Below are 57461 nucleotides of genomic sequence, written 5' to 3'. Positions count from 1 at the left end.
GATGGCGGTCAACTCCTTCGAGAAGGCGGCATCGCGTTCGGTGTAGTCGCGCATCCGGTGGTAGAACTCGGCATCGAGGAAGGGATTTGCCACTCGGCCGGTGGATGCCCCGGCTGGCTGTTTGGCTGGAGGCTGTTGTTTGTTGGTCATGGCAGTGGCTTTGGAGTGGTAGGCGCGCAGTGTAGCACCCGCGCCCTGCGCGTTGTGCGCAAGGAGAGTACTTACGACGCGGTTTTCCGCATCTGGCCGGCAGCGATCGAGCTCATTCTTTCCGTTCCCTGAATTCACCTTCAATGACCGTATCGTCGGTGCGCTCGGGGCGCTTTTGGCCGGCGAATGTGAACACAGACGACATGCGATCGACAATCGTTCGCCGCAGCCATGGGTAAGCGAGAACAAACGCCGTTGCGACACCGGTAAACAGTGCCGGCACGTAGTCGCCCCGCGCCACGAAGGTGAACAGGCACAGTGCAAGCAAGCTCACGATGAGCGGTCGACGGACAGGCTTGGGCAAGAGGCCGACAATGCGCAGCCTGCCCTCTTTTATCCACGGAAATCTCGCGAAAAGAACGCCGAGCAGCAGCCCTGCCGCGATCCGGCCCGCGCCGAGATAATAGGCCACCACCCCGATGACGAGAAAACCCGTATAGGTCATTGTCCCGGCAAAGGCGGCCAACATAAGTATCGCAACGGCGGCCGTCAATCTTGGCCTGCCGATTGCCGCAGTGATGAGAAAACGTAGGATGTCTGTACTCCTGAAAATGGGCAGTGAGGCTATGGCAAATTCTAACAGCCGCACCTGTTTCAGGGCGCCTGGCGCCTAGCGCGCCCCGCCCTGCGCCTGCGCCATTTCCACCGCCGGCAAGGTGACGGTCAAGAACGACGACACCTGCCCGATCAAATCCGCCGCCTGTTGCCGCACCTGCTTCATCTGCAATACGGACAACTCGGCCTGGCGCACCGCCTGCTGGATCAGCGTGCGCCGCTGCACGAGCGCATCGCGCAAGGCCGCATCCGGCGCATCCTCGACCAGTGTCGACACCACGGCCAGCACGAGCAGGTGCAAGCCCAGTCCCTTTGCCGACTCTTCCAGATTACGCATGGCGACTTCGCTGTCGGTCATCAGCTGCATGAGCTGCGTGCGGGAGGATGTGAGCACCGGCCGGTACTCGGCAGGCGTCGTCGGGCGACGGAACAGCCGGCCGAACATGCTCGGCGCGCCCTTGGTGGTCTCGAGCGCGGCTTCAAGCAGCGCCGGCACGCTCATCTGCGTGAATGTCAATACGAGTTCGGTGATGGGCTGGAGCAGCGCCGCCTGTTCCATCAGCGGCCCTTCGGCCCACTCGGTCACCAGCACCAGCTTCACTGGCAGGATGCGGCGAAACAGGATGGCCAGGCGCTGCTCCGAATGCGCGAACACGTTCGGATAATCGGCGTGGACGGTGGCGAGCGCATCGCGCACCGCCGGATGGTCTTCGCTGTCGAACAGCGGCCGGGCCACGGTTTTCCTGGTCACGGCAGAAGCAGCCGGAACCGCAGGAACATCGTCGAAGGACAGCGCCCTGGGCGGACCATTCCGATCGGGCGCAGCCGGGTCATCGTGCTCATCGCCAAAATCGAACGCCCGCGGCCCGACCGGATGGCCGACCGGATCGGAGGGCGGCTCCGGCGCGTCGCCAAAGTCGAATGCCTTGGGCTTCTGGTTTGTCATCGATCTACCTGCCGGCGCGAAGCCATCAGCGCTTCGAAAGAGAACGCGTAACGCTGCTCAGACGGTGCCGCCCAGCTTGCGGATGAAGGTCGCCAGGCTCAGCTTGAAGCCCGCGCCGACGGCCTGGAAACGCCACTCGCCATCCTTGCGGTACAGCGAACCGAATTGCAGCGCGGTCTTGTCCGAGTAGTCTTCGTTCAGATTGTATTGCGCGATCGTCTCGCCGGTATCGGCGTTGTACACCTTCACATAGGCGCCGGAAACACTGCCGAAGTTCTGCTTGCGCACTTCGGCATCGTGGATGGTGACCACGATCGGCATTTCCATCACCGCCGCATCGACCTTGGCCAGGTCGACGGTGATGACTTCGTCGTCGCCATCCTTGTCGCCCGTGCGGTTGTCGCCCGAGTGCACCACGGCGCCATCGGGCGAGGTCGTGTGGTTGTAATAGACGAAGTGGGCGTTGCTGATCATAATCGGATGGTCGTCCGCGTCCTTCTTGCACAGGAACACCGACGAGTCGAGATCGAAGGCATGGCCCTCGGCCGCATTGACCTTCCATCCGAGGCCGATCCGTACGCGCTTCAAGCCCGGTGCGGATTTTTCGAGGTTGATGCGGTGGCCAGTCTGGAGCGTCGTCGACATGAGCTTTCCTTGTATAGTGAGTTGAAATTACGCCGCGCCTGGCGAGAACCTGGTAATCAGCTCTTGCTCCAGCGCTTGCAGTTTCGGCAGTTCGTCGCGGCGGCGCTGCTGGCCTTCGTTCGAGATCTGCTCGAGCTTGTCGAACGCGGTCACCAGCTGCGTCTGGACGTGCTGCGCGGTTTCAAGACTGACGATGGAGCGCTGCTTGGCGCGCGCGACCGTCTCGGTATTTTCCAGCAGCATATCGGCTTGGGCGCGGAAGGCTGCGTCGGTGGCGTCGTAGGCCGCGTTGGCGACCGCCGCGCTCTGCTTGGCTTCCAGCTGCAGCAGGTAGAGCGAGAACACATTGCGCCAGGCCGGGATCGACACGTTGACGATGTCCGTAAAGGTATCCGTCAGGGCGCGCGCGTTGTCTTGCGACAGGCGGATTTGCGGCACCATCTGCGTGGCCATCAGCATGGCGCGGCGCAGGTCGTCGATGCGTTTTTCGAGACGCTCGAGACGGCGCCTGAGCTCCGTCGCCTGCTGCGCCTCAAAGGCATTGGCCGCCGCGGTTTGCTGCGCGACCGCCTGGCGCAGCCGGTCGGCCCAGGCTTCGCCCTTCTTCACGTCGGCGTCCAGGCCCTGATAGTAGACCTCGAGGCCCTTGTACATCTCGTCGAAATCGTGGATGCGCGCCCGGTGCACATTGGCGTGGCGCGTCATCTCCGTCACCAGGGTGTCCATGCGCGATTCGACCACCTGGTATTGCGACAGCATCTTTTCCTTGACCGAGCCGAACATGTTCGACACGCGCGACAGCAGGCCGCCCGACTTGAGCTTGGCCGGGTCCAGTCCCTTCGAGGTGGCGATCAGTTCGTTCAGCTGCGTACCGAACACGTCGGCGTCAGAGGCGCGCACGGTGCCCAGCAGCTTGGCCGACACCTTCGCCACACCCGGCCCGGCGGCGCTGCCCAGGGTCTCGATGGCCTTGTCGTCGATGCCGGTGAGATCGACCGGGATCATCGGTGCCGAGCTCGCCTCCGGCCGCAGTGCCGGCAGCGCGTCCGGCGTGAGGGCCGGATCCGGCAAGGGCGGCAGACCGGCGGCCGGCGTCACGGGGGTCGTCGAGGCGGCCTTCGCTTCGTCTTCGGAGGAGAACAGCGGTTTCATGGAATCCCTCGGGTTGGTATGACAACATCAATAGCTTACCACTGGACAATCGGGCTGCAAGGGTTTCTGCGGCGAGCAATCTGCCTCTTGTATTGCACCTGGACCATCATGCTATTCTTGCATTGCCCTGACCACCTAGAGAAGACATGACCCGCTCGCTCCCCCATACCCTGCACACTACGCTGCGCACCGCGCTGCGCACTGCGCTGTGCACCGCGCTGTTCGCCGCCCTCCCCGCCGTCGCCCAAGTCAAGACGCCGGCCACGCCGGAAAAAATGAACCAGTTGTATAGCGACTACTGGGAAGACTACCTGCGCGAAAACCCGATCGCCGCCACCTTCAATGGCGACCATCGCTACAACGACCGCTTCGGCCCGACCTCGTCGGCCGAGAGCCGCAAGCAGACCCGCGCGCTGGCCGAGAAATACCTCGCCAGCAGCGACAAGTTCGATCCGGCGCCGCTGCCCTCGGAAGACCGCATCAGCTATGATCTGCTGCGCTACCGCCTGCAGCAAGACCTCGACAGCCTGCGCTTCCCGTCCGACCTGGTGCCGGTCGATCAGTTCTCGGGCCTGCATCTGCTGATGGCGCAACTGGGTTCGGGCGCGTCGACGCAGCCGTTCCAGACCGTGCAGGATTACGAGAACTGGCTCAAGCGCGCCGCCGGCTACGCGCCGGCCGTCGACGACAGCATTGCCAATATGCGCGCCGGCATCAAGCAGGGCATCGTGATGCCGAAGGCGCTGATCCAGCGCGTGCTGCCGCAGCTCGAGAACGTCGGCAGCGACAATCTCGACACCAGCACCTATATGGGTCCGACCAAAAAATTCCCGGAGTCGTTTAGCGCCGCCGACAAGGCACGCTTGACCGCGGCCTACGGCAAGATGGTGCGCGAACAGCTGGCGCCGGCCAACCGCAAGCTGCTGGCCTTCATGAAGGACACCTACCTGCCTGCGGGCCGCGACACGGCCGGCATTGGGTCCCTGCCAGGCGGCAAGGAATGGTATGCCTTCCTCGCGCGCCGCTCCACCACCACCGATCAGACGCCGGAAGAAATCCACGAGATCGGCCTGCGCGAAGTCGCGCGCATCCGCGCCCAGTTCGAGGAAGCCAAGGTCAAAGTCGGCTTCCAGGGCACGCTGAAGGAATTCTTCAATCACCTCAACACCGCGCCCGAGCTGCGTTTCAAGTCGCGTGAAGAAATCCAGGCAGCCTACGAGGCGATGCGTCCGCGCGTCGAGGCCAAGGTCGACCAGCTGTTCGCGCGCGTGCCCAAGGCGCCGTTCGAGATCCGTCCGGTGGAAGCCTTCCGCGAAGTGAGCGCCGCCCCGGCCTCTTACCAGCGCGGCTCGGTCGACGGCAAGCGTCCCGGCGTCTTCTACTTCAACGCCTACAAGCCGGAGACCCGCACCAACTTCACGACCACCGCCTTCTTCCTGCACGAAGCGATTCCCGGGCACCACTTCGAGCGCAGCCTGGCGCAGGAAACCACCGGCCTGCCGGCCTTCCGCCGCTTCGGCGGCAGCACCGCCTTCTCGGAAGGCTGGGGCCTGTACAGCGAAATGCTGGGCCAGGAAATCGGCATGTACAACGACCCATGGCAGTGGGTGGGCCGCCTGACCGCCGAAATCTGGCGCGGCGTGCGCCTGGTGGTCGACACCGGCATCCACTCGAAAGGCTGGACCCGCGAGCAGGCGATCGCCTACTTCATGGACAACGTGCCGCAGAACGAAGTGACTGCGGTGCAGGAAGTCGAGCGCTATATCGCGATTCCCGGCCAGGCCCTGAGCTACAAGATCGGTGAACTGAAGCTGCGCGAACTGCGTACGCGCGCCGAGAAGACCCTGGGCAAGGACTTCGACCTGCGCGCCTTCCATAACGAGGTGCTGTCGCACGGCGCGGTGCCGCTCGACGTACTCGAAGCGGCGACCGACCGCTGGATCGCGGCCCAGAAGAAGGGCTGATCGGGTTTATTCCGGAGTTACCTCCACCTCCTGGCTGACCACGGTGCGACGGCCATCCCGGCCGACCACCGTGGCCGTTACCGTGTAGTTCCCCGGCGCCGAGAAACTGTGGCTGGCGCGCGCGCTGGCCACGCCGGCGCGCTCGTCGATCCGACGCGCCGTCCCGCCACTGCCATCACCCCACGACCAATCGACGCCGCGCGTGCCGACCTGGTCGCCATCCACGAAAGACACCGATGCCTGCAGCGGCGCACCGACCTCGATCGTGCGTTCAGCGACGATCGGCCCAACCGTGTGTCCGGCTTTGCGTCCATCATTCGGCTTGAGTAATACCAGTCCGGCATTCGAGCTGGCCACGATCTCGCCCCGGTCATTGATCGCCATCGCGTGTTCAAGCACCAGCGTCGGCGGCACGCGGCGCAGGCGCCGGTTCAGGTCCAGCATGCCGCCGTTAGCGCTCCAGACGAAAGCGCGCATGGCGCCGGCCTTATCCTCGGCAAAGCCGACGATCTGCCCCTTCGCATTGACGCCGCGCGCGACCGAGGTCCTGCCTCCCAGGGTGCCGAGTTCGCGCATGCCGCCGCGCCGCGTCCACGACATCGCGCGCTGGCGTCCGTCGGCAAAACCGATGCCGCCCGCGATGTGCAGGCCCGGCGTCATCGCATTGACCCAGGCCGTGGTGCCGCGGCCGATCCCGAGGTCGACCATGCCGGTGGCGCGCGTCCACAGGAAGGGCCGATCGCCTCCATCGTCCCAGGAAGGTAGACGATTGCCCGCCACCTCGCCACCGGCGCCGACGGCCACGGGCGACGATTCGACGCTGCCCAGCGTGTCGATGTCGACCAGGCCGCTCGCGCGGGTCCAGGCGAACACGCGCGTGAATTCGTCGTCGATCGTGGTCACGCCGGCGATCAGGCCGGCGTCGTTGAGCACGCGGCCGGCAGGTTGCTGGAAGGCCGGCGTGACGCCCAGGTCTTCCACGCCGCCGGCATGGCTCCAGCGGAACGGACGCGCCGAGTCGCCGAACGAGCCGGTGACGACGCCGCGGTTGTTGATGGCCCAGCCGTACGAGCGGCCCCGGCCCGGTTCGGCGCGGATGTCGAGCATGCCGCCGCCCGCACTCCAGACGAAGGCGTTCTCGACGCCCTGTTCGTTGACCGAGGTGCCGGCGACCTGGCCGGCCTCGTTCAGGCCGTTCGCGTAGGCGATGCCGCCGCCTAGCGAGCCGATATTGCGCACCGAGGCGCCATCATAAAAGAAGCCGGCCGTGCGGTTGCCATTCACCATCGAGAATGCGACCTGGCCCGCGGCGTTGATGTGCGGGTAGGTCGCGATCGTGCCGGGGCCCAGATTGATCACGCGGTAGCTTGCAGGCGGGCCGCCATGCCTGCGCTCGGCCTGGGAAGCATCCGGCGCCGGCTGCGCGAGCGCCGCATTGGCGGCGCCTGTGAGCAGGAGCAGCGCAACAAGACGACGCATCTTCTCCGAGGTGGGGCGTATCGGTACGTCATGGCTTCGAGCGAATCGCATGTTTTCTCCATAAAAGATGAACGCCGGGCCCGCTGCCCGGCAATATCGGGCGACGGGCTCGATCATCTGTCAGGGGCGCCGCGCACGATCACGACCGGCGCAGAGCCGTGCGCTCATCTGTCCTGGGCCAAGGCATGCTGTGGCGTGCATCGCACAGCTTTCGTGCACACGATATGAGGCGTTGTCTTACACGCGTTAAACAGCCTGATATTTACTGTTAAATTATTAATCCCGGCACCCCTGCTCATCCCTGTATTACTTACTGGTCCTGTCATGAAAACTTTTCACTGCGATAAGTGCGCACAGCAAATATTTTTTGAGAATACGCTCTGCTTCAATTGTGAAAGTACGCTCGGCTACCAACCGCTGACCCGCAGCATCAACAGCTTCGAACAGACCGACGACGGCCTGTGGCGCAGCCTGAACCGCAGCGACGCGGGCAAAATGTACAAACAATGCGCCAATTACGTCCAGCACAATGTGTGCAACTGGATGCTGCCGGCCGACGATCCACACGATCTGTGCGAGTCGTGCCAGCTGACCGTGGTCATCCCCGCGCTGTCGACCGAAAAAAACCTCATCCTGTGGTCGCGCCTCGAAGCGGCCAAGCGCCGCCTGCTGTTTTCGCTGGCGATGCTGAACCTGACCCCGGCATCGAAGGAAGCCGAACCCGAAACCGGCCTGGCCTTCCAGTTCCTGGAAGACGGCGTGAGCGATCAATGCGTGATGACCGGCCACGACAATGGCCTGATCACGCTGAACATCGCCGAAGCGGACCCGGCCGAACGCGAACGCACGCGCGAACAGATGCACGAACGCTATCGCACGCTGCTGGGACACTTCCGTCATGAAAGCGGCCACTACTACTTCGACCGCCTCGTGGTCGGCAGCAAGTGGATCGATGAGTTCCGCGCCCTGTTTGGCGACGAACGCCAGGACTATGGCGAGGCGCTCAAGCGCCACTACGACGCCGGTCCGGCCGCCGACTGGGAGTCGCGCTTCGTGAGCAGCTATGCCAGCTCGCACCCCTGGGAAGACTGGGCCGAGACCTGGGCCCATTACCTGCACATGATCGACACGCTCGAGACGGCGCATGCCTGCGGGCTGGCGCTCAAGCCGCGCAAGGCCGACGAACCGGTGCTCGACGGCATTACCCTGCCCATGAAGGCCGATTCGTTCGACGACACCCTGCACGACTGGTTCGCGCTGACCTATGTGCTCAATAGCCTGAACCGCAGTATCGGCATGCCGGATTCCTACCCCTTCAAGCTCAGTACGCCGGTACTGGAAAAGCTGGAATTCGTGCACAAGGTCGTGCGCTCACGGGCGGTCAAGGCTGCGGCCTGACACGGCGGGACGCTGCCCCATCGTGAGGCGGGAGCGCGAATTTTCATCACGACGGTGCGGCGCGCCATAAATTGGTGCGCCGCCGTTTCAGCGCGTCTGGGTCTGGGTTTGGGTTTGGCTCTGCGTCTGGGTCTGCGTTTGAGTCTGTGTTTGGGACTGTGTCTGCGCCGGAACGGCGTCAGGCGCCGGCGGCGCCACCGGGATCAGGAAATCGCGGCTGATCCCATTGCCCAGTTCGTCGACCGACGCCAGGAAACGCGTCAGGAACTCGTGCAGGCCTTCTTTCAGGATGTCGCCGATCGAGGCCGCCCTGAGCTGGCCGTACAGCCCTTCGGCCAGGCGCTCGGTGTCGTGCGACAGCTCATTGCGCACATCGTGCAGGTTGGCGACGACGGCGCACATGCAGGCGACCAACGAGCGCGGCATCTTTTCGTTCCCGATCAGGAGCGCCGCCACCCTTTCCGGCGTGATGGCGTCGCGATACACCTTGCGGTAGATCTCGAACGCCGATACCGAGCGCAACAGCGCCGCCAGGTAGTAGAACTCGCCCTGGGCCCCGGCCTGGATCGTGTCCGACGCCAGGAACCTGAACTTGACGTCGAGGATGCGCGCAGTATTGTCGGCCCGTTCCAAGAAGGTGCCCAGGCGAATGAAGTTGAACGCTTCGTCCTGCAGCATCGTGCCCAGCGTAACGCCGCGCGACATGTGCGAGCGGTACTTGACCCATTCCAGGAACTGGCTGGGATCGCGCTCGAACAGGCGGTCCTTCAGGTGCTGCTGCAGCATGAGCCAGGTGGTGTTTTCGGTCTCCCATACCTCGGTGGTCAGGGTGCCGCGCACGGCCCGCGCATTCTCGCGCGCCGCCCGCAGGCAGCTGGTGATCGACGACATATTGTCCGGATCGCGCACCATGAAGTCGATGACGTCCTTCTGCGTCAGCGCGCCGTACTTGGCCGAGAACTGCGATTCCAGTTCGGACACACCCAGCATGGTGCGCCAGCCCTGCTGCTCGGCGCGCTCCGATTGCGGCATCAGCGAATACTGGACGCGCACGTCGAGCATGCGCGCAGTGTTCTCCGCCCGTTCGGTATAGCGGGCCATCCAGTACAAATGATCTGCGGTGCGGCTCAACATGCTAATTCTCCAGTATCCAGGTGTCTTTCGTGCCGCCGCCCTGCGACGAGTTCACCACCAGCGACCCTTCCTGCAATGCGACGCGGGTGAGCCCGCCCGGCACCATCGACACGGTCTTGCCCGACAAGACGAAGGGGCGCAGGTCGATATGGCGCGGCGCGATGCCCGACTCGACATAGGTGGGGCAGGCCGACAACGCCAGCGTCGGCTGGGCGATATAGCCCTCCGGATTGGCCACCAGGCGCGCGCGGAACGCCTCGATCTCGGCCGCGGTCGAGGCCGGCCCGACCAGCATGCCGTAGCCGCCGGCGCCGTGCACTTCCTTGACCACCAGTTCCGGCAGCCTGGACAGGGTATAGGCGAGGTCTTCCTTCTTCCGGCACTGGTAGGTCGGCACGTTGTTGAGGATCGGCTTTTCGCCCAGGTAGAACTCGATCATGTCCGGCACATACGGGTAGATCGACTTGTCGTCGGCCACGCCGGTGCCGATGGCATTGGCCAGCGTCACCCGGCCGGCGCGCACCGCGTCGAGCAGGCCCGGCACGCCCAGCGTGGATTCGGGACGAAACGCGAGCGGATCGAGGTAGTCGTCGTCGATCCGCCGATAGATCACGTCGACCTGCTTCGGCCCGCGCGTGGTGCGCATGTAGACGGTGGCGCCGCTGACGTACAGGTCTTGCCCCTGCACCAGCGCCACGCCCATCTGCTGGGCCAGGAAGGCGTGCTCGAAATAGGCCGAGTTATGCATGCCGGGCGTGAGCACGACCACGGTCGGGTCCTGGCTGCCGTGCGGCGCCACGGTGCGCAGGTTGTCGAGCAGCAGGTCGGGATAATGCTCGACCGGCGCCACCCGGTTGCGCGCGAACAGCGCCGGGAACAGCCGCATCATCATCTTGCGGTTTTCCAGCATGTACGACACGCCCGACGGCACGCGCAGATTGTCTTCCAGGACGTAGAACTCGCCCTCGCCTGCGCGCACGATATCGACGCCGGCAATGTGGGCATAGATGTCGGACGGCAGCTTGACGCCCTGCATGGCGGGCCGGTACTGCGCATTGTTCAGGATCCGCTCCGGCGGAATGATGCCCGCCTTGAGGATCGTCTGGTCGTGATAGACGTCGTGCAGGAAGCGATTCAGGGCCGTTACGCGCTGGACCAGGCCGGCCTGCAGCCGGGTCCACTCCGCGGCGTTGATCACGCGCGGAATGATGTCGAACGGGATCAGCCGCTCCTTGCCGGCGTTATCGCCGTAGACGGCGAAGGTGATGCCCACCCGCTGGAAATTGAGTTCGGCTTCGGCCCGTTTCTGGTCGATCAGATGGGACGGCTGCTGTCCGAGCCAATTGGCGAACGCGCCATAGTGAGGCCGTACAGTTGCCGCATCGGAATACATTTCATTGTAAAAGTGTGGCATCGGTTCCTCCTGCCAAGAAGTGCTATCAAGAAACGTGCCAGCGGTGCGAGCGCATTTGATGGATGGATTATATTGCGGGTACAAATCATGCTTAAACACCCCTGAACTGCGCCAATTTTTTGCGCCTGAAAAACGCGCGGACATCGACCCGCGCCGCACCCGAAAGGCACTCTCCCATGGCCATCCGTATCGCGCTACACCACAAGACCAGCTATCGCTACGACCGGCTGGTAAAGCTGTCGCCGCATGAAGTGCGCCTGCGCCCGGCGCCCCATGCGCGCACCCCGATCCTGTCGTATTCGCTGACGGTGCAGCCGCAAGACCATTTCATCAACTGGCAACAAGACCCCTACGGCAATTACATCGGACGTTTCGTCTTCCCCGAAGCGACGGACATCCTCGAGTTCACGGTCGACCTGGTTGCGGACATGACCGTCATCAACCCCTTCGATTTCTTCATCGAGAGCTATGCCGAGACCTTTCCCTTTGCCTATCCAGCCGCGCTCAAGACCGAGCTGAGTCCCTACGTCCAGGCCGAAGCGCCCGGTCCGCGGCTTCTGGAATGGGTCGCCGCGATGCGCGCCGACCTGCTGGCCAAGCCCATGAGCACCAATGACTTCCTGGTGGCCATCAACCAGCGCCTGCAGCGCGACGTCGCTTACCTGCTGAGGATGGAGCCGGGGGTGCAGACGCCGGAAGACACGCTCGAAAAAGGCTCCGGCTCCTGCCGCGACACCGGCTGGCTGCTGGTGCAGATCCTGCGCGAGCTGGGCCTGGCGGCACGCTTCGTCTCCGGCTACCTGATCCAGCTGAGCGCCGACCAGGCCGCACTCGACGGCCCCAGCGGCCCGCTCGAAGACTTCACCGACCTGCATGCGTGGACCGAGGTGTACATCCCCGGCGCCGGCTGGATCGGGCTCGACCCGACTTCGGGCATGCTGGCCGGCGAAGGCCATATTCCGCTCGCCTGCACGGCGATGCCGTCGTCGGCCGCGCCGGTCACGGGCTTTTCGGACAAGGCCGAAGTCACCTTCGTCCATGAGATGAAGGTCACCCGCATCCATGAAGATCCGCGCGTGACCAAGCCCTATACCGAACAGGATTGGCAAGCCATCGACCGCCTGGGCCGGCAGGTCGATGCCGATCTGCAGGCCCAGGACGTGCGCCTGACCCAGGGGGGCGAACCCACTTTCGTCTCGATCGACGATATGGACGGGCCGGAATGGAATACCCTCGCCCACGGCGACAAGAAGCGCGAGCTGGCCGGCAACCTGATGCACCGGCTGAAGGAGCACTTCGCACCGGGCGGCATGCTCCATTACGGCCAGGGCAAATGGTATCCGGGCGAGCCGCTGCCGCGCTGGGCGCTCAATATCTTCTGGCGCGTCGACGGCCAGCCGATGTGGTCCGACCCCGAGCTGTTCTCGGACGAACACCTCGACGACGGCTATCGCAGCGAAGACGCCGGTCGCTTTACGGTGGAACTGGTCAAGACGCTCGGCCTGCCCGCAGGCAGCGCGATCGCGGCCTATGAAGACGTGCTGTTGCAGGCCCAGCGCGAGCAGGCGCTGCCGCGCAATCTGGACCCGCTGCAGGCCGACCTGAAGGCGCCGGAGGAACGGCGCCGGCTGGCGCGCCTGCTCGAGCGCGGCCTGGGCCAGGTGGCCGGCTACGTGCTGCCATTGCAGGCGAGGGAATACGATCCGGCCGTCATGCTGGGCACCAGCTGGCGCACCTCCCCCTGGCCGCTGCGGCGCGAAAACCTGTACCTGATCGAAGGCGACTCGCCGATCGGCCTGCGCCTGCCGCTGGCCACGCTGCCATGGGTGCTGCCCGAGGAACGCGATCCCGATTTCGACGTCGACCCGTTCGCGCCGCGCGCCGCGCTGCCGGCGGCGAAAAAAGACAAGCGCCCGGTGCTCGGCCTTGCCGCCGGCAAATCGGCGGACAAGGCCGGCAAGGCGGCCGCCCCGGCCGCCCCAACTGAGTCCGCGCCGCGCGACGTGATCCATACCGCGCTGTGCGTCGAAGTGCGCGGCGGGCGCCTGCACGTCTTCATGCCGCCGCAAAAACGCATCGAGGATTACCTGGCGCTGGTGGCGGCGGTCGAGGCCACGGCCGCCAGGCTCAAGATGAAGCTGCGGATCGAAGGCTATGCGCCGCCGCGCGACCCGCGCATCAAGCTGCTCAGCGTCACACCCGATCCGGGCGTCATCGAGGTCAACATCCATCCGGCGGCCACCTGGGACGAGCTGGTGCACAATATGACGACCCTGTACCAGGAAGCGCGCCTCACGCGCCTGGGCACCGAGAAATTCATGCACGACGGCCGCCATACCGGCACCGGCGGCGGCAACCACGCCACCCTGGGCGGCGCCACCGCCGAAGACAGCCCGATGCTGCGCCGCCCCGACCTGCTCAAGAGCCTGATCACCTACTGGCAAATCCATCCGGCCCTGTCCTACCTGTTCTCGGGCACCTTCATCGGGCCGACCAGCCAGGCGCCGCGGGTGGACGAGGCGCGCGACGACAACCTGTACGAGCTGGCGATCGCCTTCCAGCAGATGGACCAGGTACTGCCCACCATGCACCCGGGCGACAAGCCGTGGATGGTCGACCGCCTGCTGCGCAACCTGCTGGTCGACCTGACCGGCAATACGCACCGCGCCGAATTTTCGATCGACAAGCTGTATTCGCCGGATGGCCCCACCGGGCGCCTGGGACTGGTGGAATTCCGCGCCTTCGAGATGCCGCCCCACGAACGCATGAGCCTGTTGCAGATGCTGTTGCTGCGCGCGCTGGTGGCGCGCTTCTGGAAACAGCCCTGCCAGGCCAGGCTGGTGCACTGGGGCACCGCCCTGCACGACCGCTGGATGCTGCCGCATTTCGTGGCCCAGGATATCCGCGATGTCGCGCGCGACCTGCGCGCGGCCGGCTATGCCTTCGAAGACAGCTGGTTCGATCCCTTCATCGAGTTCCGCTTCCCGCGCTTCGGCAGTGTCGTCTACGAGGGCGTCGAGATGGAGTTGCGCCAGGCGATCGAGCCATGGAACGTGCTGGGCGAGGAAGTCTCGGCCGGGGGCACCGCGCGCTATGTCGATTCGTCGGTCGAGCGCATGCAGCTGCTGGTCACCGGCCTGACCGATGGCCGCCACGTGGTGGCCTGCAATGGCCGCCTGCTGCCCCTGCATCCGACGGGCGTCCCGGGGCAATACGTGGCCGGCGTGCGCTTCCGGGCCTGGAGCCCCTGGTCGGCGCTGCACCCCAGCATCAAGGTGCAGGCCCCGCTCGTGTTCGACCTGGTCGACACCTGGAACGGACGCTCGATCGGCGGCTGCACCTATCATGTCGTGCATCCAGGCGGGCGCAATGAAACCGGTTCGCCGGTCAATGCCAACGCCGCCGAGGCGCGCCGGTTTGCGCGGTTCTGGCCGCATGGCCACACGCCGGGCCCATTCACCGTACGCAAGGAGGAACTCAATCCAGGCTTCCCGATGACGCTGGATTTGCGCTGGCAGCCGGTTTGACCTATTGTTTCGTACCAAACGTATTGCTGCCTTCATGTCCAACCAGTTACTAGCCCACTATCTCGCCGCGCCCGACGGTTTCGATGAAATGCTCGACGCGGCCAAGACGCCGCGTGCCCACTGGCGCGCGCTGCTCGCCAACCTGGAGCAGGAAGCGCCGGGCATGATGCGCCAGCGGCGCGAGATGGTGCAGCGCCAGGTGCGCGAGAACGGCGTGACCTATAACGTCGCCGCCGACGCCCACGGCAAGGAGCGGCCATGGGACCTGAACGTGCTGCCGCTGATCCTGCCGCATGAGGAATGGAGCGGCATCGAGGCGGCCGTGATCCAGCGCGCCACCTTGCTCAACAAGATTCTGGGCGATGTGTATGGCAAGCAGGAGATGCTGCACGAAGGCCTGCTGCCGCCGGCGCTGGTCGACGGCCATGCCGGCTTCTTGCGCCCTTGCCACGGCATGCGGCACCACGACGACGTCGCCCTGCATTTCTATGCGGTCGACCTCGCGCGCGCGCCCGATGGCCGCTGGTGGGTCATGGCCGACCGCACCCAGGCGCCATTCGGCGCCGGCTATGCGCTGGAAAACCGCGCCATCATCGCCCCCACCTTCCCCGACCTGCTGCGCGAACTGAAGGTGCAGCCTCTCGGCAGGTTCTTCCGCACCATGCACGACAGCCTGGTGCACTGGGGGCGCATGTGCGCGGCCACCGGCGACCATCCCGCGCCGCTGCGCGAGGGCGAGGCGCCGCTGATCGTGCTGCTTACGCCCGGCCCGCGCAGCCAGAGCTACTACGAACAGGCCTACCTGGCGCGCTATCTCGGCCTGCCGCTGGTCGAAGGCGGCGACCTGACGGTGCGCGACGGGGTGGTGTACCTCAAGACCCTGGCCGGCCTGCACCGGGTGCATGTGATCATGCGCCGGGTCGACGACGAATCGTGCGATCCGCTCGAACTGCAGCACTCGCTGCTGGGCGTGGCGGGGCTGACCCAGGCCGCCATGCGCGGCAATGTGCTGGTCGCCAACAGCCTCGGCTCGAGCCTGCTCGAATCGGGCGCCCTGCTCGGCTTCCTGCCGGCGCTGTCGAAGCGCCTGCTGGGCGAACCCCTGAAAATGCCGTCGGTGGCCACCTGGTGGTGCGGCGAGCCGAGCGCGCTGGACACCGTCATCGCCAGGCTCGATCGCCTGGTCATCAAGCCCAGCTTTTCACAGCGTCCGCAGGCTGCGCTGTTCGGCCAGGACCTCGATGGCGAGGCGCGCGCGGCCTTCGTCGCCAGGATGCGCGCCAACCCCAACGATTACATTGCCCAGGAACTGGTGCGGCTGTCGCAGTCGCCCGTATGGCGGGACGGGCCGGCGCCCGGCCTGGAGGCGCGCGCCGTCGGCTTGCGGGTGTTTGCCTGCGCCACCCCGAACGGCTACGTGGTGATGCCCGGCGGCCTGACCCGGGTCGCTACCGGGCCGGATGCGCGGGTGCTGACGATGCAGATGGGCGGAGCCAGCAAGGACACCTGGGTCCAGGCGCGAGCCAGGGTCGAAGTGCACCGCCTGCAGCAGCGCAGCATCTCCGGCCGCGACCTGGTGCGGGAAGACACCAACCTGTCGAGCCGCGTGGCGGAAAACCTGCTGTGGTTCGGACGCCATGCGGAACGCACCGACAATATCTGCCGCCTGCTGCGGGTCGCGCTCGATTTTTTGTTCAACGTCCGTTTCGACCAGCGCGGCGCGGAATGGCCGACCGTCGAGGCGCTGTGTATCTGGTTCGGCCTGCTCGACGAAGGGAAAAAGCCGGCCACGCCAGGCACAACCCAAACCGGCCCCATCTTTACCGATGCCGAGATCGAGTCGGCCCTGCTGACGGCGGTTGTCTCGCCTACGGTTCCCGGCCTGGCACGGCAGCAGCAGCAGTTGCACCGGCTTGCCGGGCAGCTGCACGAACGCTTCTCGGTCGACAACTGGCGTGCACTGAACCGGATGGTGCAACCCGCCGCCTCCGTCGGCGAGCGGCCATCGCAGTCGGGGGTCATGACGATCCTCGACGATGCCGCCGCCGCGCTGATGACGCTGGCCGGCTTCGCCCTCGATGGCATGACGCGCGATCTGGGCTGGCGTTTCATGTCGATCGGACGCCGCCTGGAGCGGCTGCAATTCCAGAGCGTGGTGCTGCAACGCGCGCTCGCGATGGACGGGAGCGGCAACCTCGACTGGCTGCTCGAGCTATCCGACAGCATCATCACCTACCGTGCGCGCTACCGGGCCCAGCCCGAATGGCTGCCGGTGCTCGACCTGCTGCTGCTCGACGAGACCAATCCACGCTCGATCGTCTTCCAGCTCAACGGCATCCTGGGCACGCTGGGAAAGATCGAACAGACCCATGGCCCCTGCGGGACGCATATGCTGGCGCCCCTGAAAACGGAACTGCTGGCGCTCGCTCCGGACATCGACCTGAAGCACGGCAATCACCTGCTCGGCGGCTTGCTCGACCGGATCGGGCGCGCCAGTGCGGCCCTGTCCGAGCAGATCAGCGTGCAATTTTTCAGCTATACCGACAACGGTCGCCAAAGGAACCGCACGTCATGATCGATTTCGCGGCGAACGGCGCATGCGCGCGCTATCGCGTGGTGCATGAAACCCGCTACCGGTACAGCAGCACCGTGACCCTGTCGCAGCAGTTCCTGCACCTGACGCCCCGCTCCTTCCCCTGCCAGCAGACCGAATCGCACCTGATCTGGCTCGACCCGGCCGTCAACGACGGCAAGGATGGCGTCGATTACTTCGGTAACATCACCCGCCACGTGGCGCTGACCGTGCCGCACGACAGCCTGCTGGTGCACGCCGAATCGACGGTCGGGCTGCGCGCACGCTATACCCTGGCGCAGATCGCCGGGACGCTGCCGTGGGAATGCGTGCGCGACATGATGGGCAAGGAAAAAAGCGCGGCGACGCTCGAAGCCTGCCGCTATCTGTACGCGTCGCCGCATGTCAGGAGCTTCCCGGAGCTGGAAGCCTATGCCCGCGCCAGCTATACGCCGGGCCGGCCGCAACTCGATGCCGCGCTGGACCTGACGCACAGGATCTTCGACGACTTCGAGTTCGACGACAAGGCAACCGAGATCTCGACCCCGCTGGAACAGGTATTGCGCGGCCGGCGCGGAGTCTGCCAGGATTTCGCCCAGCTGATGATCGGTTGCCTGCGCAGCATCGGCCTGCCCGCGCGCTATGTCAGCGGCTACATCCTGACCCATCCACCCGAAGGCAAGCCGCGGCTGGTCGGCGCCGACGCCTCGCATGCCTGGGTCTCGGTGTTCTGCCCGGCGCTGGGCTGGGTCGACTTCGATCCCACCAATCGCTGCCTGGTGCAGCATGAACACATCACGCTGGGCTGGGGACGCGATTTCAGCGATGTGACGCCGATGCGCGGCATCGTGCTCGGGGGCGGCAAGCAGGAGCTCGAGGTGCAGGTGACGGTGACGCCCTTGCCTCTGCCGGGTGAGGCGTAAGGGCGGGCATCGCCTCAACTTTCCTGTGCGCCGTCCCGACGCCCCGGGCCGGGCGCAATCCCCATGCCTGTGCCGCCTCCACCGCCGCCCATGCCACCGCCTCCCTTGTTACCGGGACCGCCAGCCTCGCCTTTCCCCCGCCCCGCGCCACCTTGCGTGCGCGTCGGCCCCTGCAGCGGAATCATCACCTCGCCCGGCATCGGTTCGAGATCGAGCGCCGCGCGGATGAACGTGCGCAGGCTGACGACCAGCTCCGCCGTATGAATGGGCCGCCCCGCCGCCAGGTCGGCCGCCGCCTGCGCCGCCAGACGGCAATGCTCTTCGGTGCCGAGCAGCAGGATGTCCGCCAGCGCGGCTTCGACGGCATCGCGGATGCGGCGCGAGCGGTCCGAGTTCGCCGTCCCCTCGCCTTGCCCCTCCTCGCCCGACCGGATCCGCTCGCGCAGGTCGCGCAGATGCGTCGGATCGACCGTCAGCTGCCCGGTGAACGAGCCGCCCAGGGTGCGATAGGCCGCGATCAGGGTTTTCAGGCGCTCGTTGATCTGGCGGTTCATACGCTCGCGGCGCTGCTGGATGGTCTGCATCATGAGGATGCGGATGCCCACGCCCAGCAAGGTCAAAACGGCAAGCCCGATGATCGTCGTCATCGCGCCTTGCCATGAACTGAAATCCATATAGCGCATCCTGGCTCCGGTGGTTGTCTTCGATACAAGACAGTGTATCGATTCAAGAAAATACGCCTCGGCCGGTTGATTTTTTGCGCCCGATGTCACATAACCGTCGCCTTGCTCGTCTATCAGGTAGCCGGCCTGTTCGCCGGCATCGACTCGTTCAACCTGAGGAAACAAGACAAATGAATCGCGAAAACTGGTTCCAGGCCTCGCCCGAAGGCGCCAAAGCCCTGGGCGGCGTCCATCACTACGTCACAAAGAACACCAATCTTCCCTCCCAGCTGATCCACCTCGTCTTCCTGCGCGTTTCGCAGATCAACGGCTGCGCGCATTGCATCGACCTGCATTCGCGCGACCTGATCAAGGAAGGCATGTCGGTCGACAAACTGGTGCTGGTCCCGGTCTGGCACGAAGCGGCCTACCTGTTCTCGGACCAGGAACGGGCGGCGCTGGCCTGGGCCGAAGAAGTCACCCGTGTCAGTGAAACCCATGCGTCCGACGAGGCCTATGCCGCGGCCTCGAAAGCGTTCGATTCCAGGGACCTGGTCGACCTGACGATCGCCATCGCCGCCATGAACGCGTTCAATCGCATGGGCGTGAGCTTCCGCCTGAAGCCGGCCGCCAGAGCCTAGCCGCAGGCAGGCTTGAATGAGGCTGTGTCGTGAAAGCATCATTCAAGCGTGCGTCAGCACGTCGCGCACCGCAAACGGCGGACATCCGCCGTTTTGTCACACGCCTGTCATTACACGGGCGGATGATGGTCAAAAGTGAGCTCCGGCATGTGTTCACGCCGGACCGGCCAACGCTACCCGGGTGCGCAGACATCATGTACAAAAGCGACAAGAAGCTCTTGATCCTCGACGCCGACGGCACCACCATCGATGCCTTCTCCGCCATCGAAGCGGCATTTTCCCACCATGGCCTGGTGATCGGCGACGAAACCCGGTTCCAGAAGCGGCACAAGCTGCTCAAGTACATGGGCGGGCTGAAGGAATTCCCGTCGATCATCCGCAAGAACCTGCGCAAGAACAGCCGCGCCCAGCTGATCGACACCCTCACCGGCATCTACCGGCAAGAGGCCCGGCTCTATGACGGCATCGCCGACCTGATCCGCGAGCTGATCGCCGCGCCCGACATCACGGTCGGCATCGTCACGCGCAACGTCACGATCGAGCCGCTGGAAACCCTGCGCCAGCTATTCCTGCGCCACGACATCGACATCGCCGAACTCGACTTCCTGGTCCACATTCCCCTCAAGGAGACCAAGACCGCCCAGTTCCGCGCCACCCGCGAACAGTTCGGCGTCAACCCGGCGCGCGCCTTCATCTGCGGCGACGAACACAAGGACTTCATGGCGGCGGTCAGCACCGGCATGCACCCGTTCATGGTCTCCTACGGCTTCGAATGCCACGACCGCCTGACGACCAAGTTCGAGATCCCGCACGAGCTGATTTCACGCAGCTCGGCCGAGCTGTGCTGCCGGATCCGGCACGCCCTCGACCTGGGCGTGCTGGCTCAGGCGCCGTACCAGAACAGCAGCAGGCTGATGGCGCCGAATATCCAGTAGTCGACCGGCGCGCCGAATGCCCAGTGCTTATGCCAGGGCACGAGTTCCTGCTTGAAGCGGCGCCAGCCGAAGGCCGGGTTGATGACGAACCACAGGTAGTCCTCGACGATCCAGAACAACATGATCGACGCCGCCACGCTGGCCTCGAGCTTCCATGACCACTGCCCCATGAAGAACAGCGGGAAGTGGAAGATCAGCCCGATGAAGGCGAACATCCACAGGTGGTAGCCGGTCAGCGCGCGCCCGCCCATGAAGATGTCGAGCAGCGGATGCTGCTCGATACGCCAGGTCGGCAGGTTCGCCGCCCAACCGGCTTCGCCCTCGATTTCCACTTCCACCCGCGCAAACAGGTAGGCCGCCACCAGTACCGCACCCACCATCGATACGACCCTGCCACCATCCGACAACTCAACCATAAGCCTCTTCACATAGATGTTCACACTGCGGTTCACACTGCGGTTGACACTGCAGTTCCGACTGGCCCAGCACGGTTTCCAGCACCTGCATGGCGGCGTGCGGCCGGCCCAGCGCCCGCGCACGGGCGGCCATGGCCTGCAGCTGTTCGGGATGCGCCAGCAGGTGGCGCACCCGGTATTCGAGGGTGGACAGGTCGGACGCCTTGAGCGCCGCCCCCTGCTCGAGCAGGTAGTTGGCGTTGTGCTCTTCCTGTCCCGGAATCGGCGCATTCACGATCATCGGCAACCCCATCGCCAGGCATTCGGCGCTGGTGGCGCCACCCGGCTTGGTCACCACCAGGTCGGCAGAGGCCATCAGGCGCTCGACGCGGTCGGTAAAACCTTGCGGCGCCAGCCGGCCCGGATAGCGCACCGCCAGCCGCTGCAGGGCCGCCAGCTCGGCCGCGTTCTTGCCGGCCAGGGCGATCAGCTGGAAGTCGCCAGGGATGCTCAGGAGCTTTTCCGCCACCCGGCTCAAGCCACCCAGCCCGGCGCCGCCGCCCATCAGCAGCAAGGTCGTCACGGCTGGGTCGAGGCCGAGCTCGCGGGCGCATTCTTCACGGTCGTGCGCCTGCGAGAACGCCGGCATGGTGGGGATCCCGGCCACATGGACCGCATGCGCCGGGATGCCCTGCTCGCGCATGCGAAACGCCACCTCGTCGTTGGCGGCGAAATAGCCGGCGATGTGCGGGTGGATCCACATGCGGTGCAGGTCGAAGTCGGTCACCTGCACCCAGACCGGACAGGCCAGCTTGCCGGCCGCGATTCTCTCCGACAGGATCTCGGCCGGCTGAAAGTGGGTACAAATGACGGCATCCGGCGCCAGCGCGGCGATCTCGTCGGCCAGCAGGCGGCAATCGCGCCGCTCGACCCAGCGCCGCAGGCGGTTGAACCAACCGTCCGGCTTGGCCTCGTCGGTCAGCCGGTACACGTGGCGCCACAGGCCGGGTGCGCGGCCGATCAGGAGAAGATAGAAGTCGGTATAGACCTTGCGCAGGCGCGGCGCGGCGAAGGCCATCGCGTCCAGGTGGATCACCTTGACGTCGCCATAGTCGGCAGCGGCGCGCGAGCGGATGGCCTCGGCGACCCGGGTATGGCCGGCGCCGGCAGGAATGCTGAGCAAGAGAATCTTTTTCCCAGCAATGCCTTGTTGAAAGTCGCCCTGCCTCATGCACACGTCCCTCGGGTCACGGTATGCAGGCGAATGTAATCGCGAAATATGACCCGCCCGTGACGGCGGGGTGGACAATTACGCGAGGGCCAGCGACTCGCCCTGCTTGAGGATGGAGCGGAACAGGCGCAGCTGGCCGGCCGTGGTGTCGTCCCAGCTGAAGCCTTCGGCGTAGCGGCGCACGGCGGCGCGGTCCGGGTAGTTCGCGCGCAGCCGCGTGACGCCTTCGGCCACGCCCTCGGAGCTACGCTCGTTCATCAGCACACCCGCCTCCGGCGCAGCCACGACTTCGGGCGTGCCGTACACGCGGCTGGCCACCACCGGGGTGCCGCAGGCCATCGATTCGAGCAGCACATTGGCCCAGCCTTCGCGGCTGGACGACAGCACCATCGCGTCGGCCTTGCCATACTGGACGCGCAATTCCTGCTGCGAGACGGCGCCCAAAAAGGTGACGCGGTCTTCCAGCTTCAGCTCGCGCGTGAGATTTTCGAGCATGCCCCGGTTCGGGCCTTCGCCGGCGATCACCAGGCGCACGCCCGGCAACTTGGGCAAGGCGCCGATGGTCAGCTCCTGGGCCTTGACCGGCACCAGGTGGCCGACCGTGATCAGGGTGAACGGTCTATCTTCGCGCTGCTCCGGCGGGCGGAACAGCTGCAGGTCGACGCCGTTGCGCAGCGCGACGACGCGCGCCGGATCGATGCCGAGGCCAATCACCTCATCGCGCAGCGCATTGGCCACCGTGATGATGCCGTCGGCGCGGCTGGCGGCCCAGTGGATCATCTTGCGCGGCAACGCGAATTTGGGGAACAGCGTGATGTCCGAACCGCGCGCGGTGATCACGAAAGGCTTGTTGAAGTAGCGCGCCAGCATGGCCGCCGCCACGCCGTCCGGATAGAAATAATGGGCGTCGATCAGGTCGAAATCGAAGCCCTCGTCGATCATGCGCGCGATCGTGCCCTTGGCCGACTGGAACAGCAGCGCCGGCGCCACGTTCATGCCGATCTTGGGCACCACCAGGTACGGCGGATGCTCGACCTGGATGCCGTGACGCACCTCCCGGCGCGGCACCCTGGCCTGGCGCGCATATTGGCCGAAGCGCGGATTCTGCGACGGGAACCACGGCGCCGGCGCCACCACGCGCGCCTCGACCTGGCCGCTGGCGACCAGGTGACGCAGCCGGGTTTCCACAAAAATGCCGTGGCCCGGCTTTTCGCTGTTGGGGAACAGCGTGCTGAACGTCAGGATCTTCATCAGGCCGCGGCTCCGGTCAGGCGGCCGTAGATGCTCTTGTAGCGGCCCACGCTGGCTTTCCAGTTACGCTCGCTCTCCACGAACTCGCGGCCGGCCGCGCGCAGCGCCGGCCATTCGGCCTGGGCGTCGATCAGGGCGCCGACCTTGACTGCCAACGCCTGCGGATCGTCGGCCTTGAACAGCACCCCGGTCTTGCCGTCGACGATCAGTTCCTTGTGGCCGCCCACGTCGGACGCCGCCAGCACCCGGCCCTGGGCCATCGCCTCGAGCGGCTTGAGCGGCGTGACGAGGTCGGTCAGGCGCATCGACAGGCGCGGATAGACCAGCACGTCGAGCAGGTCGTAATACATCTGCACCTGCTCGTGCGGCACCCGGCCCGTAAACACCACCTTGTCGACGATGTCCAGGTCCTTGGCCAGCTGGCGCAGGCGCGCGTCTTCGGGCCCGCCGCCGACCAGCAGCACGCGCAGGTCGGGACGCTCGGCGGACAATGCCGGCACCGCGCGCAGCAGGATGTCCAGGCCCTCGTAGGCATAGAACGAGCCGATGAAGCCGATCAGGCGCGCGCCTTGCAGGCCGAGCTTGGTCTTGAGGTCCTGGTCGGCCACGCCGCCGACGGCGAACTTGTCGATGTCGACGGCGTTGGGGATTACCGTGATCTTGTCGGCCGGGATGCCGCGCGCCACGATGTCGCGGCGCAGGCCTTCGCAGATGGTGGTGACGGCATCGGCCTGCTTGAGCGCATGGGTTTCCAGCGCGCGCGTCAAGCGGTAGCGCAGGCCGCCCTCGCTCGAGGTGCCGTGGTCGACCGCGGCGTCTTCCCAGAACGCGCGCACCTCGTACACCACCGGGATGCCGAATTTTTTACCGGCGCGCAAGGCCGCGATCGCGTTGAGCGACGGCGAGTGGGCGTGCAGCACGTCCGGCTTGATCTGCGGGATGATCTCGGACAGGCGGCGCTCGAGACCGTCGATGACCTGCTTCTGGTTCAGCACCGGCAGCTTGGCCAGCGGGCTGTCCGCGACCGCCGTGCGGTAGAAATGCAGGCCGTCCACCGTTTCTTCGCGCATGTCTCCCGAGTTCTGCTTGGAGCCCGTCACATGGAAGGTCTCCCAGCCCAGCGCGCGCTGTTCGCGCAGGATCGATCGGGTGCGGAAGGTGTAGCCGCTGTGCAGCGGAATCGAATGATCCAGGACGTGGAGAACACGCATGAGGAATTCCTTTACGAGCGTTAGCGGCCGGTGGCGCTGAGGTAGCCGCAGGTGTCGATGATCACCTTGTCGGCGAACAGCGACTCCTTGAGCGACAGGAACGGCTTGTGATTGACCAGCATGACGACGATCTGCGAACGCGCCAGCGCATCCTGCGGCGTGCGCAGCTCGCCCTTGTCCAGGCTGGCCGGCAGCGCCGAGATATTCGGCTCGACCACGATCACGCGGCTGTTGTGCGTTTTCGCGATCTCGGCGGCGATGTCCAGCGCCGGGCTTTCGCGCAGGTCGTCGATGTCCGGTTTGAAGGCCAGGCCGAAGCAGGCGATCGTCACGTCCGATTCCTTGCGCTCGGGGTTGGCGACCAGGTAGTTCTGGACTTCTTCCCTCACCTTTTCCAGCACCCAGTGCGGCTTGTAGTCGTTGACTTCGCGCGCTGCCCTGATCAGCTTCGACTGCTCCGGCGCGCTGTGCACGATGAACCACGGGTCGACCGCGATGCAGTGGCCGCCCACGCCCGGTCCCGGACGCAGCACGTTGACGCGCGGATGGCGGTTGGCCAGCGCGATCAGTTCCCACACATCGATGTCGAGCTTGCCGCAGATGACGGACAGTTCGTTGGCGAAGGCGATGTTCACGTCGCGGAAGGAATTCTCGGTGAGCTTGCACATCTCGGCCGTGCGCGAGTTGGTCTCGATGCACTCGCCCTGCACGAAGGTCTGGTACAGCGCGATGGCGCGCTCGGAGCAGGCCTTGGTGATGCCGCCGATGATGCGGTCGTTCGACACCAGCTCGTGGATCACCTTGCCCGGCAACACGCGCTCGGGGCAGTAGGCCAGGTTGATGTCGGCTTCGTCGTCCGGGCCCAGCGGGATTTTCAGGTCAGGGCGCTCTTCGGCCAGCCATTTGGCCAGGCTTTCGGTGGTGCCCACCGGCGAGGTCGATTCGAGGATGACCAGGTCGCCTTTTTTGAGCACCGGCGCGATCGAGCGCGCCGCTGCTTCGACGTAGCTGACGTCGGGTTCGTGGTTGCCGCGGAACGGGGTCGGCACGGCGATCAGGAAGGCATCGGCCGGCTGCACCGTGGTCGAGGCCTTGAGGTAGCCCTGGTTGACGGCCGCGGCGACGATCATGTCGAGGTCGGGTTCGACGATGTGGGTCTGGCCGCTGTTGATGGTGTCGACCGCATCCTGGTTGATATCGACGCCGATGACGTTTTTCTTGCGGGATGCAAACATTGCAGCGGTTGGGAGACCAATGTAACCCAGACCGATCATCGAGATAGTATCAAAGGTGCTGCTCATGTTTTTCTCTTAAAAAGTTAAGGATGCGGGTCGCGGCGGTGCCGTCGCCGTAGGGATTGGTGGCCGAACTCATGCGCTCGTATTCGGCCGGGTCGGTGAGCAGCGTGCGGATGCCGCCGACGATGGAATCGATGCCGGTGCCGACCAGGCGCACGGTGCCGGCTGCCACCGCTTCGGGCCGCTCGGTGGTATCGCGCATGACGAGCACTGGTTTACCGAGCGATGGCGCTTCTTCCTGGATGCCGCCGGAATCGGTCAGCAGGATCGCCGCGCGGTTCATCAGGTAGACGAAAGGCAGGTAGCTCACCGGGTCGATCAGGTGCACGTTCGGATTGCCCTTCAGGATACGTTGCACCGGCTCCTGCACGTTCGGATTCAGGTGCACCGGATACAGTACTTCGACATCGGGCATGCGGCTGACTTCATCCAGGGCGCGGCAGATGTTCTCGAAGCCGTCGCCGAAATTCTCGCGCCGGTGGCCGGTTACCAGGATCAGTTTCTTCTTGCTGTCGAGGAAGTCGAACTGGGCTTCCATCTCGCGCTTGAGCCCGGCATCGGTGTCCAGCCGCTTGACGACGTCCAGCAAGGAATCCACCACCGTATTGCCGGTGACGCAGATATTCGCGGCCGGCACGCCTTCATTCAGCAGATTCTGCCGGGCGTGCTCGGTCGGGGCGAAATGCAGGCTGGCGATCACGCCGGTCAGGCAGCGATTGACCTCCTCCGGCCATGGCGAGTAGATGTTTCCGGTACGCAGGCCCGCTTCCACATGGCCGACCGGTATTCTCTCGTAATACGCGGCGAGGCTGGTCGCAAAAGTCGTGGTAGTATCGCCGTGAACAAAAACAACATCCGGACGCCACTCGCGCAGCACGCCGCGCATACCCGTGAGCACCTTCGAGGTGATATCGGAAAGATCCTGGCCCGGGGTCATCAGGTTCAGGTCGAAATCGGGCGTGAGCGAAAACAGGCTCAATACCTGGTCCAGCATTTGCCGGTGCTGGGCGGTCACGCAGACCTTGACATCGACGTCGGGCGATTCGGACAGTACGCGCACCACGGAAGCCATTTTGATTGCTTCCGGTCGCGTCCCGAAAACGGTGAGAACTTTAATAGTCATCTAGTTGATTGCTGTCGTGAGACGATCGGAGGCGGCAAACGCCAGTGCGCATTCTGGTAGGATGTCAACGGCGTTATGTTTCCTGATGGATAATTTTTTGACCAGGAAATTATACATCAAGCAATCTGATACGAATTTCAATCGTGCGTTCCTATCGGAAAGCCCAACACCCCCTCCCAGCCCCGCCGAATGCGGCCTCAAGGCGTAAAGACACCTGCGATACTACCGCATCCGTTAAAAATAAAATAAGCGATTTTTGTGGTCAATAGCACAACCATACCCTGGTTGCGCCATTAATAACTTGACCACGCCCTGCTACACGACGCTATTCCACGATTTCGACAGGCGCATGGCGCAGTTGATCAGGCCAACCATCGAATACGTCTGCGGGAAGTTGCCCCACATTTCACCGGAGACCGGGTGCGTGTCTTCCGACAGCAGCCCCAGGTGGTTGCGCGCCGCCAGCATGGCCTCGAACACCTCGCGCGCTTCTTTCGTGCGCCCGATCCGCGCCAGCGCGTCGATGCGCCAGAAGGTGCAGATATTGAAGGCGGTCTCGGGCACGCCGAAATCGTCCGGCGCCTCGTAGCGGCGCATATAGGGACCGTCGCACAGCGATTTTTCCAGCGCGTCGACGGTGGCGACGAAGCGCGGATCTTTCGGGTCGATGAAATTGATCTCGGCCATCAGGAGCACGCTGGCGTCCAGGTCGCGTCCGCCGAGGCTTTCGGCGAAGGCCTGACGCTCTTCGCTCCAGGCTTCCGCCAACAGGCGGTTGCGGATCAGTTCGGCGCGCTCGGCCCAGTAGGCGGCGCGGTCCGGCAGCTCCAGCACGTCGGCGATCTTGGCCAGGCGGTCGCAGGCGGCCCAGTTCATCAGCACCGACGAGGTGTGCACGCGGGCCCGGGTGCGCAGCTCCCACATGCCGGCGTCCGGCTCGGCCCACACGCGGAAGGCTTGCTCGCCCACCGCCTCCAGCAGGCGGAATTCGGGAAGGCCGGCGCGGCGGAACAGGCGGTGGTCGAAGAAGGCCTGGGCTGCGCCGAGCACGATATTGCCGTACACATCGTGCTGGAAGTGTTCCTGCGCCTGGTTGCCGATGCGCACCGGGCGGTGGTTGCGGTAGCCGGGCAGGTGCTCGACGATCGATTCGGGCAACTGCTCCTCGAGGCCGATGCCGTACAAGGGCTGGATGTGCCCGCCCTTGGCGCGCGCCACCACATTGCCCAGCCAGCGCAGGTAGTCTTCCATGGTGCCGACCTCGGACAGGCTGTTCAGGGCCCGGATCACGAAGAAGGCGTCGCGCAGCCAGCAGAAGCGGTAATCCCAGTTGCGCTCGCTGCCCGGGGCTTCCGGAATGCTGGTGGTCATGGCGGCGATGATGGCGCCGGTGTCCTCGAACAGCGACAGTTTCAAGGTGATCGCGGCGCGGATCACGACGTCCTGCCATTCGAGCGGCAGCGCCAGGCGGCGGGTCCAGGTGCGCCAGTAACCGATCGTCTCCTTCTCGAAGCGGTGGGCGGTGTCCTTGATGCCGTCGGCCAGGGTCTCGTCCGGTCCCAGCATGAAATTCATCTGCCGGTCGAGCAGGAAGAACGATTCGGACAGCACGTAGCTGAGCGAAGCGTCGGTATTCAGGCGCAGCGTCTGGTCCGGTCCAACGTAGCGGATATGGTGGCTGCCCTGGGTGACCTCGGGCTTTTTCGCGCCATATTCGAAGCGCGGCCGCAGCTTGATGCGCACCCGCACGCCGGCGCCGAGCGGTTTCACGCGCCGAATCAGCATCAGGGGCCGGAACATGCGGTCGCGGCTCAGGAAGCGCGGCGCGAAGTCGGTGATCTCGATGCCATTGCCGGCCGCGTCATACAGGCGCGTGCGCAGCACCGCCGTGTTCGGCTCATAGGCTTGCTCGCTGCGCACGACGTCCTCGAGCTCGATGCTCCACAGGCTGCCGTTCTCGCTCGGGTCGAGCAAGGCGTTGAACACCGGATCGCCGTCGAAGCGCGGCAGGCAAGACCACGCCACCCGGCCCATGCGGTCGATCATGGCGCTGAAGGCGCAATTGCCGACCACGCCGCAATCGAGGGAGCCGGGCGCGTCGTTCACTGCGGTCGATGAGGACTGCTGGGAAACTTCGTTCATGCTGAATCCTTTCGTATGGTTGACGTGGCGGCGGCGTGCGCCAGCGCATCGCGCACCGCCTGGCTCGATGCGATGCGGCAGCTGGCCACCGTCGGCCCTGGCCCGACCTTGAGGCCGATGCCGCCGACGCGCTCCACGTGATCGAAGCCGGCTTCGTCGGTGGTGTCGTCGCCGATGAACAGCGCGCGATGCCCGACGAACGGCGCCTCGGCCAGGAAGTCGCGGATCGCCGTGCCCTTGCTGACGCCGGCGGCCTTGATCTCGACGATCATCTTGCCTTCCATCAGCAGCAGGCCCAGGCTGCTGCGCACCGCGTCCGCCATGGTCTCGACGCACAGCGCCTGCAGTTCCGGCGCCTGCCGATAGTGCAGCGCCAGCGCGCCATGCTTTTCCTCGACCCAGAGGCCAGGATGGCGCGCCGCCAGCGCATGGGCCCGGGTCCGCACCGTGGAAAAATCCGGCGCCGGCAGCTGGCGCAGCGCGCCGTCGAAGCCGCGCCGCTCCATGCCGTGCACGCCCGCCGCCGGCAAGACCAGCGGCGCCAGCATCCGGTCGAGCTCGGCGATGGGGCGGCCCGAGACGATGGCCAGCCGGCCGTCCAGCCGCCCTTGCAAGGTCGCGAGCGAAGACAATAGTTCGGGCGTCACGACCACCTGGTCCGGGCGCGGCGCGATGTCCACCAGCGTGCCGTCGAAATCGAGGAAGAGTGCGCAATCGGGCGCGGCCAGCAGGTCCAGCGCCGCCTGTTCGTTCATCATGATGGTCGCATTCATATGTCCACTCATGCATCCCCCTTGCGTACCCGGTTCTGGCTGAGCGAATTGATCCTGGAGCGCACGCGCTCGCGCTGGCGCAGGCGGGCCGCGTCCTGCAGCATGCGGCCGGCCCAGCGGTAGACGTTGAAGTCGCGCACCCGCAGGCGCATGGTGCGCATGCGTTCACGCTGCTCGTCCTGCGGCATGCGCAGTGCGCGGTACAGCGCCTCGGCGCCCTCTTCGATGTGATACGGGTTGACGATCAGCGCCTCGTGCAGCTCGCGCGCGGCGCCGGTGAACTGGCTCAGGATCAGCACGCCCTGCTCGTCGTCACGCGAGGCGATGAATTCCTTGGCCACCAGGTTCATGCCGTCGTGCAGGCTGGTCACGCTGCACACCTCGGAAGCGCGGAAGTACGTGCGCAACTGTGCTTGTTCATGGTGTTCGGTCTTGAGGATGATGGGCAGGTAACTGCCGCTGGAAAAGCGCTGGTTGATGCGCTGGGCCAGCGCGCGCACCCGCGCTTCGAAGTTCTGGTATTCGTCGAGCGAGGACCGGGTGGGCGCCGCGATCTGCACGAAGGTGAACTTGCCGACCATGTCCGGATGCAGCTCGAGCATGCGCTCGACCGCCTGGAAGCGCTCGACGATGCCCTTGGTGTAATCGAGGCGGTCGACACCAATGCCCAGCAACTGGTCGGCCGGCAGCGAGAGCGCCTGGCGGATCTCGGCGCGGCAGGCCGCGACGTCGCACTCGCCCGGCACCGGCTCGGGCCAGGCGATCGAGATCGGATACGGCTTCACCTGGGTCAGCTCGTTGCCGTAGCTGACGGTCGAGGCCTCGTTCTCGATGCGGGTCTCGAGGTAGCGGTCCACGGTGTCGAGGAAGTTCTTGCGGTGGAACGGCGTATGGAAGCCGAGGATCGTGCTGCCCAGCATGCCGTCGAGGATCTCTTCGCGCCACGGGCAGATGCCGAACGACTCCGGATTCGGCCAGGGGATGTGCCAGAAAGTGATGATGGTGGCCTTCGGCAGCACCGCGCGCACCATGCGCGGCAGCAGCGCGAAGTGGTAATCCTGGACCAGCACCACCGGATTGTCGGAGCGCGCCTCCGCGATCACGGCGTCGGCAAAACGCTGGTTGACCCTGACGTATTCGGCCCAGTCGGTCGAGCGGAACACCGGTCGCACGTGGGCGATATGGCACAACGGCCACAAGCCCTCGTTGGCGAAACCGTAGTAATAGCCCTGCTCTTCTTCCTTCGACAGCCAGACGCGGCGCAAGGTATAGCTCGGGTTCTCGGGCGGCACGCGCACGTGGTCGTTGGCGTCGACCGTGGCGCGGTCGGCCGAGCCGGCGCCGTGCGCGATCCAGGTGCCGGAGCAGGCGCGCATCACGGCTTCGACCGCCGTCACCAGGCCGCTGGCCGGGCGCTGCACCTTGACGCCATTGGGCGTGTTCACGTGGATGTAGGGCTCGCGATTCGAGACCACCAGGATCTCGTCGCCCGCCAGGTCCTGGTTCAGCAGGGTCTTGAGTGTGTCGGCGCCCCAGGTCTGGGATTCGACGCCGCTGCCCTGCAGGTCGCGGTTGTATTCGTTGAGCAGGGCGCGCAGTTCGCTCGCCAGCGGCGCGATTTCCGGCGACATCGGCCCCGGTGGCCGGGGCGACAACTCGCCGCGCAGCATCTCGCGCACGCCGTTGAGCCAGCCGTGCCAGCTCAGGTGCGCGATCAGCACGGTGATCAGGGAGATGGCGCCCGCCAGCAGGACGAACAGGCCGAGAATGTATTTTTTGGTGTCTTCGCTGCGCCGCTCGATGAAGCTCATGTCCTGCACCAGGATCAGGCGGCCCGCGGTAACGCCGTCCTGAGTCAGCTCGCGGCTCGAGACGTGGACCGGCCCGCGCGGTAGCTGCACGACAGGATTGGCGTCCGCGCCGTTCGCGCCCTGGCGGCAGCCGAGCGATTCCGGGTAGGTATCGGTCTTGTAGCGCACGGTTCCGCCGGGATCGCAGAAGGCGAGCGCATACAGGCGCTCGTCCTGGATCGCACGGCCGAACGCGTCATTGATACGCGCAGAATCATTGTTCTCGAGGTAGTTGAGCAACGGCTGTTGCAAGGTACTCGAGACCAGCTGGGAACGCGTATCGAGATCCCGTACGAACCAGCGTACGGTGAGATTTTCCATCCATGGAATCGCGAAATAACCGAACAGCGCCAGCACCAGGGCCAGCGGGACGATGAAGCGCATGGATAGTTGTACCGATCTGAACCGCATGAAGCTCCTTCAAGATGGGACGATGTCGCCGACCATTTGAGTATAGCTATTTGCAAATTATTAGGTCGCAACGTTGCGCACTGCAACATGCGGCCAGAGCGGCACATTTGATCCGGGCGGCAGTAGCGCCCCGGAAGTTTATCCCGATTAGTTATCCCGATTAGTTATCCCGATTAGTTATCCCTATTCGTTATCCTACACGCGGTTCAGCACGAATTCGGCACGCGGCTTGGCGTGCCGCTCCAGGCGATAGGTCAGGGTCTTGCCATCCTCACTCAGGGTGACGGTCCAGACATTCGTTTCCGCGCCCGGCACGAGGTCGGCGGTGTACTTGTCGGCCAGGAAAGCCTGGGAGCGCGCGCTGCCGCCCTCCTTCGCTATGCCGCCGTACATCGTGACCTTGTCCGGCGTACCGTCCGCGTGGCGGTGATCGTGGCGCAGTTCCAGCCCCGCTTGCGGCCGGGTGAAGATCCAGGTGCGCGAACGGTCTTCGCCGACCTGCACCGGCATACGGACGTCCGCCGCGCTGCAATTGACCTGAGTCGAGATCTTCTTGCCGGCAAATTCATTGTTCGGATCGACCGCATACGACTGCGCGCCCTCGAAGCGCTGGCCGCACATGCCTTGCAGGGTGGTCATGAACGCATCGCGCGGGTCGGCTGGCGACGGGGTGGCGGCGCAACCGGCAATCAGGGTGGTCACGGCAATGATCGGCAGGATAGCTTTCATGGGGTTCCAGGTTGTTATTGGAGGAATAGCAAGAGTAGCACGCCGGCTTCTGCGCAAATCGCTCTTGCTTTCTCACTTATATTCTTTGCACACTTGTATTCCTGCATTCAAGATAGGCCTGCACATGCCCTTTTCCGATCGCCTGCGCTTCACCGGCGCCCTTCTCTTCGCCATCTCCGCAATGAGCCTATCCACATCGTCCAGCGCCACCACCATCCTCTTCGTCGGCAACAGCTTCACCTATGGCGCCGGCGCCCCGACGGTGCATGACTTCCGTCCGCACACGGTCACTGACCTGAATGGCACGAAGATCGGCGGCGTGCCGGCGCTGTTCAAGGCGATGACGGAGCACGCGGGACTGGACTATGAGGTCAGCCTGGAGACGGAAGGCGGCGCCGGCCTCGACTTCCACTACAAGCACCGCCACGCCACCATCGTGAAACCATGGGATATCGTGCTGCTTCAAGGCTATAGCACGCTGGACCAAGATGTTCCCGGCGATCCGGCCAAGCTGATCCATTACAGCGGCCTGCTGGCCCAGGCTTTCCACAAGCAGAATCCGCAGGTCGACGTCCGCCTGAGCGCGACCTGGTCGCGCGCCGACCAGACCTGGCTGGCAAGCGGCGCCTGGTACGGCAAGCCGATCCGGCAGATGGCGCTGGACGTGCGGCGTGGCCATGACGCGGCCCATGCCGCTTCCCGCTTCATCAACGGCGTGATTCCGGTTGGCGAAGCGTGGAACCGCGCGATCGCCAGCGGCGTGGCCGCCGCCAATCCCTATCAAGGCATACCGGCCGGTCAGGTCAACTTATGGGGAGATGACGCCTATCATGGCAGTGTGTATGGCTATTATCTGGAGGCGCTGACCATCTTCGGCAGCGTGACCGGACGCGATCCGCGCTCGCTCGGCGCGGGCGATGCGATCGCACGCGAGATCGGCATCGACGCGCGGACCGCCGCCGCCCTGCAGGGCATCGCTGCACAACAGCTGGCTTCTGAAAAAGTCCTGGAACCGGCCTTGCCCTGATGCGGGAAACCCAGGCACAAAAGAAAACGCCACCTGGACGGTGGCGTTTTCTTTTGTGCGACCAACATGCGTCAGCCGAAGATGAAATACAGGATGACGAGCACGACGGCAGGAATACCCAGCAGCCAGCCAATGAAATACTTACCCATGATGAACTCCTCTCAGATGCTTGTTGTCGATGGGTTCATGATGCCGAGCACGAGCAGCATGGTCAGTTAGGTACTGCACATCCAAAGGAAATTGCTCTGAAGCCTGTTTCGGCAGCGCACGCCGCGCACGCCAGAGAAGGCAGTGCGCCGGGCTTTTTTATGCAGGGCTATACTGAATCATCACTTGTCGCCATGCAGAAGTTCTGGCTCAACGTTATCAGGGCCGAGACTGCAGGCGATCACTTTCACACCATTTTTACAGGGGGTAATATGCCAACAACCTGGACCATCGCAGCCAATGCGGGCCGTGCACGCATTTTTTCCGACGCCGACAAGGGACACGCCTTGCAAGAGGTGGACAACCTGGTCAATCCTGCCGCCCAGCAGCGCGTGCTGGACACCGTCACCGACAAGATGAGCCCGCGCTCGGCCCACAATAGTGGCCACAATATCGGCGGCGGCCAGGGAGGCGGATTCGAACATGCGGCCCCGGCCGGCGCGCCGGGCAACGATTACCAGCCTGCCGTCACGCCATCCGAACACGAGGCGCAAAAATTTGCCAAGGATATCTCGGGCTATCTGCAGCAGGCGCACCAGGCCGGCCGTTTCCAGCAACTGGTCGTGGCCGCCTCACCCGAGTTCCTCGGCGTGCTGCGCGATAAGATCGATCCACAGATCAAGGCGCTGATCAAGCTCGAAGTCAACAAGGACTACACCCATTCGAACGGCCAGGAATTGCGCGCCCAGCTCGACGCGCACCAGGACAAGTCGGCATAATCCGGCGACTCTCCCACAGGTCCGCCTGCCGGCGGGCCTGGCCCGGTTGCCCGGGATGATGCCCTGCGGTACGCTTGCCGCATGCACATCAGTGAACAACCCACCCACACCCTTGAGCTGCGCGTGCGCGAGCTGCAGCAGCTGTTCAACTCGCTCGACCCGGCGCCTTTCCTGAACAAGGACCTCGACCACGCCTGCGAGGCGTATATCGAGAACTGGGCGCTGTCGCTGCCTCCGGCCAGCCTGCTGCACCTGAACATCCACGTCGAACAGTTGCCGCCGGTGGGTCGGGCCGGCGACATGGTCGCGGACGCGATCCATAACTACTATGGCTACAAGGTGGAACTGGTGCGCGGCGAACTGACGCAGCTGTTGCGCCAGGGCCGGATCAGCCTGGCGATCGGCGTGGCCTTCGTCGTCAGCTGCCTGTTGCTGGCGGCGGCCATCGAGACGTTTTCCAGCGGCCACTTCGCCAGGATCGCGCGCGAAAGCCTGACCATCATCGGCTGGGTGGCGATGTGGCGGCCGGCCCAGATCTTCCTGTACGACTGGTGGCCGCTGACGGGCCGCATCAAGGTGTTCGAGAACCTGCGCTTCGCGCGCGTCAGCGTGGTGCAGGACTAGGCATCTTTTGCCGGCGCGGCCAGCGAAAAGATGGCGCGCAAGTCGTCCGCCTGCAGACCCGGCGCCAGCTCGGTTTCCTGTTCGTTGACCAGTACCGCATTCGCCAGCTCGCCCTTGCGGCGCTGCATCTCCTGGATTTTTTCTTCCAGCGTGCCGCGCGCGATCAGCTTGTAGACGAAGACCGGCTGCTGCTGGCCGATGCGCCAGGCGCGGTCGGTGGCCTGGTTTTCGCTGGCCGGGTTCCACCAGGGATCGTAATGGATGACGGTGTCGGCCGCCGTCAGGTTGAGCCCCACCCCGCCGGCCTTCAGGCTGATCAGGAACACCCCCACCTGCCCCTGCTGGAAGGCGGCGACCGGGGCGGCGCGGTCGAGCGTGCTGCCGGTGAGCTCGACGAAATCGGTGCCGCGCTCGCGCAATGCCGCGCCGACCAGCGCCAGCATGCTGGTGAACTGCGAGAACACCAGCACCTTGCGGCCTTCGCTGGTCAGGGTGTCGAGCAACTCCATCAGCGTATCGAGCTTGGCCGAGCCGGTCACGCTCGATGGCTCGATCAGGCGTGGATCGCAGCACACCTGGCGCAGCTTGAGCAGGGCCTCGAGGATCACGATGTGGCTGCGCGCCAGGCCCTTGCGGTCGATCTCGGCGCGCACCTTGCGGTCCATCGCCACCCGCACCGTCTCGTACAGGTCACGCTGCGCGCTGCCCAGCTCGACCGGCAGCATGATCTCGGTCTTGGGCGGCAATTCGGTCGCCACCTTGTCCTTGGTCCGGCGCAGCATGAACGGTTTGACGCGGCGCGCCAGGAAGTCCTTGCGCTGCGCGTCGTTCCCCTGCTCGATCGGCTTGCGGTAATCGGCCTTGAAGGATTTCTCGTCGCCCAGCAGGCCCGGCATCAGGAAGTTGAACTGCGACCACAGTTCGCCCAGGTGGTTCTGCACCGGCGTGCCGGTCAGGCACAGGCGATGGCGCGCATCGAGCAGGCGCGCGGTCTGGGCCGCCTTGGTGCGGCTGTTCTTGACGTACTGCGCTTCATCCAGGATCAAGAGGTGGTAGCGGTGCCGGCGCAGCGCGTCTTCGTCGCGGCCCAGCAAGGCATAGGTGGTCAGCACCAGGTCGTGCTCGCCGATGGCGTCGAATTGCGCGGCGCGCTCCTTGCCGTGCAGGAGCAGTACCCGCAGGCCGGGCGCGAAGCGCGCCGCTTCGGCCTGCCAGTTCGGCATCAGGCTGGTGGGCGCCACGACCAGGGCCGGCGCGTCGAGCCGCCCCGCTTCTTTCTCGAACAGGATGTGGGCCAGGGTCTGGACGGTTTTCCCCAGTCCCATGTCGTCGGCCAGGATGCCGCCGAAGCCGTATTCGCGCAGGAACTGCAGCCAGGCCAGGCCGCCCAGCTGGTAGGGACGCAAGGATGCCTGCAATCCCGCCGGCGGCGCGACCGCCAGGATGCCGCCGAAGCTGTCGAGCTTGCGGCCCAGTTCGCGCAGGCGCTCGCCGCCGATCCAGCGCAGTCGCGCTGCGCGCTCCAGCTCGGCCAGGCGCGCGGCATCCATCGCCGGCAGGCGCACCCCTTTGCCCAAGCGCTCGCCAAAGTACAGCTCGCCCAACGTGGCCAGGATCGGCTTGACGCGGCCCCAGGGCAGCGCGACCCGCTCGTAGGTATCCAGCTCGACGATCAGCGCGTCCTCTTCGCCGCGCGCGGCCAGCGCCGGCGCGGCGAAATCGCGCGGCGCGGCGCGCACCATCTGCACCAGCAGGGGCAATAGCGCATGGCGCTCGCCGCCGACGACGATGCCCAGCTCCAGCGAGAACCAGGCGTTGCCGCCCTCGCCTTCTTCGTCCAGTTCGGCATACCAGTCGTCGACCTGCGCCAGGTCGTAACGGTAATCGAGGTCCGTTTCGATCTGCCAGCCGGCGGCCTGCAGGCGCGGGATGTCGCGGCGCGCGAAGGCTACCCAGGCGGCTTCGTCCGCGAGCGTGAGCGCATCCGGCATGTCGTCCAGCGGCGAGCCGGCCGGCGGCTTGAAGAAGCCGAGTCCGGCGAGGAGGTCGGCGGCGGCGGCTTCGGCGGCATGGTCACGTTCGATGAGCTGGACCACGCCGTCCTGCACCACCCGCAACACCGGTTCATCGACGTCTTCGGTGGACAGGCCGTCGTACTCGAAGGTCAGCAATGCGTAGTCGTGCCAGACCTCGTTGCGGCCCCAGCCCGTGTCCATGCTGTCGAGCAGCAGGCAGGGCGTGGGAGCGATGTCGTTGCGGCGCTGGGTCTGGATCGCCTGTGGCGGCGGCACCAGATGCTCGAGCCCCAGCTCGGCGAGGCGCCCCGCCATGCCGGCGCGCTGCTCGGGCGGCAGGTGCGGGGCCTGGGCCACCAGCTTGACCAGCATCGTCGGCGGCAGCGTCGCCAGGGGCCCGGCCAGCGCCAGCTCGCCCAGCATGTAGTCGTCGAGGTATAAGGGCGGATCGGTTGGCAGCACGATCATGGGACGGCCATCGCTGAAGAACCAGTCGAGGCGGACCGCGTCGTCATCGACCGATGAACGCCAGTCGAGCGTGGCCTCGCGACGCGGACCGGGACGCAGATAGAACAGCTTGTTGCGCCGCAGGTCGTCATCAGACCATGCCAGCAGCAGCAGCTCCTCGGCGCACAAACGGATCATGAGGCGTGCGCCGACCGCTCCCGACGCCTCGGCGTCGCTGGCGACCAGGCCGCCGGCCTGCAGCGCCGCGAACTGGCGCAGCAATTCTTCGTCGCCCGGATCGCGCGCTGCCGGCAGTGCGCGCAGCACGGCGTGGACGTCGTGGATCGGCGTGGTGCCGCTGATCTCGCCGTTCTTGCGCAGGCGCGCGCGGCGCAGGTGCAGACGCGGCGCACCGCCCGCCGGGTCGGGGGCCAGCACCCAGGCCAGTTTGAAGGAGGCGCCGTCAGGCGCGGCGGCCTTCCCCGGCGTCGATCGGGACAGCAGCGCCAGCTGCTGCAGCCACTCCTCGGCGCGCGCCGCGCTTGCCGCCGGCGACTGCGCCATCTCATGCTGATAACGTTCGAGGTCGGCCAGCAGCACCGCCACCACGTGCTTGCAGTTGTAGCTCATGGGACAGCTGCAACTGCCCTGGAAATCGATGCCGCCACGGCCCGACTTGAAGCGGATGGTCTGACGGTACAGTTCACCGCTGCTGCCGCCGACTTCGCCGATGAGCTTGTCGTCGTCGCGGCGCGCGGTGCGCACCTTGCCCTTGCGCGCGACGTCTTCTCCGCGCTGCAGGGTCCCGGCGTCGAAGTTGCGTGTCAGGTCGGCGTAATCGTAGAACATGGGCGGCGAGGCGTGACGGTCAAACCGCCATTATCGCCCACGCCGCCCGTCCTGCCGCTCAGTTGCTCACGACCTTGATCTGCTCGACGTCCAGCTTCGATTCGCCGAACATCTCCTTGTCGAACTCGCCGGTCAGCTCGACCGTGGTGTTGTGATCGACCTTCACGCCCTGCGGGAAGCGGTCGGCGTCGATCTCGACCGTGATCTTGCCGCTGGCGTCGGTGAACTCGTAATCCTCGTCGCCCTTGTGGCTGGTCAGCTTGCCTTTCAGGCGCACGTACTGGTCGTCCTTGCCCTTGGCCTGCAAGTCTTTCGCCGTCATCATCGGAGCGCCCGACGGGCCGCTGTAGCCGGAGACCGGCTTGACGTCGACAGCAGCGCCGGGCGGCGCATCGGCGATATTCTGTGCGGCGGCCATACCCGAAGCGGCGAGCAGCGCGGCGATGCAGGAGAGGTGGAAAATACGTTTCATGATCGTTCCTTTAGTCGGGTTGGTTGTCGTCGCCTGCGCTGTAGAAGCAGGCACAGGCGCATTACAACGGCCGGACATTAAACCGATCTTAAGAAGCCTGGGGACGCTGGCGTTTGCCGTTGAGCAGCACCCCGATGAAAGTGTTACGCACGAACAAGTGATAGGTCAGCAGGCAGACGACTGTCGTCACGATGAGGTTGAGCGTCATCTTGGCGAGGGGCCCCAGCGGCAGGCTGTACACCATGGCGCCGAAGCCGATCGTCCCCAGCATGTGCACCAGGAATACCCAGTACGAACTCTCGGACACATAACGCAGCAAGCGGTTCTGGTTCGACACATAGCGCAGGAACAGGCCGATCAGCGCGAAGCTCCATAGCCAGCTGGCCAGGTTGTAGAAGAAGGCGATCCACACCTCGACGTAGGGCACCGTTGCCGGCCTGGTGACGAAGGCGATGAACAGGCCGAGTACGCCGGTGAACACGATACCGCCGGCAATCGCGTTGCGCCAGCCACTGCCCACGAGCCGCGGGAACAGCGCGTCCTGGTGCCGGTGCGCGAGCAATCCGAACACGAAGAACAGGCCGTTGTGCACGACCTCGGCCGCTTGCGGGATGAACGAGCCGCTGGAAGCGAGCATGCCGGCCCGGTAGCCCGCGCCGACGATTGCCAGCGGAATCGTGAGCAGCAGGACGCCCCACCAGTGCGTGGTCAGCGCCGTGAAGACACGATCGACCAGGGCTTGCAGCCCGGCGGGCGCCTTGGTCCACAGCGGGGCCAGCGCCGCGGTCAGCACGCAGAACCAGATCAGGTAATAGATGAACCACATATGCATCGTGTTGAACGGTGTCGCGCCGGTACTCTTGTTCGCCAGCAGCCGCAGATCGATGCCGACCGTGCCGCGCGCCATGACGTGCAGGTAGACGAGCATCAGGATGGTGGTGCAGACGATCAGGATTGGCCAGAAGATCGCGAACGGCAGCAGTAGCCGCCGCATGCGGTGCCTGAGCATGCCCGGCGCACCGCGGCGCGCGATGAGGAAAGCGACGAAGAAGCCGGCCAGGATGAAGAACACCGGCATGCGAAAGGCGTGGATGAACATCAGGACGAAGTCGGCCAGCGGTGTTGTCTGCGAATCGCGCCACGGCAGGGGCGACTGACCGGTCGTATGGTTGAGGGCGACGTGAAGAACGATGCCAAGCCACATCATGATGGCGCGAAGATTGTCGAACGCGTGCAGCCGGCCAGGTTGGTCCATGGTCGCTTTCAGTGGTTTTCCCTGCTCAGGATGCGTCGTCCTGGCGATCCTCTTTACGCATCAGTAATCCGATGCGTTTCTTCTTCTTTTTCACGACGACGGCCTGCTCCTGCGCCGGCTTGGTGGCCGGCGGCGGGGCGACCGGCAACGGAAAGCCCAGGAAAGCCATGACGAAAAAGATCGGCAGAAGAACGTAAAACAGGGGCCGCTTCCAGTTCAGTTTCTGTTTTAGCATGCCCCGCACATAATGCCGAGTTGGCGTAATACAAGTACCAACAGTTACCCAACGTGGATAATTTAGAGAGAGGGCAAGTCCAGGGCCAAGTCCAGGGTCACGCCCAGGCCACGGCCATCGATCCCGGGCCCGAACGCCAGCGCGATGCCGTGCAGGTCGGCGACGCGCTTGACGATCGACAGTCCGAGCCCGCTGCCCTGCTGGCCCTGCCCCAGCACGCGAAAGAAACGCTCGGTCAGGCGTTGGCGGCTCTCCGTATCGACGCCGGGGCCATCGTCGCGCACGACGATGCGCGCATGACCGGCGTGCCGCACGGCCGCGATCTCGATCCGGCTGCCGTCCGGGCAGTAGCGCAGCGCATTGTCGACCAGGTTGCGCAGCACGATCTCGAGCATCTGCGGATCGGCCTGCACCTCGCGCAGCTCACAACGCAGCGCCAGCGCGATGCCGCGCGCGGACGCCTCTTGCGCATGCATGGCGGCCACGCGCTCGAACAGCGGCGGTAGCACGACCGGCTGGCGCACCAGCTGTTCGCGCGCCAGCGGATCCAGGCGCGCCAGCGTCAAGAGGCTGTCGACCAGCGCCGTCAGGCGCGCGATGTCCTGGCGCAGCTTCTGGAATGGCGCGGCCAGCTCGGGATGCTGGCGCTGCAGCAGCTGCACGTGCATATGCAGGCCCGCGAGCGGCGTGCGCAGCTCGTGGGCGGCATCGGCGGTGAAGCGGCGCTCGGCCTGCAGGGCCGCATCCAGCCGCCCGAGCACGCCGTTGAGCGCCTGGACGATCGGCAGCACCTCGCGCGCCTGGCCCGTGGTCGGCACCTGGGCCAGGTCGTCGGGCGTCTTGGCCGCGATGCTGGCGGCGGTGAGGCGCAAGGGTTTGAGGACGCGCCCGGTCAGGATCCAGCACACCAGCGCCAGCAGCAGCAAAAAACCCAGCACGGGCAGCCACAGCGAATCGGCCAGTTCTTCCAGGATGTCATACCGCTTATCGACCTGCTGGCCGACCTGCACCTCGAAGTTGCGGGCCTCGTCGCGCACCACGAACACGCGCCAGCGCTCGCCGTTCGCCAGCGCCTCGGCGAAACCGTGGTCGTCGTCGAAGTTGGACACATAGGGCCGCAACGGCGCATCGCCGGTACGCTGGATCACCCGGCCGTCGACCACGATCTGGTATTGCATGTCGACCTTGCGGCCATGTTCGCCGCTCGCCCCCGCCTGCGGCAGCAGGCCCCGTTCGTTCCAGTCGGTCGTCGCCGCCATGATCATATAGCCCGACTCCTCCAGCGCGTCGTCGAACACCTCATTGGTTTCCTGCCAGGCGATCACGGTGACGATGCCCAGGCTGGCCAGCCACAGCACGGTGCTGGCGGCGACGATGACGGCCAGCAGGCGGTGCCGCAGCGACCATGGCTGGTCCTGACTGCGGTCCTTGTCTTTTTCCTTATTCGCCATCGTTCTTCAACCGGTAGCCCAGGCCGCGCACGGTGACGATGGACTCGCCGCCGAGCTTCTTGCGCAGGTTGTGGATGTACACCTCGATCGCATTGCTTTCGACCTCGTCGCCCCAGCCGTACAGGGTTTCCTCGATCTGGGCGCGGGTGACGATGGAATTCTTCCTCAATAGCAGCGCATACAGCACATTGTATTCACGCGCGGTCAGCGCGACCGGCTGGCCGGCCAGGGTAGCCTGTTTGGTGTCGAGGTTCAGGGCGATATCGGCGTGGCGCAGCTCATTGCTCACCTGGTTGGCGCCGCGCCGCACGGCGGCGCGGATGCGCGCCGACATCTCTTCGAGCTCGAAGGGCTTGACCAGGTAGTCGTCGGCGCCCAGGTCCAGTCCCTCGACCCGGTCGGCCAGCGCATTGAAGGCGGTGATCAGGATCACCGGCACGCCGTTGCCGGCCCTGCGCAAGCGGGCCAGCAAGTCGTCGCCGGACAGGCCGGGCAGCCCGCGGTCGAGCAGCACGCAGTCGTAATGGTGGGTCTTGAGGGCGGTGTCGGCGGAATCGCCGCGCTGGACCCAGTCCACCGCGTGCTGGTCCAGGCGCAGCCAGGCCTGGATGGTTTCGCCAAGGGAGATATCGTCTTCGACCAACAGGATGCGCATGCGGGATTCCGGCAACAGGACAACGCCAGTATGGCGTAAACAATCCGCCGCCGAGCATGCCGCGCGAAGGTGAAGCGAATCTTAAGCCCAGTCTATTAGGCCTTCTTCAGCGCTCCCGGCTTGTGCGCCGCCTCGGCCCCGGTCTTGTCGCTGGCCACGAGGTATTCCGGGTTGTCCTTCGATGCCGCCACGTGATGGCTCTTGATGTCGGTCGGCGTGGTCAGCTTTTTCTTGACCTTGCCTGTGACCGTGCCCTGCGACGACGACCATTTCACCTTGTCGCCGGCCTTGAATGCCTGTGTCATGCTGGACCTCCGGATTGGTTCGACAAGGGCATTTGAGCATGGATCGGGGCGCCGAAGCGCGCGATGTAGTGCCACACCTTCTTGAGGTCTTGCGGATCGTGCCGTCCCGTGGCGAGCGCGCGGCCGAGGATGGCCGGATCGAGCCAGCCATCCTGGGCGATGGCGGCGCCGAGTTCGACGAACTCTTGCCCGCGGTAATCCGGATGGCGCCGCAGCACCTCGACCGCGAGCCGGAAGCCCGGATGCCATTCGAGTGCGCAAGGGAAGCGCCGCGCGATGGCTTCGATCTGCGTACCCCGGTAGCACGGATCGAGCACCAGCGCCTCGACGTCTTCATGCAGCCGGATCGGCCCGTGGATGTGCGCCTCGATGTAGTCGTCGAGCCGATCCCTGTCGTCGGCACTGGCGCGCGCGATCAGGTCCATGCGGGCGGCGACGCCGAAGTGCTCGGGCTCGAACACACTGTCGGGATAGCAGAAGGTGCTGCGTGCGGCGACGCCGGGCCGCAGCCGCAGGTGGGCCGAGCCGAAACGCGGCGAGCCGCCGGCGGCGTAGCCCCGGTAGTTCAGGGCTCCGTACTTGGGCCGCCGGTCGGGCGCTGCGCCATCGTAGGCGCCGCCGAAGATGCGGCTCTCCCACAGCCAGCGCGCGCCACCCGCGAAGGCGCCCAGGCCACCGTTGCTGGTGCCGGTCTCGAACTGCGAGCGGTAGACGCCTTCGTCCAGCAAAGCCTGGAGCAGCGGCCGGCCGCCGTGCGGGCGGTCGGGATGGAAGTTCAGCGTGAGCGGCAGCGTGGTATCGAGCGGCGCGCCCGTGCTGCACGCGGCGACGTGGGCGATGGCGCAAAGCTGCGCCGGATCCAGGGAATGGCATGGGTGATCCATCTGCTCGCATCGCTGCCCGAAAGGATGAGTCGCCCATTCTACGCCGCGTTGACGCGGCCCCGCAGGCCACAGTTAAGGATGTCGTAAATACATGATTTCAAAGGCAAAAAATGTAGAATGCCGGGTCCGGCCGCGATGGCGGCGGGGCGGCCGATCCATCCTTTTACCTGGACTCCCGATGCAAACTGCTTCCCCGCTGGTCACCAACGATGCCGTCGTACTCGGCATGCTGGCCGTCATCCTCGGCGCCGTCTTTTGGAGCGCGTCCCGCACATCCGGTTTCTGGCACAAGTTCTATACCTACGTGCCGGCCCTGCTGCTGTGTTACCTGATCCCGGCGCTGCTCAACACCGCAGGCATCATCGACGGCAATGCCTCCGGCCTGTACCCGATGGCGCGCGACTACCTGCTGCCGACCGCGCTGGTGCTGCTGTGCGTGGCGATCGACTTCGGCGCCGTGCTGCGGCTCGGCCCCAAGGCCATCGTCATGTTCCTGACCGGCACCCTGGGCGTGATGCTGGGCGCCATCGTGTCCTTCGTCGCGATGGACGTCATCCATCCCGAGACCGTGGCCGGCGACACCTGGCGCGGCATGACGACCATCACCGGCGCCTGGATCGGCGGCGGCGCCAACCAGGCCGCGATGAAGGAAGTGTTCGAAGTCGATGCGACCCTGTTCGGCCAGTTCGTGGCGGTCGACGTGCTGGTCGCCAGCCTGTGGATGGCGGTGCTGCTGTTCCTGGCGGGACGGGCCCAGGCCTTCGACCGCTGGACCGGCGCCGACGTCTCGGCCATCAACGCGCTCAAGGAGAGCATCGAGCATTACCAGGCCGAGCACGCGCGCATTCCGACCCTAACCGACGTGATGGTGGTGCTGGCCGTGGGCCTGGGTGCGACCGGCCTGTCGCATGCGCTGACCGGCCCCACCGTCGCATGGATCTCGAGCCTGCCGGCCGAATGGCGCCTGCAGGACTACAGCCTGACCTCGAGCTTCTTCTGGATCGTGGTGTATGCCACCACCCTCGGCCTGCTGCTGAGCTTTACGCGGGCGCGCAAGCTGGAAGGGGCCGGCGCCTCGACCATCGGCTCGGCCATGCTGTACATCCTGGTGGCGACCATCGGCATGCACATGGACCTGAACGCCCTGCTCGACCGCCCGTGGCTGTTCCTGCTGGGCCTGATCTGGATGGCGGTGCACGGCGGCCTGATGCTGCTGGTGGCCAAGCTGATCCGCGCGCCGCTGTTCTTCATGGCGGTCGGCTCGCAGGCCAATATCGGCGGCGCCGCCTCGGCGCCGGTGGTCGCCAGCGCCTTCCATCCGGCGCTGGCCCCGGTCGGCGTGCTGCTGGCGGTGATCGGCTATGCGCTCGGCACGTATTGCGCCTACATCACCGGCCTGCTGCTGCGGGCACTGGCGACCTGATATCCGCCGCGCGCCCCCGTCCAGGGGCGCGCTTGTTCCGTTCCTTCAAACTTACGCGAAGCTATCCATAGTTAACTTTGCTGTTGAATTCCTGCTTCACAGGGGCCGGTTTCACCTCGCACTTGACGCGCGAGGCCAGCGCCTGCCCCTCCACAGGCCGATGCGGTGGAACTCACCGCCATGTTCTTCAGGTTGATTGCCGCGTTGACGTCCCGGTCATGCAGTGCGTCACAGCCAGGACAACGCCAATGGCGCACCGTCAGTGGGAGCACATCCATCCGGTAGCCACAGCACGAGCATGTCTTGCTGCTCGGATACCAGCGATCCACCACGACGACCTGACCGCCGCGCTGCGTCGCCTTGTATTGCAGCTGGCGGCGCAGCTCGCCAAATCCCATGTCGGCGATCGCCCGGGCCAGGCAACGATTTCCGAGCATGCCCTTTACATTCAGGTCTTCAATACCGATGGTGTGGAAATGGCGGGTGATATAGGTGCTCAACTGATGCAGGCCATTGCGCCTCAGATCGGCGATCCGGGCGTATAGCCGGGCAAGCTTGGCTTTCGCCTTCGCACGATTGCGCGAACCTTTGACTTTGCGTGAGACCTCGCGCGCCAGACGTTGCAGACGGACGAGCCGTTTGCCCAACGCTTTCGGGCCGATAAACACTTCACCGGTCGACAGCGTGGCCAGCGCCGCGACACCGAGGTCGACTCCTACCGCGCCTTGGGTTTCGGCTGGCGGTTGAAGTCGATCCTTGATGTCGACGGTGATGCTTGCGTACCAGTGATCCGCAATCCTGCTGATCGAGGCCGAGACGATACGCCCGGAGAAACGCAGGGATTCGCGCATCCGGACCCATCCCAGTTTCGGAATGCGGATGCACTTGTTCTCGACACGGAACTGGTCATTGCTTAATGTAAATCGATCGTCGCGGCCCTTGCGGCGAAAGGTGGGATAGCGGGCACGACTTTCGAAGAAATTCTCGAAGGCTTGCCCCAACTGTATGATCGCCATCTGCGGTGCATTCTTGCTTACTTCGAGCATCCAGGGGAATTGCTCGTGCTTGATCGCGTTGAGCTGGCGCCGCAATGCCGCCTCATTTGGCTTGTCCACCGCCGGGTCGACCTTGCTTGCCTCGTACTGCCGCTTCCACTCGGCCAAGGCCCAGTTGTAGGCGAAACGTGCAGTACCGGCGGCACGCGCCAGATACGTCGCCTGGACATTGTTCGGATCGAGTCGGATGCGATGGGCTAGGTACATTGCGACTCCTTGACTGCTGCACGCCCCCTATCGATCAGCTTCTGGTTGCGGTGACTGCGGCTTTCATAGAGACGGGCCGAGAAGTCGGTGATGATCTCGAGCACATCGCTTGCTAGCTCTTCTTCGAAATTGGTGTCCTTGCCCTGGTTGATGATGACTACTTCGACCTGTCTTGTCTGGCACAGGGCGAATATCAGCTCCGCGCCAAAACGCAGCAGTCGATCCTTGTGCGTCAAGACCAGGCGTCCGACCTCATCTTCGACAATCCCGTCGAGCAAACGTTTCAAGCCTTTCTTGCGATAGTTCATGTCCGACCCAAGGTCGGCAATCATGTCGCACGCCCATCCATGACTCGCGCAGTACAATTCAAGTACCCGCTTTTGTCGCTCCAGGTCCGCTTTCTGATCATGACTGGACACCCGAGCGTAGGCGACAGTCTTACGCATCACCCGAGCACCGCTGCGAGCTTCAGGTCGCAAAGCAGACAAATCATACCGGCGCTGACCTCCTTCTGTTCGCAAAGGAGTGAGCCGACCGCTGGATTCCCAGCGACGCAAGGTACTGGTCGAGACGCCCAAGGCTTGTGCAGCCGAGCTGATGGAGACGAACTTGTTCATAATGCATAAGACTGCATAAATTCAAACAAGTTCTCATCTAACTGTTAATAACCCTTATTTCTCGACCATCTGGCGCATGCGGCGCCGCAGTTCGCGCTCGCGCTTCTCGTGCGCCGTCCAGTCCTCGCACACGGCGCGATGGAGCGAGACCATCATCAGCACGATGACCACCGTGAACGGCAGGGCGAACACGATGGTCGCCGTCTGCACCGCCTTCAGGCCGCCGGCCAGCAAGAGGCTGATCGCGATGCCGGCCACCAGGGCGCCCCACATCAGCTTGGACTTGTTCGACGGGTCCGGATTGCCGCCGCTGCTCATCATGCCCAGCACCAGCACCGCCGAGTCGCCCGAGGTGACGAAGAAGATCAGCACCAGCACCGTGGCCACGGCCGACATGATGGTGCCGAACGGCAGCGCGTCGAAGAGCGCGAACAGCGCGGTCGAGGTGTCGGCGCGCACCGCGTCCGAGATCGGGATGTGCTGCCAGATCTCCATGTGCAGCGCGGTGCCGCCGAAGATCGAGAACCAGACGAAGGCGGCCAGCGACGGCGCCAGCATGGTGCCGACGATGAACTCGCGGATCGTGCGCCCGCGCGAGACGCGCGCGATGAACAGGCCCACGAACGGCGACCACGAGATCCACCAGGCCCAGTAGAAGATGGTCCAGCTGCCGACCCAGGTGCTGTCGCGGAACGGCGTGGCGCGCAGGCTCATGCGCACGAATTCGGTCGCATAGCTGCCCAGGGTGCTCGTCAGGGTGTCGATGATGGCGACCGTCGGGCCGACCAGGAACACCACCAGCGCCAGGAGACCCGCCATGATCATGTTCACGTTAGACAGCAGCTTGACGCCGCGTCCCACGCCGCTGATCGCCGAGGTCAGGAACATGGCGGTGGCGACCAGGATGATGCCGATCTGGGCCATGTCGCTCACTGCCAGCCCGAATACCTTGTCCAGCCCGCTGTTGATCTGCAAGGCGCCGACGCCAAGCGAGCCGGCCACGCCAAAGGCGGTGGCCACCACCGCCAGGCCGTTGAACAGGCCCGACATGCGCGCGAAACCCTTCCACGGCAGCGCGCTGATGCTGCTGCTGACGAGGGCGCTGCCGCCGCGGCGGTACTGGAAGAAGGCGATGGCCAGCGCCACCGCGCTGTACACGGCCCACGGGTGGATGCCCCAGTGGAAGAAGGTGAAGCGCATTGCCACGCCGGCCGCTTCGGGCGTGCCCGACACGGTGCCGGGCGGCGCGTCGATGTAGTGCGAGATCGGCTCGGCCACGCCGAAGAACACCAGGCCGATGCCCATGCCGGCCGCGAACAGCATCGAGAACCAGCTGCCGATCGAAAACTCGGGTTCGTCGTCGTCGTCGCCCAGCTTGAGGTTGCCATAGCGGCTAAAGGCCAGGAACACGGCGAAGACGACCAGGCCCAGCACCATCCACAGGTAGAGCCAGCCGAAATTGCGGGTGATGGTAGCGAGGGCCGTGTCGAACACCGCCCCCATGGTGGCGGGCGAGATCACGCCCCACAAAACGATGGCAAGGATGAAACCCGCCGAGAGTGCTGTCTGCATGCTTTCTCCAGTAGACAGTAACGCGCGTCGGCGTTCTTAAGTTATGAAATAATTCATCATTGTAAGTGATTTAATCACTTATTGCAGCGCAGCAGGGCTTCTTACGTGATGATCGATCTTATACTTTTTGCACGAAAATGCATGTACAGTTGCGAAAACTCATACTGTTGTCGCAGATACACATAGTTCGCCATCCCAAGGCGTTTGGACGCATAATTGATTCAGTTTTGTAATGACATTATGCGATGTCCGCTCCCGCCCTTCACAGCGTATCTTCCATGCCACCCGCGCGCATCGACTCGCGGCCCGCCGGGCGGGCCACGGCGCGCGATTCGCGCCTGTACGAGGTGATGGACCTGATGCTCGATTCGGTCGGCGACCCGCTGGCCCTGGGCAGCCTGGCCGCCTCGGCCAGCTATTCGAGCTACCACTTCGACCGCATCTTCCGCGAACTCACCGGCTTCTCGGCGGTCGAGTACCAGCGCAAGCGCCGCCTGCGCCGCGCCGCCCACCTGTTGCGGCATGAGCCGGACGTGCCGGTCGGGCGCATTGCCCAGGACTGCGGCTTCCCATCCAACGCAGCCTTCTCCAAGGCCTTCCGCCAGCAGTTCGCGATGTCGGCCAAGGAGTGGCGCGACGGCGGCTGGCGCGCCTATATGGACGCCCAGGTCGGGCGCGAGAGCGACGTCAGTTTCTTCGTGGCCGAGCCAAGCAACCTGGCCGCCTTGCAGGCGCCCTATTGTCCGCCCGAACCGGGCAGCGTCGCCGCCCGCGTCACGGTGCGCAGCCTCCCCGCGGTGAGCCTGCGCTACCAGCGCTTCTTCGGCCAGTCGGGCGCCGCCCTGTCGCTGGCCTGCAATGCCTTCATCTGCGAGCGAGAACGCGCGGGCCTGGCGCGCGGCACGCCGTGGTATGGGGTGTTCGACGAGGATCCCGGTTTCACCGGCGAGCGCGAATACTGCTATGACTTCGGCTTTGGCGCCGAGGCGCCGGACGACGATCCGACGCTCGGCCTGCGCCTGCTGCCGGCCGGCAGCTACGCCTGTCTCGATTTCGACGGCGACTGGCCGCGCTTTCGCGCGATGTACGAGGACTGGCTCGAGCGCCAGGCGGTATGGCGGCTGGACGCCACCCGCCCCCACATCCAGAAGGTCGAGCGCGATGGCGCCGGGCTCTGGCGCGGCTGGCTGGCCCTGCCGGTCAAGAAGCGCTAGGCGCCGGGGTTAGCCGCATAAAGCGACTGAGGATCAGCACCGGCACGCTGGCCAACAGCACCCACAGGAAGAAGTCGCGGTAGCCCAGCGCCTGCTGGATGTCGCCGCTGATCGTGCGGAACAGCACGAAGCCCAGCTGCATGAAGCCGGTGCCCAGCGCATAGTGGGCCGCCTGGTAGCGGCCGCTGGCCACCACCTGCATGATGAACAGGATCACGCCGACGAAGCCGAAGCCGTAGCCGAACATCTCGATGCCCAGCAGGCCGACGATCAGCGGCATCGACTCGGGTTGCGCATGGCTCAGGTACCAGAAGGCGGCGTTCGGCAGGTTCATGGCCAGGATCAGGATCGGCAGCGCGCGCTTCAGGCTCAGCCAGGCCGTGAAATAGCCGCCCGCGATGCTGCCCACCAAAAAAGCGGCGGTGCCGACGGTGCCGTAGGCCCAGCCCACTTCGGCGGTGGTAAGCCCCAGGCCGCCGACCTCGCGCGCATCGCGCAGGAATAGCGGCCCGATCGACTGGATCTGCCCTTCGCCGGCGCGGAACAGGATGATGAACAGGATCGCCAGCAAGATGCCGGGTTTGGCGAAGAAGGTCTTGATCACATCCACCAGCGTGTGCCCGATGGCGCCCAGGCTGCGCGCCGCACCGCCCACCTTCGGCGTGGCCGGCAGCGCACGTATGTGATACAGCCCGAGCAGCGCCATCAGCCCGCCCAGCAGCAGGAATACCGTGGTCCAGGCGGCCTCGATGCCGAAGCGCTGTTCCAGCGCCCCCGCCAGGATCAGCAGGCCACCGAGCGAGATGAATTTGGCGGCATTGAAGAAGGCGCCCTGCCAGCCGGCATAAGCGGCCTGCTCGCGCGCATCGAGGCTGGCGATATAGATGCCGTCGGCGACGATGTCGTGGGTGCTGGAGGCCAGCGACACGATCGCCAGCAGCGCAATGCACAGGGCAAACCACATCGGCAGCTGCAGCGCCAGGGCCACCAGCGCCAGGCAGGCGCCGCCGATCAGCTGGCAGGCGACCACCGCCAGGCGCCGGCTGGGCGCGAGTTCCATGAACGGGCTCCACAGCGCCTTGAAGGCCCAGGCCAGGCCCAATAAACCGGTCCAGCGCGCGATCTGGTCGTTCGGCACGCCCATACTCTTGAGCATCTGGCCCGCCACCAGCGCCACCGCGTAGAACGGCAGGCCCTGGGCCAGGTACAGGGTCGGGACCCAGGACAGCGGATGGCGGCGCTGGATCTTGGCGACGGGAGCGTCGTTCATCGCGGTCATGGCAATTCCAGGTTCAGGGTGACGATGCGGCTGGCGCGGCCACGGGTGTCGACGCTGGCCAGCTTCACGATGCGGCTGCCGGCAAGCGCTACCTGCGCCGTGTAGCGCGGGCTGTGGGCGCCGGGATCGCTGCCATCCAGAGTGTAATGCACGGCCAGGCCCGGCAGGGCGATATTCGCACGCAGCCGCCCCTTCGCGATCACCGCGCCGGGCGGCGGCAGACGGTAGGCCCAGGGCTGCGGCTGGCGGTCCAGGCGCGGCAGCTCGCGCTGGGCGAGGCGGTTGGCGAATTCGTTCCAGTCGGCGGCCAGTTCATCGGGATGCTTCCAGCCCGGATCCGCGCTCCAGGCCCGTTCGGCCAGGCCGATCAGGCGCGGCAGCGCCAGGTACTCGACCCGCTCGCGCGAACGCGCATTCTCGCCCCACAACTGCCCTTGCAGGCCCTTGACGCGTTGGCGTCCGCCGGCGTCGAGCGGGGCCAGCGCCGCTATTTGCGCAAGGGTCGGCGCACGGCCCATTGCGTCATGCTGAGGCAGCAGCGGCGCATCGAGGGGCACCATGCCGAAGGGTTCACGGGTATCGACGAAGCCGGCCCAGTAATAACCCGGTTCCTGCGGATGCTTGGCGTAGGCGAAATCGAAGTACAGGCTGGCGGCGCTGGAGAGCACCACTTCGTGGCCGGCGTTGGCCAGGCGGTTGGCGCAGTCTTCCTGGCCTGAACCCCAGCCGTTGTTCCAGACGTAGACGTCCGAGTCCTGCCCTGCGCCGTTCGAGGTCAACGCGGTCTCTTCCCAGCCGCTGAAGGCGATGCCGTAACGCGCCAGGATCGCGCGGCAGCGCGCCTGGAAGTCGTCGCGCAACTGGCGCGCCTCCAGCCAGCCGTGTGCGCGCATGCGCGCCTGGCAGGCCGGTGAGCCGAGCCAGGCGCCGACCGGCACCTCGTCGCCGCCGGTGTGCAACACGCGCAAGGGCGCGCCGGCTTGCCGGTACAGCGCCGCGACCTCGGTGACCACGGTGTCGATGAAGCGGTCGACCGAGGGCAGCGCGATGCACATCACGTTGTCGTGCCACAGCTGCACCGATTCGTAGACCGAGGCGTCATCCGGATCGCTGAGCAGGTATTCCGCGGCGCCGGCGGCATCGCCCGCCGCCATCAGGCGCGCATGGCGCACCCGCATCGCCTCGACCGCCGCGCGCGCGTGGCCCGGCATATTGAATTCGGGGATCACCTCGATGTGCAGGCGCTGCGCGTGGCGCAGTATGGCCACGAATTCGTCGGCCGTATAGAAGCCGCTGCCGCCGGGCGCATGCGTGTCGGCCCCGGAGCCGAACGATGGCGGCAGGCAGGAAGATTCGCCCGGCGCGGGCACGCCGCGCCTGGCGCCGACCTCGGTCAGCTCGGGCAGCGCGGCGATCGCCAGGCGCCAGCCTTCGTCGTCGGTCAGGTGGAAGTGGAAGCGGTTGAGTTTATAGGCCGCCATGCAGTCGAGCAGGCGCAGCACGGTGTCAACGCTGGAAAAGTGGCGCGCCACGTCGAGCATCATGCCGCGGTAGGCGAAGCGCGGCGTATCCACGACCTTCCCGCATGGCAGCGCGCCGTCCTGCCCCAGGAGCTGGGCCAGGCTTTGCAGGCCGTTGAAGACGCCGTGCGCGCCGGCGCCGCGCACCAGGACGCGCTCGGGCGCGATTTCCATCAGATAGGCTTCGGCTTCCATCCCCGGATCGGTTTCGAGCACGATGCGGGCGCCGCCTTTGTCGTCGGGGAGCGTTGCCAGGAGCGAGCGCAGGAATGCCGACTCGTTGTCGAGGTCCGCGCCGCTGTCGATCGGCGTCGAGCGTCGGAGCACACAGCTGCGCGCATCGAAGCGCGCCATGCGCGGACGCGGCGTGATGCGGCCAACAGCCTCCTGGTCCAATAGCGACAGCGCCTCGTTCTGCGCGTGACGCCAGGCCGCATCGGCCGTTGGCAGCAAGTCGCCGCGCATACGATGGCGCTGCTCGGGCAGCACGAAGGGCGCGATCTCGGGATCGCCCAGGTCGAACGCCCTCCCCGCCGAATCCAGCAGATAGAAACCCAAGGGCGCATCGGTGATGCTGATCGCCCAGTGCAGGGACTCGTAGACGATCTCGTATTCCTGGCCGGGCAGCCATTCGCTCCCGTCGGGCAGCTCCAGGCTGAACAGGTCGCCGTTCAGGTGCGTGGCGCGAAAGCCCGCACTGACCGTCTCGGGCAGGATCTTGCGGCAGGTGTTGAAGCACAGGGTCCAGCCGGGCGCGATTGCATCCGGGCCGTCGTTGCGCAGCGTGAGCCGCGCCGTGAACGCGTCGTCGCGCGTGAAGTTGGAGAGGCATTCCCAGGCGATCGCGATCGCCGGGCCGCCGTCTGGTCGGTACGTCATGGGATGTATTCCAGGTTGGGGAGGCGCACGCGGCGCCTCCCCTTGGTGACTTACAGCTTGCCGCGCAGGCCGAGGTAGAAGGTGCGGCCGTTCGAGTAGAAGGCGCGCGGCCGGTCCTCGTTTTCGGCGTACATCTTGATGGTCTCGTTGGTGAGGTTCAGCGCATCGAAGGTCAGCGTCAGTTTATCCGTCAGCTTGACGTTGACCGAGGCCGCCAGCGACGGCATGTCGTCCACGTGCTGGCTGGCGCCGCGGTCCACGCCGGCCTTGTACTTCGAACGCCAGTTGTAGGCCAGGCGCGCCGAGAAGCGTTCGTTCTCGAAGTAACCGGTCACGTTATAGGTGTTCTTCGAGGAGTTGAGCAGCTCGCCGCCATCGTCCAGCTCACCGTCGGCATAGGTGTAGTTGACCAGCATGCCGAAGTTGTCCAGGAACGGCTGCTGCCAGCTCAGCTCCACGCCGCGGTTACGGCCGCTGGTGTTGTAGGGCGACGTGATCAGGTAGTCGGTGAAGGTCTCGCGCTTGTTGTTGTAGTAGTTGCCGGTCGCCGTGCCCTGGGCCACGATCGAGCGCAGGTCCATGTAGAACAGGCCGGCCGACAGCAGCGCCTTCGGCGCGTAGTACCACTCGGCGCCGATGTCGAAGTTGGTCGAGCGCACCGGGTCGAGGTTCACGTTGCCGCCGCTGCCGCTGAGGGCATCGTCGTTGAGCGAGACCGAGCCGCCCAGGGCGCTGTAGTCGGGCCGCGCAATGGTCTTGGCCAGCGCGGTGCGCAGGGTCAGGTCGGGCGTCACGTTGTACTTCAGGTTGGCGCTCGGCAGGTAGTCGCGGTAGGTGCGCTCGAAGGTGGTCGGGGTGTAGGGACCGAAGGCCGACCCAAGGATCGGCGTCGGGCCGCCCGGCAGGTTGACCACCGTGCGCTGGCGCGTTTCGATCGCGCGCAGGCCGATATTGCCGCTCCAGCCATCGCCGCCGAAGTCGACCATGCCGTACAGCGCCGTCGTCTTCTCGGCCACCTCGAACTCGTTCATCCAGTTATGGCGCAGCACGTAGTCGAGCAGGCGGTTGCCGGGGATCGCGCCCCAGGCGCCGAGCGCGGCGCCGTCGTACTTGAAGTAAGGGATGCCGCTGTAGCCGCCGATGTCGCTGCCGAAGTCGCCCGGGTACATCTGGCCGCTCCAGGCTGGCTGCGGATTGGTGAAGCCCACCGGGCCGGGACGGGTTTCGAGCGGATGCTCGGCGGTGCGCTTGTGGTCGGTCCAGCGCGCGCCGAAGCGCAGCGACTGGAAGGTCGGATTATCCAGGCGCAGCTCGCCATCGAGCTGGGCGTATTCTTCCTTGTCCACCGACTGCGATTCGCCGCCGCCGGCCCAGGCGGTCGAGCCGGGCACGGCGGTGTTGCCGCCGGGGTAGCTGACCGAGGCTGGGGACAGGCCGTTCAGGGCGTAGACCATGCCGCCATCGACGTTGTTCTGGTAGTAGACGTCGTCGCGGTCCCAACCCACGCCGTGGGTCTTGCCGACCTTGCCCGACAGGCTGAAACGCTCGCTGACGCGCCACTTGCCGTTGAAGTCGAGATACCACGATTCGCCGCCCGCATCCGGACGGTAGATATTGTCGACCTCGCCCGCATTGCGGGTGAATTCGGCGCCCACCAGGGTGCCGTTGCGCACCACCGGATTGATCGGGATGAGGCCCAGGCTGTTGATCGAGTTGGCCGGCGCCGCCAGCGAGTTGGTGTTCTGGTGCGGCGCTTCCAGTTTCGAATAGAAGCCGTTCAGGTCCAGGGTCAGGTCGCGGTTCGGGCGCACCTCGATGTCGAAGGCGCCGCCTTCGCGCTTCTTGGTCTGCTCGAACAGGGCGGCGCCGATAAAGGTCGGCACCACCACGCCGGCCAGCGCCGGATTGGCGATGGCCGCTGCGCTGGTCGCGCTGATAGGGGTATAGCCCAGGATTTCCTGGCCGTCGCGGCGTACGCTGGCCTTCTCGGAAAAGCCCTGGAGCAGGATGCCGGCGGTATTGGCGGCGTTCTTCCAGCTCACCAGGCCCGACAGGTGCGGCTCGGTCTTGCCCGACAGGTCGTTGTAGTTGGCCTGCACCGAACCCTCGACCGTCAGCTGCTGCTTGAAGTCGAGCGGGCGGCGCGTGATGACGTTGATGGCGCCCGAGACGCCGCCTTCGACCAGGTCGGCGGTGGGGCTTTTCTGGACCACGATCGAGCCAACCAGCTCGGACGGCAGCAGCGAGAAACTGCTGGAGCGGCCGACGTTGCCGCCGATCTGGTTCAGCACGAACCAATCGCCGGTGCTGATCGCATGGCCGTTGAACAGCGTCTGCTGCAGGCTGGGGCTGGTGCCGCGCAGGCTGACGCGGTCGTTCTCGCCGAAGCCGCCCTCGCCGCCGGCGGACGATTGCGTGTTCACGCCCGGCAGGCGCTGGATCGCATCGGCCACGTTTTTATCGGGCATCTTGCCGATGTCTTCGGCGGTCACGACCTCGACCACGGCGTCGGCGTTGCGCTTCTGGCGCAGCGACTGTTCGAGGGCGGCGCGCACGCCGGTCACCACCACCGTCTGCGGTCCGGCGATGGGCGCCTCTTGTGCCTGCGCCTGCGCCATCGACATCGCCACCCCTGCCACCGCCGCCGCAATCGCGGTGCGCTGATACTGCCGTGCCACAAAATCGTTCATGTGCCTCTCCAAAACCAGGTTGGTCGTTCTACACACCCTTGCGGTCGCGATGCTTCTGGACGTTCGGGCGTCTCTGTTTATGCATCGCATTCTGGATGCATCATGGACGCCATGTTTGTCAAATCTTGCTATCCAATCAGCGATTTTTCATCGGGATGACATCTGCATGTGGCAAGCTGGAGACGCACACGCCCCTGCCTGCCTGGGCCGACAAGCGGGCAAGCAGGAAGGAAATGTGGCGTGACTGAAGGTCAGGCCGCGGGGAGCGGCACCTTGGCCATGGCGCGCTTGAGCGCGTCGAAGCAGGCCGGGTCGAGCGCGGTCCCGACCGTCTTTTCCATCATCTCCAGCGCCTGGGGAATCGGGATGGCGCCGCGGTAAGGGCGCTCGGCGGTGATGGCATCGAAGATGTCCGCGGTGGTGATGATACGGGTTTCCAGGCGAATTTCTTCGGCCGCCAGGCCGCGCGGATAGCCGCCGCCGTCGAGCCGCTCGTGATGGGCGCCGGCGATCGCGGCCAGCTCGGAGAACGCCGCGATGCGGCCGAGGATGGTTTCGGTGAACTCGGCATGCTGGCGTACCGCATCCCACTCGGTGCGGTCGAGCGAGCCTGCCTTGTCGAGCACGCTGTTACTGACGCCGAGCTTGCCGACGTCGTGCAGCAGCGCACCACGCTTGAGCCAGCGGCGGCGCTGAGGCGACAGGCCGAGCGCTTCGCCGATCATGTCGGTGTACAGCGCAACCCTGGTGCTGTGGCCGCTGGTATAGGGACTCTTGGCATCGACCACCTGGCCGAAGGCGGCGGCGATATCGTCCAGGTAGTCCTCGTCGAGTGCGACCTCGTGGCCCGCAGGCTCCAGCGCCAGGATGGCGTGGTCGATCCCCGGGCTGGCCAGGATCTGCCAGAACGCATCGTCTTTGGCACAGGCTTCGAACGCCGCCACCAGGTGCGGATCGAACCAGGTGCCGGCCCGCGCGCCGGCTTCGCGCAGCGCCGCCGCGCGCCCGCCGGCGGTATGGAACACGTCGATCACCTGGGCCAGCAGGGCGATGCGCGCAATGACCGGGATGGATTCGCCGACGAGCTGGTCCGGCTTGCCCTTGCCGTTGAAATGTTCGTCGAGCGAATAGATGCCTTGCGCCACGCCCTCGGGGAAACGCAGCAGGCGCGCGATGTCCGCGCCGCGCTGGCAGCGCGTGGCGATCAGGCCCTGTGCGATCTCGGGACCGTCGCGCAGGATCGTCATCACGCTGCGAAAGCGTTCCGCCAGCCCGGCCTTCAGCCCGGT

46 protein-coding genes (2 of these 46 cut by a window edge) are annotated in these 57461 nt (G+C 65.4%); 12 read left to right on the top strand and 34 right to left on the bottom strand.

The window, feature by feature from the left end; translation table 11 throughout:
* From AC3A6F_RS22800 to AC3A6F_RS22780, 5 genes are all read right to left on the bottom strand, one after another.
* Positions 1–150, bottom strand: the beginning of a protein-coding gene (locus AC3A6F_RS22800; RefSeq protein WP_147936841.1) for a hypothetical protein. 393 nt of this gene lie to the left of the window's left edge; only the first 150 of its 543 coding nucleotides appear in the window; the start codon lies at positions 148–150; its stop codon lies off the left edge, out of view.
* A gap of 112 nt (positions 151–262) precedes the next feature.
* Entirely contained in the window at positions 263–679 is a 417-nt protein-coding gene (locus AC3A6F_RS22795) for a hypothetical protein (protein WP_487685400.1), read from the bottom strand.
* Between the two features lie 141 nt (positions 680–820).
* Positions 821–1711 (bottom strand): hypothetical protein, encoded by an 891-nt coding sequence (locus AC3A6F_RS22790; protein ID WP_487685397.1) that lies wholly within the window; start codon positions 1709–1711, stop codon positions 821–823.
* A 57-nt stretch (positions 1712–1768) separates the two neighbouring features.
* Positions 1769–2356, bottom strand: a complete 588-nt coding sequence (locus tag AC3A6F_RS22785) for a TerD family protein (protein ID WP_487685394.1) — start codon at positions 2354–2356, stop codon at positions 1769–1771.
* A 27-nt stretch (positions 2357–2383) separates the two neighbouring features.
* Positions 2384–3508, bottom strand: a complete 1125-nt coding sequence (locus AC3A6F_RS22780; RefSeq protein ID WP_487685391.1) for a toxic anion resistance protein — start codon at positions 3506–3508, stop codon at positions 2384–2386.
* Between the two features lie 146 nt (positions 3509–3654).
* Here AC3A6F_RS22780 and AC3A6F_RS22775 point away from each other — a divergent pair, with 146 nt between their 5' ends.
* Positions 3655–5472 carry a DUF885 domain-containing protein gene (locus AC3A6F_RS22775; protein WP_487685388.1) on the top strand — a complete coding sequence of 606 codons (1818 nt, stop codon included), beginning with the start codon at positions 3655–3657 and terminating at the stop codon, positions 5470–5472.
* Between the two features lie 6 nt (positions 5473–5478).
* Here the strand turns inward: AC3A6F_RS22775 and AC3A6F_RS22770 are convergent, their stop codons facing one another.
* Entirely contained in the window at positions 5479–6951 is a 1473-nt protein-coding gene (locus tag AC3A6F_RS22770; protein ID WP_487685385.1) for a PKD domain-containing protein, read from the bottom strand.
* A gap of 324 nt (positions 6952–7275) precedes the next feature.
* On the opposite strand from AC3A6F_RS22770, the gene AC3A6F_RS22765 reads away from it, so the two are divergent.
* The gene (locus AC3A6F_RS22765; RefSeq protein WP_487685383.1) at positions 7276–8349 is read left to right on the top strand and encodes a zinc-binding metallopeptidase family protein; all 1074 of its coding nucleotides are present in this window, start codon (positions 7276–7278) and stop codon (positions 8347–8349) included.
* 87 nt (positions 8350–8436) lie between these two features.
* On the opposite strand, the gene AC3A6F_RS22760 is transcribed toward AC3A6F_RS22765, so the two are convergent.
* Positions 8437–9483, bottom strand: a complete 1047-nt coding sequence (locus AC3A6F_RS22760; RefSeq protein WP_487685380.1) for an alpha-E domain-containing protein — start codon at positions 9481–9483, stop codon at positions 8437–8439.
* A 1-nt stretch (position 9484) separates the two neighbouring features.
* Entirely contained in the window at positions 9485–10897 is a 1413-nt protein-coding gene (locus AC3A6F_RS22755) for a circularly permuted type 2 ATP-grasp protein (protein WP_487685377.1), read from the bottom strand.
* Positions 10898–11073: 176 nt separating this feature from the next.
* Between AC3A6F_RS22755 and AC3A6F_RS22750 the strand changes: the two genes are divergently transcribed.
* Genes AC3A6F_RS22750 through AC3A6F_RS22740 form a run of 3 tightly spaced genes read left to right on the top strand, consistent with a single transcriptional unit; the run spans position 11074 to position 17919 of the window.
* Complete coding sequence (locus AC3A6F_RS22750; protein ID WP_487685374.1) at positions 11074–14424, top strand: transglutaminase family protein; 3351 nt, start codon at positions 11074–11076, stop codon at positions 14422–14424.
* 34 nt (positions 14425–14458) lie between these two features.
* Entirely contained in the window at positions 14459–16999 is a 2541-nt protein-coding gene (locus AC3A6F_RS22745; protein WP_487685371.1) for a circularly permuted type 2 ATP-grasp protein, read from the top strand.
* Entirely contained in the window at positions 16996–17919 is a 924-nt protein-coding gene (locus tag AC3A6F_RS22740) for a transglutaminase family protein (protein WP_487685368.1), read from the top strand. Before AC3A6F_RS22745 ends, AC3A6F_RS22740 begins: the two co-directional genes overlap by 4 nt.
* A gap of 14 nt (positions 17920–17933) precedes the next feature.
* On the opposite strand, the gene AC3A6F_RS22735 is transcribed toward AC3A6F_RS22740, so the two are convergent.
* The gene (locus tag AC3A6F_RS22735; RefSeq protein ID WP_487685529.1) at positions 17934–18602 is read right to left on the bottom strand and encodes a hypothetical protein; all 669 of its coding nucleotides are present in this window, start codon (positions 18600–18602) and stop codon (positions 17934–17936) included.
* 170 nt (positions 18603–18772) lie between these two features.
* On the opposite strand from AC3A6F_RS22735, the gene AC3A6F_RS22730 reads away from it, so the two are divergent.
* Both AC3A6F_RS22730 and AC3A6F_RS22725 read left to right on the top strand, forming a co-directional pair.
* Positions 18773–19222, top strand: a complete 450-nt coding sequence (locus AC3A6F_RS22730) for a carboxymuconolactone decarboxylase family protein (protein WP_487685365.1) — start codon at positions 18773–18775, stop codon at positions 19220–19222.
* Positions 19223–19416: 194 nt separating this feature from the next.
* Positions 19417–20157 carry an HAD family hydrolase gene (locus tag AC3A6F_RS22725; RefSeq protein ID WP_123068536.1) on the top strand — a complete coding sequence of 247 codons (741 nt, stop codon included), beginning with the start codon at positions 19417–19419 and terminating at the stop codon, positions 20155–20157.
* On the opposite strand, the gene AC3A6F_RS22720 is transcribed toward AC3A6F_RS22725, so the two are convergent.
* The 10 genes from AC3A6F_RS22720 to AC3A6F_RS22675 all read right to left on the bottom strand — a co-directional run bounded on the left by AC3A6F_RS22720 (position 20106) and on the right by AC3A6F_RS22675 (position 32571).
* The gene (locus AC3A6F_RS22720) at positions 20106–20573 is read right to left on the bottom strand and encodes a hypothetical protein (RefSeq protein ID WP_313165287.1); all 468 of its coding nucleotides are present in this window, start codon (positions 20571–20573) and stop codon (positions 20106–20108) included. The genes AC3A6F_RS22725 and AC3A6F_RS22720 overlap by 52 nt on opposite strands.
* Positions 20566–21783, bottom strand: a complete 1218-nt coding sequence (locus tag AC3A6F_RS22715; RefSeq protein WP_487685362.1) for an MGDG synthase family glycosyltransferase — start codon at positions 21781–21783, stop codon at positions 20566–20568. Before AC3A6F_RS22715 ends, AC3A6F_RS22720 begins: the two co-directional genes overlap by 8 nt.
* A 78-nt stretch (positions 21784–21861) precedes the next feature.
* On the bottom strand, positions 21862–23034 hold the full coding sequence (locus AC3A6F_RS22710) for a glycosyltransferase family 4 protein (protein WP_487685360.1): 1173 nt from the start codon (positions 23032–23034) through the stop codon (positions 21862–21864).
* Positions 23034–24245 carry a TIGR04063 family PEP-CTERM/XrtA system glycosyltransferase gene (locus AC3A6F_RS22705; protein ID WP_487685357.1) on the bottom strand — a complete coding sequence of 404 codons (1212 nt, stop codon included), beginning with the start codon at positions 24243–24245 and terminating at the stop codon, positions 23034–23036. The genes AC3A6F_RS22710 and AC3A6F_RS22705 overlap by 1 nt, the downstream gene beginning before the upstream one ends.
* A 20-nt stretch (positions 24246–24265) precedes the next feature.
* Complete coding sequence (wecC, locus tag AC3A6F_RS22700; RefSeq protein ID WP_487685354.1) at positions 24266–25546, bottom strand: UDP-N-acetyl-D-mannosamine dehydrogenase; 1281 nt, start codon at positions 25544–25546, stop codon at positions 24266–24268.
* Positions 25530–26666, bottom strand: a complete 1137-nt coding sequence (gene wecB / locus AC3A6F_RS22695; RefSeq protein ID WP_487685351.1) for a non-hydrolyzing UDP-N-acetylglucosamine 2-epimerase — start codon at positions 26664–26666, stop codon at positions 25530–25532. Before wecB ends, wecC begins: the two co-directional genes overlap by 17 nt.
* A gap of 315 nt (positions 26667–26981) precedes the next feature.
* The gene (locus tag AC3A6F_RS22690; RefSeq protein WP_487685348.1) at positions 26982–28808 is read right to left on the bottom strand and encodes a glycoside hydrolase family 15 protein; all 1827 of its coding nucleotides are present in this window, start codon (positions 28806–28808) and stop codon (positions 26982–26984) included.
* Positions 28805–29581: a trehalose-phosphatase gene (otsB, locus tag AC3A6F_RS22685; RefSeq protein WP_487685345.1), complete on the bottom strand. Its 777-nt coding sequence runs from the start codon at positions 29579–29581 to the stop codon at positions 28805–28807. Before otsB ends, AC3A6F_RS22690 begins: the two co-directional genes overlap by 4 nt.
* An 8-nt stretch (positions 29582–29589) precedes the next feature.
* Positions 29590–31842: an alpha,alpha-trehalose-phosphate synthase (UDP-forming) gene (locus AC3A6F_RS22680; protein WP_487685343.1), complete on the bottom strand. Its 2253-nt coding sequence runs from the start codon at positions 31840–31842 to the stop codon at positions 29590–29592.
* Positions 31843–32037: 195 nt separating this feature from the next.
* On the bottom strand, positions 32038–32571 hold the full coding sequence (locus AC3A6F_RS22675; protein ID WP_487685340.1) for a hypothetical protein: 534 nt from the start codon (positions 32569–32571) through the stop codon (positions 32038–32040).
* Between the two features lie 124 nt (positions 32572–32695).
* Here AC3A6F_RS22675 and AC3A6F_RS22670 point away from each other — a divergent pair, with 124 nt between their 5' ends.
* The 3 genes from AC3A6F_RS22670 to AC3A6F_RS22660 all read left to right on the top strand — a co-directional run bounded on the left by AC3A6F_RS22670 (position 32696) and on the right by AC3A6F_RS22660 (position 35148).
* Positions 32696–33598: a PEP-CTERM sorting domain-containing protein gene (locus tag AC3A6F_RS22670; RefSeq protein ID WP_487685338.1), complete on the top strand. Its 903-nt coding sequence runs from the start codon at positions 32696–32698 to the stop codon at positions 33596–33598.
* The gene (locus tag AC3A6F_RS22665; RefSeq protein ID WP_487685335.1) at positions 33598–34524 is read left to right on the top strand and encodes a host attachment protein; all 927 of its coding nucleotides are present in this window, start codon (positions 33598–33600) and stop codon (positions 34522–34524) included. The genes AC3A6F_RS22670 and AC3A6F_RS22665 overlap by 1 nt, the downstream gene beginning before the upstream one ends.
* Before the next feature lie 81 nt (positions 34525–34605).
* On the top strand, positions 34606–35148 hold the full coding sequence (locus tag AC3A6F_RS22660; RefSeq protein WP_487685332.1) for a hypothetical protein: 543 nt from the start codon (positions 34606–34608) through the stop codon (positions 35146–35148).
* Here AC3A6F_RS22660 and AC3A6F_RS22655 read toward each other — a convergent pair.
* From AC3A6F_RS22655 to AC3A6F_RS22620, 8 genes are all read right to left on the bottom strand, one after another.
* Positions 35145–38459 (bottom strand): DEAD/DEAH box helicase, encoded by a 3315-nt coding sequence (locus tag AC3A6F_RS22655; RefSeq protein ID WP_487685329.1) that lies wholly within the window; start codon positions 38457–38459, stop codon positions 35145–35147. The two genes, AC3A6F_RS22660 and AC3A6F_RS22655, sit on opposite strands and share 4 nt — an antisense overlap.
* Before the next feature lie 58 nt (positions 38460–38517).
* Positions 38518–38931, bottom strand: a complete 414-nt coding sequence (locus AC3A6F_RS22650; protein ID WP_487685326.1) for a YgiW/YdeI family stress tolerance OB fold protein — start codon at positions 38929–38931, stop codon at positions 38518–38520.
* Positions 38932–39019: 88 nt separating this feature from the next.
* Positions 39020–40186, bottom strand: a complete 1167-nt coding sequence (locus AC3A6F_RS22645; protein ID WP_487685323.1) for an acyltransferase family protein — start codon at positions 40184–40186, stop codon at positions 39020–39022.
* Between the two features lie 25 nt (positions 40187–40211).
* Positions 40212–40421, bottom strand: coding sequence for a hypothetical protein (locus AC3A6F_RS22640; RefSeq protein ID WP_071360562.1), 210 nt, complete (start codon positions 40419–40421; stop codon positions 40212–40214).
* 62 nt (positions 40422–40483) lie between these two features.
* On the bottom strand, positions 40484–41872 hold the full coding sequence (locus tag AC3A6F_RS22635) for an ATP-binding protein (RefSeq protein WP_487685320.1): 1389 nt from the start codon (positions 41870–41872) through the stop codon (positions 40484–40486).
* Complete coding sequence (locus AC3A6F_RS22630; RefSeq protein ID WP_487685317.1) at positions 41862–42527, bottom strand: response regulator; 666 nt, start codon at positions 42525–42527, stop codon at positions 41862–41864. Before AC3A6F_RS22630 ends, AC3A6F_RS22635 begins: the two co-directional genes overlap by 11 nt.
* Positions 42528–42622: 95 nt before the next feature.
* Positions 42623–42832: a hypervirulence associated TUDOR domain-containing protein gene (locus AC3A6F_RS22625; RefSeq protein WP_487685314.1), complete on the bottom strand. Its 210-nt coding sequence runs from the start codon at positions 42830–42832 to the stop codon at positions 42623–42625.
* A complete protein-coding gene (locus AC3A6F_RS22620; protein WP_487685311.1) occupies positions 42829–43716 on the bottom strand; it encodes a DUF3626 domain-containing protein in 888 nt (295 codons plus the stop codon). Before AC3A6F_RS22620 ends, AC3A6F_RS22625 begins: the two co-directional genes overlap by 4 nt.
* 178 nt (positions 43717–43894) lie before the next feature.
* Between AC3A6F_RS22620 and AC3A6F_RS22615 the strand changes: the two genes are divergently transcribed.
* Positions 43895–45139, top strand: a complete 1245-nt coding sequence (locus AC3A6F_RS22615) for a DUF819 family protein (protein ID WP_487685308.1) — start codon at positions 43895–43897, stop codon at positions 45137–45139.
* 71 nt (positions 45140–45210) lie between these two features.
* Here AC3A6F_RS22615 and AC3A6F_RS22610 read toward each other — a convergent pair whose 3' ends face one another.
* From AC3A6F_RS22610 to AC3A6F_RS22600, 3 genes are read right to left on the bottom strand one after another with little or no spacing between them, the layout of a single operon-like run.
* A complete protein-coding gene (locus AC3A6F_RS22610; RefSeq protein ID WP_487685306.1) occupies positions 45211–46401 on the bottom strand; it encodes an RNA-guided endonuclease InsQ/TnpB family protein in 1191 nt (396 codons plus the stop codon).
* Positions 46392–47018: an IS607 family transposase gene (locus AC3A6F_RS22605; RefSeq protein WP_487685303.1), complete on the bottom strand. Its 627-nt coding sequence runs from the start codon at positions 47016–47018 to the stop codon at positions 46392–46394. The genes AC3A6F_RS22610 and AC3A6F_RS22605 overlap by 10 nt, the downstream gene beginning before the upstream one ends.
* A 54-nt stretch (positions 47019–47072) precedes the next feature.
* On the bottom strand, positions 47073–48590 hold the full coding sequence (locus AC3A6F_RS22600) for a BCCT family transporter (protein WP_487685300.1): 1518 nt from the start codon (positions 48588–48590) through the stop codon (positions 47073–47075).
* 278 nt (positions 48591–48868) lie between these two features.
* Here AC3A6F_RS22600 and AC3A6F_RS22595 point away from each other — a divergent pair, with 278 nt between their 5' ends.
* The gene (locus AC3A6F_RS22595) at positions 48869–49804 is read left to right on the top strand and encodes a helix-turn-helix domain-containing protein (RefSeq protein WP_487685298.1); all 936 of its coding nucleotides are present in this window, start codon (positions 48869–48871) and stop codon (positions 49802–49804) included.
* Here the strand turns inward: AC3A6F_RS22595 and AC3A6F_RS22590 are convergent.
* From AC3A6F_RS22590 to AC3A6F_RS22575, 4 genes are all read right to left on the bottom strand, one after another.
* Positions 49791–51083, bottom strand: a complete 1293-nt coding sequence (locus AC3A6F_RS22590) for an MFS transporter (RefSeq protein WP_487685295.1) — start codon at positions 51081–51083, stop codon at positions 49791–49793. The genes AC3A6F_RS22595 and AC3A6F_RS22590 overlap by 14 nt on opposite strands.
* Entirely contained in the window at positions 51080–53482 is a 2403-nt protein-coding gene (locus AC3A6F_RS22585) for a family 20 glycosylhydrolase (protein WP_487685292.1), read from the bottom strand. Before AC3A6F_RS22585 ends, AC3A6F_RS22590 begins: the two co-directional genes overlap by 4 nt.
* 50 nt (positions 53483–53532) lie before the next feature.
* On the bottom strand, positions 53533–56172 hold the full coding sequence (locus tag AC3A6F_RS22580; RefSeq protein WP_487685289.1) for a TonB-dependent receptor: 2640 nt from the start codon (positions 56170–56172) through the stop codon (positions 53533–53535).
* A 251-nt stretch (positions 56173–56423) separates the two neighbouring features.
* Positions 56424–57461 carry the 3' portion of an HD-GYP domain-containing protein gene (locus tag AC3A6F_RS22575; RefSeq protein ID WP_487685286.1) on the bottom strand. The gene runs 342 nt beyond the window's last position, so 1038 of the gene's 1380 nt are visible here — the last part of the coding sequence; its start codon lies off the right edge, out of view — the gene reads right to left on this strand; it ends in the stop codon at positions 56424–56426.

It is taken from the genome of Massilia sp. Soil_C_3, assembly GCF_057657035.1.
Note: the sequence above shows the minus strand (reverse complement) of the source record. Positions and strands in the feature narration are given on the sequence as shown.

Excerpts from the sequence above, each read along its gene's own strand:
- AC3A6F_RS22795 (WP_487685400.1), bottom strand. The coding sequence starts at position 679 with ATGTTGGCCGCCTTTGCCGGGACAATGACCTATACGGGTTTTCTCGTC.
- AC3A6F_RS22790 (WP_487685397.1), bottom strand. The coding sequence starts at position 1,711 with ATGACAAACCAGAAGCCCAAGGCATTCGACTTTGGCGACGCGCCGGAG.
- AC3A6F_RS22785 (WP_487685394.1), bottom strand. The coding sequence starts at position 2,356 with ATGTCGACGACGCTCCAGACTGGCCACCGCATCAACCTCGAAAAATCC.
- AC3A6F_RS22780 (WP_487685391.1), bottom strand. The coding sequence starts at position 3,508 with ATGAAACCGCTGTTCTCCTCCGAAGACGAAGCGAAGGCCGCCTCGACG.
- AC3A6F_RS22775 (WP_487685388.1), top strand. The coding sequence starts at position 3,655 with ATGACCCGCTCGCTCCCCCATACCCTGCACACTACGCTGCGCACCGCG.
- AC3A6F_RS22770 (WP_487685385.1), bottom strand. The coding sequence starts at position 6,951 with ATGCGTCGTCTTGTTGCGCTGCTCCTGCTCACAGGCGCCGCCAATGCG.
- AC3A6F_RS22765 (WP_487685383.1), top strand. The coding sequence starts at position 7,276 with ATGAAAACTTTTCACTGCGATAAGTGCGCACAGCAAATATTTTTTGAG.
- AC3A6F_RS22760 (WP_487685380.1), bottom strand. The coding sequence starts at position 9,483 with ATGTTGAGCCGCACCGCAGATCATTTGTACTGGATGGCCCGCTATACC.
- AC3A6F_RS22755 (WP_487685377.1), bottom strand. The coding sequence starts at position 10,897 with ATGCCACACTTTTACAATGAAATGTATTCCGATGCGGCAACTGTACGG.
- AC3A6F_RS22750 (WP_487685374.1), top strand. The coding sequence starts at position 11,074 with ATGGCCATCCGTATCGCGCTACACCACAAGACCAGCTATCGCTACGAC.
- AC3A6F_RS22745 (WP_487685371.1), top strand. The coding sequence starts at position 14,459 with ATGTCCAACCAGTTACTAGCCCACTATCTCGCCGCGCCCGACGGTTTC.
- AC3A6F_RS22740 (WP_487685368.1), top strand. The coding sequence starts at position 16,996 with ATGATCGATTTCGCGGCGAACGGCGCATGCGCGCGCTATCGCGTGGTG.
- AC3A6F_RS22735 (WP_487685529.1), bottom strand. The coding sequence starts at position 18,602 with ATGCGCTATATGGATTTCAGTTCATGGCAAGGCGCGATGACGACGATC.
- AC3A6F_RS22730 (WP_487685365.1), top strand. The coding sequence starts at position 18,773 with ATGAATCGCGAAAACTGGTTCCAGGCCTCGCCCGAAGGCGCCAAAGCC.
- AC3A6F_RS22725 (WP_123068536.1), top strand. The coding sequence starts at position 19,417 with ATGTACAAAAGCGACAAGAAGCTCTTGATCCTCGACGCCGACGGCACC.
- AC3A6F_RS22720 (WP_313165287.1), bottom strand. The coding sequence starts at position 20,573 with ATGGTTGAGTTGTCGGATGGTGGCAGGGTCGTATCGATGGTGGGTGCG.
- AC3A6F_RS22715 (WP_487685362.1), bottom strand. The coding sequence starts at position 21,783 with ATGAGGCAGGGCGACTTTCAACAAGGCATTGCTGGGAAAAAGATTCTC.
- AC3A6F_RS22710 (WP_487685360.1), bottom strand. The coding sequence starts at position 23,034 with ATGAAGATCCTGACGTTCAGCACGCTGTTCCCCAACAGCGAAAAGCCG.
- AC3A6F_RS22705 (WP_487685357.1), bottom strand. The coding sequence starts at position 24,245 with ATGCGTGTTCTCCACGTCCTGGATCATTCGATTCCGCTGCACAGCGGC.
- wecC (WP_487685354.1), bottom strand. The coding sequence starts at position 25,546 with ATGAGCAGCACCTTTGATACTATCTCGATGATCGGTCTGGGTTACATT.
- wecB (WP_487685351.1), bottom strand. The coding sequence starts at position 26,666 with ATGACTATTAAAGTTCTCACCGTTTTCGGGACGCGACCGGAAGCAATC.
- AC3A6F_RS22690 (WP_487685348.1), bottom strand. The coding sequence starts at position 28,808 with ATGAACGAAGTTTCCCAGCAGTCCTCATCGACCGCAGTGAACGACGCG.
- otsB (WP_487685345.1), bottom strand. The coding sequence starts at position 29,581 with ATGAATGCGACCATCATGATGAACGAACAGGCGGCGCTGGACCTGCTG.
- AC3A6F_RS22680 (WP_487685343.1), bottom strand. The coding sequence starts at position 31,842 with ATGCGGTTCAGATCGGTACAACTATCCATGCGCTTCATCGTCCCGCTG.
- AC3A6F_RS22675 (WP_487685340.1), bottom strand. The coding sequence starts at position 32,571 with ATGAAAGCTATCCTGCCGATCATTGCCGTGACCACCCTGATTGCCGGT.
- AC3A6F_RS22670 (WP_487685338.1), top strand. The coding sequence starts at position 32,696 with ATGCCCTTTTCCGATCGCCTGCGCTTCACCGGCGCCCTTCTCTTCGCC.
- AC3A6F_RS22665 (WP_487685335.1), top strand. The coding sequence starts at position 33,598 with ATGCGGGAAACCCAGGCACAAAAGAAAACGCCACCTGGACGGTGGCGT.
- AC3A6F_RS22660 (WP_487685332.1), top strand. The coding sequence starts at position 34,606 with ATGCACATCAGTGAACAACCCACCCACACCCTTGAGCTGCGCGTGCGC.
- AC3A6F_RS22655 (WP_487685329.1), bottom strand. The coding sequence starts at position 38,459 with ATGTTCTACGATTACGCCGACCTGACACGCAACTTCGACGCCGGGACC.
- AC3A6F_RS22650 (WP_487685326.1), bottom strand. The coding sequence starts at position 38,931 with ATGAAACGTATTTTCCACCTCTCCTGCATCGCCGCGCTGCTCGCCGCT.
- AC3A6F_RS22645 (WP_487685323.1), bottom strand. The coding sequence starts at position 40,186 with ATGGACCAACCTGGCCGGCTGCACGCGTTCGACAATCTTCGCGCCATC.
- AC3A6F_RS22640 (WP_071360562.1), bottom strand. The coding sequence starts at position 40,421 with ATGCTAAAACAGAAACTGAACTGGAAGCGGCCCCTGTTTTACGTTCTT.
- AC3A6F_RS22635 (WP_487685320.1), bottom strand. The coding sequence starts at position 41,872 with ATGGCGAATAAGGAAAAAGACAAGGACCGCAGTCAGGACCAGCCATGG.
- AC3A6F_RS22630 (WP_487685317.1), bottom strand. The coding sequence starts at position 42,527 with ATGCGCATCCTGTTGGTCGAAGACGATATCTCCCTTGGCGAAACCATC.
- AC3A6F_RS22625 (WP_487685314.1), bottom strand. The coding sequence starts at position 42,832 with ATGACACAGGCATTCAAGGCCGGCGACAAGGTGAAATGGTCGTCGTCG.
- AC3A6F_RS22620 (WP_487685311.1), bottom strand. The coding sequence starts at position 43,716 with ATGGATCACCCATGCCATTCCCTGGATCCGGCGCAGCTTTGCGCCATC.
- AC3A6F_RS22615 (WP_487685308.1), top strand. The coding sequence starts at position 43,895 with ATGCAAACTGCTTCCCCGCTGGTCACCAACGATGCCGTCGTACTCGGC.
- AC3A6F_RS22610 (WP_487685306.1), bottom strand. The coding sequence starts at position 46,401 with ATGTACCTAGCCCATCGCATCCGACTCGATCCGAACAATGTCCAGGCG.
- AC3A6F_RS22605 (WP_487685303.1), bottom strand. The coding sequence starts at position 47,018 with ATGAACAAGTTCGTCTCCATCAGCTCGGCTGCACAAGCCTTGGGCGTC.
- AC3A6F_RS22600 (WP_487685300.1), bottom strand. The coding sequence starts at position 48,590 with ATGCAGACAGCACTCTCGGCGGGTTTCATCCTTGCCATCGTTTTGTGG.
- AC3A6F_RS22595 (WP_487685298.1), top strand. The coding sequence starts at position 48,869 with ATGCCACCCGCGCGCATCGACTCGCGGCCCGCCGGGCGGGCCACGGCG.
- AC3A6F_RS22590 (WP_487685295.1), bottom strand. The coding sequence starts at position 51,083 with ATGACCGCGATGAACGACGCTCCCGTCGCCAAGATCCAGCGCCGCCAT.
- AC3A6F_RS22585 (WP_487685292.1), bottom strand. The coding sequence starts at position 53,482 with ATGACGTACCGACCAGACGGCGGCCCGGCGATCGCGATCGCCTGGGAA.
- AC3A6F_RS22580 (WP_487685289.1), bottom strand. The coding sequence starts at position 56,172 with ATGAACGATTTTGTGGCACGGCAGTATCAGCGCACCGCGATTGCGGCG.